Source organism: Enterovibrio calviensis DSM 14347 (assembly GCF_000621165.1).
GTDB classification, from domain to species: Bacteria; Pseudomonadota; Gammaproteobacteria; order Enterobacterales; family Vibrionaceae; genus Enterovibrio; species Enterovibrio calviensis.
On the sequence record NZ_KK211218.1, the window covers coordinates 232,539 to 290,209 of the forward strand.

The window sequence follows — 57,671 nt, forward strand, 5'->3', positions numbered from 1 at the left end:
TTGCGCTTAATGTTGGCACGAACAGCGATTTATTAGCGTCAGTGAGCTTTCTTTCCAAGCCTGCATTGGTTGCGTTCCTTGAAAGCATCACCAGTAATGGAGAGGCCACAAGTTTCAGCATCGGAGCTGAACAAATTTCGGTGTCCCTCGCGTCAGATCCCTCGCAGCAAGTTTTCAAGATTGATCTTGTTGAACTGCCATCGCCTGATTCTGACGACGGAGCTCAAAGCACCTCTGTCGGTGCCTATGGCTATGTTTTGACACTCAATGCGTCGATTGACCAAACGTCAGCGACCGACACGTCTGTTTTTCCTGTGTCTGTGATAGCCGTTGATCAGGACGGAGACAGCACCACGGGTGAGTTCTCGGTCAGTTTAAGTGATGGCGACAACGCCAGCGGAAAAGCCGCAGTGATCTCTGGTGACTTTGAGGTGGTGGAAGATAATACCGAGTCTGAAGAACAAGTTGCCAGTGGCTTCATTGAACTTGAAGCTGGCTCAGACAAGCTTATTCCCTCCACCTTGTTTATCTCCAATTTGGAAGACACAGAAGGTGTGCTGGGTTTGCTCAGTGAGTTGAATCTACTTAGCTCAAACGGTGAACCCATCAACTTTGCTATTCAGGCGGGCACCGAGCCCAATGTGATTGTGCTTCAGGGTACCCAGCCAGACAGTTCGCAACCTGATGGTGTGAAAGAGATACTGACATTTACGTTAACGGCCGAATCACAAGCGGGAAACGGTGCGACTGGCGTTATCGTTAGCTCGACTTTCGACGTGTTCGGACCACTTGATGAGAGCAATCAATCCCTCTTTAGCAATACGAAATGGGTAAAATTGGTTTCTACGACCAACGACCAATCTGAGCAGGTCGAGTCATTTGATATTCAATTCGAACTTCAACTGCGTGATTCAGACAACGATTTGCTGGAAGCGCCGATTGGTGTGACCTACACCGTGGTTGATGGCCAAGCGCCAACCATTAAGATCACGGATGTTGAAATCACTGACCCCCGTTTTGATGCACCTGCCAACATGGTTATGGGAGAACTTGGCCTTGAAACGGGCAGTGACCGTATTCAATCGGTGGTGTGGGAATTACCGCCAGTCTTCTTTAGCACTATTGCATCACTGACCAGCAACGGGAATGCGTTGACGCTGCAGTCAGAGCCGTCGGATATTAATGGCACATCAAAGACCATTGTTGTGGGATACCAGAATGACAATGATGAATTTGTGACGGTTCTATCCATTGAATTTATTCCAAACACGGAACAGTATTCAGTGACACTGTCACAATCAATTGACCAGCCTGATAGCGAAGCCGTTGCGCTTACTTTGGGGGCGAGAGTGACCGATTCTGATGGTGATTCAGCCGTAGGTGCGTTCAAAGTCACCATTCTTGACGGTAACGAACCTAGTCTTGCCCCAGATAATGTCACCATGACGGATCCCGTTATTGGAGAAGTTAGCCAATCTCAACAGGTGAGTCTCGGCCTAGCACAAGGTTCCGACGCCGTTAAATCAATAGCGTTTTACGCACCTCCTGGGCTAGAGGCGTTGCTTGCAAGTCTGACGGCTAGCGGGTATCAAACGTCCTATTCGCCGAGTCCTTTTTCCGCAGATACAGACACCATTCGGGTTTACTTCGATGACCCTGCCTTGTCCAGTGCATCATCACCAGCCAACGACACTGACATATTAACCATTAGCTTGGATGTAGACGCAGAAGGCGAGCCGATCGGCAGCTATATCGTTGAACAGCATTACGCCATTGACCAAGGTGATGGCGCAATTGTTCTGCCAATAGGCGTACGTGTCGTCGATACGGACAACGATACCGTGTCGGATGAATTGACGGTGACCTTGAATGACCGTGATGGTGATGCCGGTTCAGCAGACGTGGTAGGCAAGGTGGAACTGACCGAGCCTGATTTGACGCCCAATGGCGCAGAAGTCGCTTACCCTGACGATTCATCGGTGACGGCGAAGCTGAAGGCAACCGATGACAGATTGTTGCCTTCAGACGTGCAAATTGACAGCTTTGTACTTACCGATCTTATTACTAACCTCAATGCCGTGCTCACCAGCGGCGGAGAGCCTGTTGTATTCACCTATGATGAATCAACCGCCACGCTGACAGGCAAAGCCAATAATGAATTGGTGATGACGATATCCCTCTCTGGGGTGCAAAACAGCGATGGGTTCTCTGTCGACGTCACACCGCTATTAACCTTGCATAAGCCGCTGGACCATCTTAATGACGATAAGAGCAACGATTCGGTCTCATTCAACGGCGATAAAATTTCCTTCAATATTGAACTGCAGACCAACGACTCTGATGGCGACACCTTGCATTCATTAGGTGCAATTTCGTTTGTGATCACTGATGGCGAACCGCCTACCATCTCAGAAGTTCCTCCTTTGTCGGTCGAAGAGAGCGATATCAATACCAACGGAACGGGACAGGATAAAAACAACGCGGGGACAACCCCTGGTGGAGTAGGGAATGATCAAGATACCGCGACAGGAAAACTGGTGCTCGATGCTGGCAGCGACGCTATCAAAGATATCTCTCTGGATGTGTCCGCTTTTACTTCACAAAACGCCGATAGCAGCCAAGACTCGGCAGGCAACAATATCCCCCTAAGTTCGCACGGCGAGCCTGTGACTTTGTCTCTTACCAGCGATAACAACGGCACCAAACTGTATACCGGGATGGCCGACACTCGAGCGGTGTTTACGTTAACCGTGTTTGCCGATGGCACGTACACCTTTGCGCTGCTTGGGGCACTGGATCATCCGTTGGGGCAAGATAACAACAGCCTCGCTATCAATTTTCCGTTTGTGGTTGCAGACAGTGATGGTGACGCCGCAACCAGTAATATCGTGGTTAACGTGCTGGATGATGTGCCTCTTTCACTTGAAACCGATGGGGTCGGCGTGGGTGGCGCGCAGTTGGTAACCGATGAGGGGGATGCATCAAGAAAAGTGGCGGTCATTCCGCTGCGAAATCGTGGTGCAGATGGTGCGTCGATTGAGTCGGTGACCATCAATGGTGAGGAACATGAGTTAGTACCAGGCATTAAGAATATCTTCACAGTGACGCAAGGAGAGGACGGTCAGGTACTGGGAACGTTAGCGGTACAAAGTAATGGCAATATGCAGTTTACAGCCGCTGAGAATGTCGATCATAGCGGGGCGGAAAGTAACCGAATTACGGAGACCTTTAGCTATAACATCGTTGATGGAGACGGTGACACCGTAGTTGGGTCAGCACAAATCATCATAGTTGATGGCTCACCTCAGCTTGTGGTGAGCAATGCCGAGGGAATTGAGGATCAGGGGCGCGAAGGGGATCCCGATGATGACATTGTCTCCAATCCGGCCGATGGCATTCCAATCAACATGTCCATTGATGTTGGAGACAGTGACCAAGGCGAAGGGGTCAGTCGAGTCGTAATTGATTTACCTGCTAACGCTCATGGCAGCTTCTATGCAAACGGAACGATATTGGCAATCACAGGAAACCAAATTGTTCTGCCGAGCAACGTGTTTTTGCCAGACGGAACTAATCAAATCTGGACGCTGAATGGCGTGACGTTTGTGCCTGATCAGGATTATTCAGCCGCATCGGGCGTGCCCACATTCACCGCTACGGGTTATGTCGAGAACGCCGATGGCAGTGAGCGGGAATTGGCGAGTCAAACGTTTACCATCACTGTCGAAGGCATCGCAGATGTGCCGCAATGGGATGAGAGCACAGTGCTTTATTACGCCATTGATGAAGACAGTGATGGTGCGGCGTTAAGTTTGAATGCAGAGCTGCAAGACAATGATGGATCTGAAACTCTGAGCTATTTGCTGTCGTTTGAAAGTGGTCAAGGCACGCTAGTGCTTAATGGGGAGATTCTCGCGCCCACCAATGGTCAGTATGTGGTGTCGTCTGCCGACATCAATAACGTGCTGGTGAAGCCTGACGCAAACTTTTCTGGGGACATTACGTTGACTGTGGTGGCCCAAAGCGAAGAGAGCGCCAATTTTGTTAACGACAAACAAACCGCAGAATCAGTGTCACAAACAATCACGGTGGCGGTCTCGCCCGTCGCGGATAGCACCACCTTAAAAGTCACGCGGATCAGCGGTGAGGAAGATGAATTAATCAACCTATCGTCATATATCAGCTTGACGAGCACGGTTGATTTGGATGGTTCTGAAGCTTTGTTTGTTCGAATTAGCGGCTTACCGATTGGTGCCAAGCTATTACTCGCTGACGACACAGAAGTTGACGATCAAGGTGGCGTTTACGAAGTGGCTTACAACGATATTGGTGGTTTGAGGCTATTACCGCCACCACAGAGCAATGTGGACTTCTCTTTGAGTGTCACAGGCGTTGTGAAAGACACGGCGATTGTCACTAATCAAGAAGGCGTGACACAAACAGAAACGAAGATATTCGAAACCAGTGCCAAAACCTTACCTATTGCGCTCAAGGGGGTCGCCGATGTGCCGGTGATCGACGCTGATTTAGGCAATGTTTGGCAGCCGATTATTGAAAATGGTGTTGATACGGGCATTGAAGCCACTATTGAAGAGGACAGTTCCGTCGCCTTGTCGTTCACGCTTACGTCTGGTGAAGATGGGAAATCGCTGCCAGAGGACAATTCAGAAACGTTAACCTCTTTGGTCACCAACATTCCGGAAGGGGTCACCCTGTTAGACACCAACGACAACGCCATCAATCTTGTTTATGCAGGGTTAGATGACAACGACCAGCCTCAATATCAAGCTAAAGTGGATGGCCTGTCTGACATCAAGTTGGTTCCGCCAGCAGGCAGCACAGAAGATATTCGGTTGACGGTTACTGTGGTAGTGACGGAAGACGATGGGGATTCTCGCGCCGTCGATAAAGATGTCATCGTGCATATAGAACCCAAAATCGACGCAGTAAATTACTCCCTAGACAGCCAAGGCACGGAAGACACCAACGTTGTAGTGAACTGGCGTCCCGATGTCGATCAGGGTTTTACAGATAACAACGAAGCAATCACAGGGATCTCGTTCAATATCGCGACTCAAGCGCTAACCGCGGGATACACACTGACCATAGTGGGCGAAACATCACCACTGACCTTTTCAGGAGGCAGTGTTGTATTGAGCAGTGCGCAAATCGCGGCATTGGTCGGTGGCGCTGATCTTTTGTTGAAAGCGCCAGAGAACGTTGATCAAGATGAAAACCTGAACCTGACGGTCACGCTAACCGTTGAGCAAACCGACAGCGATTCTAGCGCCACAGACTCGGCCATCATCACTGGCACCTTGGATGTTCGCATTGTTGCTGCGGTAGAAGATGACGGTAAGGTGACCTTGCTCGATGGCACTGATCCCGTCGAACAGCCCATTACTGATAGCGGCAGCGGCACTATTTCCTTGGCGTCGGATGACCACCGACTCGCCTTTGTAACGCCAGAAGGCATTAATACCGATGGCACCAGCGCCGAAGTCATCACACAAGTTGTGATTAGTTTTGTCCAAGATGCGAACGGCACACCATTCACATCGGCAGACCAAGCCTATTTTGATCAGTTCTATGTCCAAGGCGGCATCAACAACGGGGATGGGAGTTGGACTGTTCCAAAAAGCGAACTCGATACGTTGGCCATTTCCGTTACAGATCCCATTTCAGCGCCAGTATTTGTTAGCGTCACAGCGCTAGTTCAAGACCAAGGCGATGCCGGTGAAAGGGACGTCAGCGCACAAATTGAACAAAGCCCGATCATTATCGAGTTGGACTTCACAGGAAGCGTGACAAGTACCCAAGAGGCGGGTGCCATCACGGTGACAGAGCAGGCCATCACAGGTGTTGAAGACACACAAATTGGTTTTGGCGCTCAACTCGAAGACTTGATTCAGGTTGCCCCAGCGGATGCAGGCTCAGATGAACTCACGCTCGTGATCAGCAGCGCAGCGCTTACCGCCGCGGGTGCGAGGGTATCTGGGATGGAGTTCAACTTCGAAACCAGTGAATACGTGCTTAACGTGGATGTTGCAGCTGACGGCTCTGTGGATCTATCGGGCGTTTCACTTATTGTCCCTGAGCACTTTGCTGGTGATTTTGTGCTGCCTGTGAAGTTGGTGACCACGGATAAAGTGAGTGGTGATACCCAAGAAGCGACTGCCAGCTTTTCCGTATTAGTCACGCCCGTTGTGGATGGCATTTCTACATCAGTTAAAGTCCTTGAGACCGATGGGTTAAACAGTGAAAAGCAGCCCGTGGATGAAAGCGCCGAATGGCAACCCGTGGAAAAGCAGGCGCTGGAAGATGGCATCATTGAACTGGATTTTGCAACCGAATTGGTTGATGACGATACATTGCCAACCAAGGGCGTAGAAACCATCAGCAATGTGGTGCTTACCGTGGATTCCAATGTGGGCTTCTTCGTGAATGCAGACGGCACAAACCCCCAAAGCAGTATTACGGTTAGCAAGGATGATCTCGGCAGCATCCACTTTAAACCCGTCGAAGATTTTAGTGGCCTTGTCACTGTGACTATGAACACCACGGTTGTCGATACCGCATTAAACGACAATACGAGTAGCGCGGACTCGACGGCGACAGATACCATCACCACCCAAGTGTCATTCACGGTATTGCCCGTGAACGATCCGGTAACTTTTGACGGGGTAAACGAACCTATTTCTGGAACGGAGGATGAAAATATTCCGTTGACGGGTGTGGTTGCCGAACTGAATGACACTGACGGTTCAGAGCAGATTGTGTCAGCGAAGCTGATCGGTGTGCCTGACGACTTCAAATTGATTTCAACTGGCTCTCAATTAGTGCAGAACAGTGGGAATGGAGAGTGGACGATCAGTGTCACGGCAGGCAGTACATCACTCGTCTTTGACCAGATAGCGTTCGTGCCACCGAAAAACTTTAGCGGCACCATGGACGTGGTTCTAGAAGTGTATGCCAAAGAGGATGATTTAACGCTACCCAAGATGTACTCAACCACAGTGAACGTTGACGTTAACCCCATTGGTGACGGTATTGATTCGGACATCACGACAACCGTGTCGGGGACGGAGGATGAAAACATCATCTTACCGCTCGATATCAGCGTTATTGATAACAAAGATACTTATGATGGCACAGGTTTATCAGTGTCTGAGAATGCGCCAGAAATCATCAAAGTGGTACTCACCAATGTTCCTGATAGCGCAACCATTAGCTTGCCAGATGGCATATCAACAGGCAGTTCGGTAGAAAAGCAGTCGGATGGAAGTTGGGTGGTGATTGTCAATCAAACCACGTTATCAAGTCTGATTTTTACGCCCGGTGACGCCAACGAGCTGAACTGGAATGGGCAACTTGAAGTGTCCGTAAGGGCGATTGATAACGGCGTAGAAGCGGAAAGTGGACTGTGGGTAAATCAAGTGATCGATGTGACGGTGTCAGCAGTTAACGACGCGCCCGATCTGACAGTACCAGCATCAACGCAGCGTGCCGAAGAAGAAACGCCGTTATTGATCGAGTCCATCCAAGTGAAAGATGTCGATGTTAACGATACCAACGGCAGTGAAATTACGGTCCGCCTGAGTGCGGAAAACGGGACAATGAACCTGTCTCTGTCATCTCCGATTCCAACAGGCGTTACAGTCACTGGGGCGGGGTCTGGCAGCATGATTCTAAAGGGTGACTTTACGGCGATTAACCAAGTGCTGGCCACACATATTACCTACACGGGAGACACCAATTTCTCGGGACAAGACAGCATCACGGTCACGGTGAACGACAATGGAAATACGGGCACTGGCGGTTCGCTAACAGATTCCGAGTCAATCTTGGTAGACGTATTGCCGAAACCCGATATCCCAACGCTTGTGTTGAACAATGCTCAAACGGCGTCAGTTGGGGGCAGTATGTCTGCGATTATTCCTTTACTGGGATTAACTGCAGCACTGACTGACCGATCTGAAACGCTTGCCGTTGAAATTCGAAATGTCCCTTCGTCTCTAACATTTGTCGATTCAGAGGGCGCGGCGATAGGTATTGGATCTACGGGCGGGGTGCTGACACTGACGATGGCGGAATTAGCTCAATTGCATGTCATCGGGGATACAACGCTTAGCGCGAGTGTCGATGTGGTTGCCATCTCGACCACAACGCTGGGAGAAAGCGCGGAATCTGACAGCATCAGTTTGTCGATTAATGTGGTTGATCCTGCACAAGAGGCAATCACTTCACAAGACAATACGTTGGAGAACTTGGTGGTGTCTGGTGATGAGGCGGCGTCGCTAGTTGGCGGTGCTAATAGTGATACCCTCATTGGCGGGCTTGGCGCTGATATTCTGACGGGTGGCTCTGGCGATGACACATTGTGGGGCGGGCAAGAAGGTGAAGGCAATAGCAGCTTTGATAGATTTATGTGGTCGAGTGCAGATTTCGGTACCGCGCAAAATCCTGCCATCGACACCATTGAGGACTTCAACCCCGCCAAGGACATTTTAGATCTTAGTGCAGCCATCAATGTGAGTAGTCTCTCCAGTCTTTCTGCATTGACTGAACAGCTTTCACTTACAGAATCGAGCGGAAATACTCAACTGAATGTGCTGGTGGATGGCAATGTTACGCAAGAAATTGTCATGACAGGCGTGAGTTTAGATGTGCTGGTTAATGGCTCCTCGTCAGATATGACGCAAACCGAATTGCTCACCGCGGTCATTAACCGCGGTAGTTTATATCTAGGCGAGAATATTGGCACGAGTGATGACAATCAGCTTTTGGCGCAATCGGCAGGTGAAAGCCTATTCGGAATGGACGGCAGCGATACGCTGCAAGCAGGGAAAGGGAATGACATTCTGACTGGCGGCGAAGGCGACGACATTTTTGTGTGGCTAGAGGCGTCATTAAGTTCGCCCGCCAACACGGATGTCGTCACTGATTTCACGCTGGGACAAGACAAGCTCGATATTGGTCAAATCCTGCCTGATTTGGGTTCATCTCCAAGTAGTGGCGATTTACTGCCTTACTTCGATGAAGCATCTGTCGATACCGATGGGACGATACATTTATCACTGACATCAGATGGCGGCACGCAAAACATTGATCTCCAGAACATGGATCTAACCAGCGGGGGATTGAACTTGATTTCAGGCGCTTCAACCAGTGAAGTGCTCTCCGCGCTATACGAACAACAGGTGTTCAAATTGGACTAACTCAAAGGGCAATCTGTTAAAATCACAGCAATTAAATGCAACGCCGAGTCGATTGTTTCCATATTGAGACTATGCTGATAGAGGACATTGTAAATTTGGCCTCAAAATGTATCGGGACTTGGCATGAGCACAGAACAAAAAACATCGATCCTGACAGAAAGCGGAACTAACGAGCTTGAAATCATTGAATTTCGACTCGAGAAAACACAGCCGGATGGCACCAAGAAGCTGTGTTTTTATGGAATTAACGTAGCCAAAGTACGCGAGGTTATTCGCGTTCCAAATACAACAGATTATCCGAACGCGCAGCCTAACGTACTGGGCGTATTTTCACTGAGAGGGAAGCTCATACCCCTTGTCGATCTCGCGGGTTGGCTTGGAGTGCCTACACATAATACTATTGATACTAAAGTCGTTATCGTTACTGATTTCAACCGCATGTCCAACGGGTTTTTGGTAGACAGTGTCAGCCGTATACACAGAATATCTTGGGAGGAAGTCGAATCTCCGAGCTCATTCCTTGAAGCATCAGACCAAGATTGCGTGGTTGCGGTTGTGCGTCAGGATTCCAATCTGATCATGATTTTGGATTTTGAGAAAATCATTGCTGATATCAATCCCGAACTCAGCATGGAGAAATACGACGTTACGCAAGATAAGCGAGTCGTGATCGATGATGCCATGGTGGCTAAACGTGAAGCCAAAACCATCATGGTGGTGGATGATTCTGCCTTTATTCGTCGTTTGATTGAAAACACCCTTCGTTCTGCGGGTTATAACGTCATCACCGCTAAAGATGGCCAAGAAGCGCTGGATTCAATGATTGAGTTTGTTCGCTTGTGCTCTGAAGAAAACTTACCGATTTCTGAATTCGTTGATGGCGTAGTGAGTGACGTGGAAATGCCCAAAATGGATGGTATGTATCTCGTCAAACAACTCAGAGAGATCGAAGAATACAAATCCATGCCTATCGTTATGTTCTCGTCGTTGATGAGTGACGACAACCGTAAAAAGGCGATGGATTTGGGGGCGAATGACACAATCACCAAACCTGAAATTGGCCGTATGGTCGGCTTAATGGATGGCTTGGTGTTGAAAGAAAGCTAACGAAAGTCAGTTATTGAAATCGAGTAAAATGGCTTTGCCCATAATCGATAGTTCGACGACTAACAGCAAGCAGCCAACAAAAAAAGCGCCGTAACCTCGGCGCTTTTCAATTCTTAAACTCGCTACCCATTCACTGAAAATCACGCTCAGCGTCTTGGGACGTGCACGTAAAACCTAAACTTCGATCTAAGCAGATTGGTGCTCAGTGTGATGATAGGTATAGTAAACCAAACCGAGGAATATTAAGGCGCTGATTAGCGGAACAATAATACCCAGTCCCGGCCACATCATTAGGCCTGCCAATCCAAAGGACACGGCACGCAATGGCCATCCAATTGGCCCTTCCAAGTAACCCTCTAATCCACCGACTAACGCCCATGTACCAATAATGGCAAAGGTAGTCACGATGAATACTTGCTGAAAATCACCCGCAACCAGCGGTGTGTAGGCCATCAACAGAGGAACCAAATACAGCCCCTTGGCAATTTTCCACGCTTTGAAGCCGGTTGCCATCGGCGGTGTTTTTGCAATGGTTGCAGCGGCGAAAGCCGTCAAACACACAGGAGGAGTCACGTTACTGTCTTGCGACAACCAGAAGATAATCAAATGCGCCGATAGCAAGGCCAGACCAACCGTGGTTGCGCCTAAACCTTGCTCTAATAGGGTAGCTTTAAAATCATCAGGTACTTTGCCAAGTAAGTCGATTGCCGCTTCAAAAGACATGGGCGAGCCGAGCGACGCCAATTGTTCAGGTGCAACCAGCATGAATATGGTTTTGGCATCTTCTGGCAGTTGACCTGTGGCCAGCAATTCTAACAGTTGTTGTTCTGCGATTAAGCCATAGATGGCGGGTGCTGAAAGGGTGCCGAGAACGATGTATGAGGCAGTCACGGGCAAACCCATACCCAGAATCAGTGAAGCAATCGCGACCAGAACCAACATGATGAACAAGCTTCCGCCCGCCCAATCGTTGATCATGATAGAGAAGGTGTTACCGATGCCTGTGGTACTGATGACATTCACCACCAAGCCAATGCCCGTCAAAAGTACCGCTGTGGTGGCCATGTTTCGAGCGCCTTGCACTAAGGCATCAAAAATCTCTGCAATGCCCATTCGATTCGGCGAGAGCCAAGAGGCCACCACCACAGAGATGATCGAAATACCTGCCGCATAAGTCGGGGTAAAGTCTTGAACCAGCAAGGTGACCAGCACGACAAGTGGGATCAGGTAGTGCCAACCCGAAGCCAATACCGACAGCATGGATTGCGTTTCTGTTTCCACCTGATGAACGCCGGAACGTTTGGCTTCAACACGAACAAAAAATGCCACAGATAAGAAATAGATGAGTGCCGGAGCGAACGACACCGCGATGATTTCCACATAGGGAATCTGAGTGTACGACGCCATGATAAACGCGCCAGCGCCCATTACGGGTGGCATAAGTTGCCCACCTGTGGAAGCTGCGGCTTCGACTCCTGCTGCAAACTTAGGGGGAAAACCGGCTTTCTTCATCAACGGAATGGTAATCACCCCCGTTGATACCGTGTTTGCCACGCTTGAACCTGACACAGAGCCCATGAGACCAGAGCCAAGTACAGCAACAAACCCCGGGCCGCCAATGATCTTGCCTGCAGCTGCACGAGAAACGTTGATGATGTAGTCACCCGCGCCGGACTTCACCAAAAAAGCACCGAACAGAATGAACATGAAGACATAGCTCCATGAGATGCGAGAGATAGGACCAAACATGCCTTCTGAACTATAAAACGCACGGTACAGCATGGTTTCAGCAGAAAGACCGGGGAAGGAGAAAATACCGTCAATCCAGCTTCCCCACCAAACCACATAGGTAAGCGCAACCAATATCAAGCAAGGAATAAACCAACCCATGGTTCTACGAATCAGCTCTAACGCGATCAATATTGCGACGACCGAAAAGACCCAGTCTGTCATCACGAATGTAACGCCGCGCTCATACAGCGCATCTTCACTCAAAATGATGTAAATCAGACAAGCAACCGCTGCGATGGCAATACCGATGTCAATGATGAGGGCGAATTTACTTTTGCGCCATCTGGCTGCTGCTGGATAGGTCAGGGCGCACATGACAGAGAAGCCCGCGAAGTGAGCGGCAGACACCCAGAGTTCAGGCAATGTGGCGAGCGTATTAAACCAAATGTGAACCAACGAAATGACAACCCCAATCAGGGTGACGCATCGTGTTAGTAATGGAAAATCAGTTCGTTGGGTTAATTCGAACTGAGACAATGAATTGTCGATATCTGATGACTGGTTGGCGTCGCTGGATGGGTTAGTCATGCTTCCTCAAACGTGCATCTTGCTGGCACGAACTACTTTGATGTTACGACCCGTAGGTAAAGAGTCTCTTTGAGACGATGATCCAAAAGGGCATGGGTACAAAACAATGCATGTAATTGAAAGAAGAAATCGCGCTGCCGGAAGGGCAGCGCGCTTTCAATTACTTCGCGATGAGATGCGCAGGGATCTCAATACCTTGCTCTTTGTAGAAGCGAGCTGCACCAGGGTGTAGTGGAACGGGTAGACCGTCGATCGCTTTTTCGAGTGCCATGGCTTTTGTGGCTTTGTGAATGCCATTCAAAAACGCGAGGTTTTCATAAATTGTTTTGGTCAAAAGATAAACGTCGTCATCCGTAATATCACTGCGAACTGCAAGGAAGTTTGGCTGTGCGACAGTTTCAACCGCTTCCGTTTGACCAGGGTAAGTGTTCGGCTCAATCACAAAGCGCGTCCAAAGGTTATAACCACCGTTGGCTTCTTTCATTTGTTCATCAGTGAAGTTAAGAATGGTGATTTCATCACCCATTGCTGCAAATGCACGGGTCACTGCACTCACTGGCACACCGGCAGGTGTGTTCATGCCATCAACGGTTCCATTTTGCATTGCGTCGGCGCTAGCGCCATAGCCAAGGTAGGCGAAGTCCATCTTCTCGGTGTTAACACCTAAACCACCAAGGATTTGTAGACCAGAGCCTTCGGTGCCTGAATTCTTCTTACCAATAGAAAACTTTTTTCCGTCCATGTTGTTCATGTCAGCCATGGTGCCAGTTTTGGCGCTATCCGTTTTTACAACAAAGTGTTCCACGTTTTGCCACAGCATAGACACAGAGCGAAGTTCTTTCTGAGGACCAGATTGTTTCAGCTTGCCGTCACCAGACCAAGCCCATGCACCGTACAAACCTTGTAGAATCGCGAATTGCGCTTCATTCTCTCGCAATAACTTAATGTTCTCTCCAGAGCCCGCAGAGCTGATAGCAGAAAGGGAGAAATCATATTTTGGTGCAAGCTTCACTTTGCTAAGTGTTGCCAATGCAACGCCAACTGGGTAATAGGTTCCGCCCGTCGAAGCTGTTGCCAATATGTAATCACGATCTTCTGCGGCTGCACTGTTGACGCCAGTCAGCATGATGGCAGTCGATAGTGACAGTGTTTTAATCAGTGTTTTGATTTTCATACAACTCTCCAATGTTAAAATGTCCCTGGATGTTTGCGGCAATCAGATGCGTAGACGATGTCACTCAGCTTCTGAGAGTAATAGTGAGCAACGAAAGAATAGCCGAGCTTGTAAGATTTTTGTTAACAACAATGTGTAAATACAAACGTCGTCTCAGTTTTTTTCCCGATGTCCCGCCCGCGTAAGACTTTAGTCGAGCGTCCATTTTGACTTATGATGTTCGCTGACGCTGACAGAGGTAAACATGGCGAAACCTAATAAAAAGCTACCGACGCGATCTGTCGATATCGTATGTGGAAAGTGCAAAACCTTGCTATTCAAATACAAAAAAGGAGGCAAGGGCGCGTTAGTGAAATGTTTTAAGGAACGTATTGTGGTTGATTACACAGAGCGTCCATGTACTTGCCCGAAATGCGAGACAGTGTTTGCGAGAGATACGTTAGTACGCGGAACGCCAGCGTATAAAATCATTGGCGGAAAGGCGGCGTTGAAGTAATACAAGGATAAAGAAAAGAAGTTAGAGAATAGGGTTTGATGCCTGAGAGTGTGCAGAAGGTAGAAAGAAAAGGGATTTGATGAGAGATATTGCTGGCAATGCGTCAGTGAAGTCACTGCCAGCAACCTTAGAAATTAGATACCTGCGCGCTTAAACAAACCCGCCATCAACTTAGAGTTAGATTTCACACCCGTTGATTTGGTTTTGAACTCACCGGCCAGACGTGTATTTCCGATATCACGAGCGATGTGCTGCATGGTCAAATACATGTCTTTCGCTGACTTCATGCGGTTGGTGTCGTTCAATGGTGCCAACAGCTTAACCATGTCAGAACCTGTCATGTTCTTGTCAATCGCGTGCTCTTCGATAGCAGACAGTAGCTTGTCCAAATCGACAGTTGCATCAGAGCTTTCCACACCTTGCTTTTTCATTGCTTTCAGATTGCGGCGGCGGATCTGCTTGATAATGAAAGATGGGCGGTTGATACGTTTAAAACCCCAGTAACCCGCTGCGATAACGAGAGCGATACCACCAACCACGTATGGCCAGATAGGACCGGAAGATTCAGCAACGGTTTGGGCGGTAGTAACTACCTCAACGGCAGTAGAAGGTACATCTGACATCTTTTTACCTTAGTGTTCATATTGATGGGTCGTAGTGTCGCACTGTGGCACGAAAATACACTGTCACGCTTCACATTAAAGGAAACATCCTTCAATTGAAAAGTTCGTTTGCGGAATTTTTATGCGATCTGCATAGTAACAGACCTCGAAGGCATAGGCGTGCGTTAATTTCGGGTGAATAACGTACGGTAAAATGTGCATGAAAAGGTTTCATAAACGTTGCTTGAATGGGCTAGTGACAACGAGGTCGCATTGTCGAACTTGTAGCATGTTGAATCAGTGGGAAGGAAAGTGGGGCAGATCACTCAATCCCTCTTTCATCTAGCCATTTCTGCCAATCTCGCATTTTTGCGGTGAGATTGGCAGAAAGCACGGCAAACTGACTGCCAAGTTTCATGCGTTCATTGGCGGTATCTTTATCGCCATTGAGTGCCAGTTCGAGGATCGCGCCCGCTTCGCGGTGAAACGCCGCATGCAGGTCAACGACTTCCTTGTAAAAATCGCTCCGCTTGTGTTCACCATCAATACGATGATGAAGCCATTTCCCAAATGAACAGTTGTTGTCCTGCTTTACTTTGTCGGGTGTTGATTCGCATTCGCCGGTGTTAATCGCGGTTCTAAGTTTCTGTTTCCACGCGCCATGCGCACCTACGGCGTTATCGATTTCAGTTCTGATGGACATGCATTTCATCTCACACTTAAGGCAACTCATTTAAGCGTAGTGCGTGTAACCGTGGTGGGGCAAAACATCTTGCTAGTTCAAGGGGTAAGCATAAGAAAAAGCAGAGTCGTATGACTCTGCTTTGGATAAGATATGGTGGCGAGAGAATGCAATCGAGGCGATGTATCGTCTTTACTGTTTGCCGACGAAATTACATGCCACCTAGGCAGACGTATTTGGTGTTTAGGTATTCATCTAGCCCTTGTCGTGCGCCCTCACGACCAATGCCTGATTGTTTCACCCCACCAAATGGCGCAACTTCTGTTGAAATGACGCCTTCGTTAACACCGACCATGCCGTAATCGAGTGCTTCAGCGACCGCAAAAATGCGGTTAATGTCTTTGCTGTAGAAGTAACTCGCAAGGCCGTAAATGGTGTCGTTGGCCATTTCGATCAGTGACACATCATCGTGGAAGCGAATGACTGGGGCGATGGGGCCAAAGATCTCTTCCTGTACGATACTCATGCTGTGTTCAACATGGGTGAGCACGGTGGGTGCAAAGAATTGACCATCCAATTCTTCTCCACCAATACTGATTTTCGCCCCTTGCGCCAAGGCTTCATCCACCAAACGCTGTACTTTCTTTTTGGCATTGCCATCAATTAAGGGGCCGATGCTCGCGCCGTCTTCGATGCCATTACCCACCCTTAAAGAGGCGACTTCGGCGGTAAATTTCTCGACAAACTCATCATAAACAGCGTCATGGACATAGAATCGGTTCGCACACACACAGGTTTGACCGGCATTTCGGAATTTGGAGGCAATAGCGCCTTTCACTGCCAAATCGATATCAGCATCATCAAACACGATAAATGGCGCATTGCCGCCGAGTTCCATGGAAACACGCTTGACGCTTTCCGCGCTTTGGCGCATCAAAATACGCCCAACGTTGGTTGAACCCGTAAAAGAGATTTTGTTGATTTTGGGGCTACTGCAAAACAATTCACCTACCATGACTGCATCGTCGCTGGTGACAATTGCTAGCAAACCATCCGGTAATCCGGCCTGTCGTGCTAATTCCGCCACTGCGTATGCACTCAATGGCGTTTGCACTGCGGGTTTCGCTATAAAGCTGCAACCGGCCGCAAGTGCTGGCGCGGCTTTTCGGGTGATCATGGCGATGGGGAAGTTCCATGGTGTAATTGCAGCCGCCACACCGACGGGTTGGGTGATGGTCATGATTCTACGATCAGACAAGGGCGTAGGAATGGTTTCGCCATAAGCGCGTTTGCCTTCTTCCGCGAACCATTGAACAAATGATGCGCCATAAGCCACTTCACCACGCGATTCTGCCAAGGGTTTCCCTTGTTCAAGGGTCATGATCCTCGCGAGATCTTCTTGGTTATCCATGAGCAAATGATACCAACGCATCAGGATCTCACTACGCTGTTTGGCAGTGGTTTTTGCCCATGCCTTTTGCGAAATCTCGGCTTTTTCAATCACGGTTTCAATGGTTTGGCGAGAATGAGAGCGAACATAGCCTAAGATATCGCCAGTTGCGGGGTTATGGACAGGGATTGCACTGTTCACGTTTTCGCACAGCGCGGTAAGCAGGGAAAGGTTTTTGATCTGTTCCATTGTGAGCTTCCATTGTTAGACCGAGAAAGTGGTGTACCCCAGCGTCTTCACCCAGAACCTAAGGACTGAGGGCATATCCATAGCCTAACTATGTCCGAGCATGAGAGCAACAATCTGAAACGCCTTGGTTTCAAAGGATGGAAAATATGACCGGATTGTGTGAAGTGTGCAATATATTGAACGAAAGGTTGTTTGGTTATAAAGCGGAGAGCCGAGCTCTTATTAGAGAAAACGGCCAGCGAGAGCGCTGGCCGTTTGAGGACGTTTCAATGTGGTAAATGGTAATCGCGTTATTTCGCGACATTACCTGCTACGTTCATGATGTCCCATGTTCTTGAAAATGGCGGCGCATACGCGAAGTCCATCATGCCAAGTTGGCTGGTGGTTACGCCCATGGTAATTGCGACAGCCATGGCATCAATGCGATGTACTGCGCCTTTAAAGCCGATCAATTGCGCACCCAAAATACGCTTGCTGTCAGCTTCATACACTAACTTCATGTGCATGTCAGATTGCCCTGCACAGTAGTTGGTATGGCATTTGTCTTTGATGGTAATGGTTTTGGTATTGAAACCCGCATCATTCGCTTCGCGCTCGGACAAACCGGTGCGGCCTGCTTCTAAGCCGAGCACGCGAACACAACTGGTGCCGATAGAGCCAGGGAATTGCAGAGGCTCACCGTCCACTTGTGCGATGTTGTCACCAACCAAGCGACCCATTTTATTGGCACCCGTTGCTAGCGGAATGTATTGATGGCGCTGTGATACTGAGTGCCAAATCGCGGCACAATCACCTGCAGCCCATACATCAGTTAGGGAGGTGCGCCCCGTTGAGTCCGTTGTGATAGCGCCATTGGCCAAGGTTTCAATGCCAGTCTCTTTCAGGAATGCAGTGTTAGGTTTAACGCCTGTACACACGACGACGAGATCCGTGGCGTATTCCCCTTTATCTGTAACAATGCCAGAGACGGCTTCGTCGCCTGTGATTTTTATCAGAGATTCAGAGGTGAGAATCTCTACGCCTGCTTTCTCAAGTTCAGCATGAATGTGAACGCTGATTTCAGCATCGAAAGCATCAGGGATCAGGCGCTCTGCACGTTCGATCAAGCGAACTTGTTTGCCCTGATGGATCATGGCTTCAGCCACTTCCAAGCCAATGAAGCCAGAACCTATGATGGTGACATGCTGGCAGCTGTCATCTTCAATGGCTGATTTGAGCGAAAGGCCGTCTTTCATCACACGTAATGTGTGTACACCCGCTTTATTTAGGCCTTCAACTGGCGGCAGCACTTCACTGGCGCCTGTTGCAATCATTAGCCTGTCGTAGTGAACCACAAAGGTTTCGCCATTGTGTGTGATTTCAAGTTTCTTATTGTCAGCATCGACTTTGTTCACGCGATGACCGGTTTTAACCGTGACGCCACGTTCAGCAAATTGCTCAGGGGTGAATTCAGACATAAAGCCACTGTCGCTAAATTCGCCAGCCACGTAGTAGGGCAGGCCGCATGCGCCGAATGAAATGATCTCTGATGCTTCATACACAGTGATGTCTGCGCTCGGATTGACGCGTCGTGCTTTTGCTGCTGCGCTCATGCCAGCCGCTTCACCGCCAATGATGATGATATTCATGTTGCGTTCCTCGTGGGCAACTCGCCCTAAAAACCAGAAATGGGGGCGAATGCCCCCAAATTTAAACGTGTTGTTGATTAGGCTGTGGCGTCTTCGCCATCTAGGTTTAGTGGCTTATCTTCGTTAAACACGGCCATGTCGGTTTGTCCCATTAACTTACTGGTGACTGACCCTGCGGTGATAGAACCCGACACGTTAAGGGCGGTGCGTCCCATATCAATCAACGGTTCGATTGAGATAAGCAGACCTGCTAGTGCGACTGGGAAATCAAGCGCTGACAATACAATCAGTGCAGCGAAGGTTGCGCCACCACCGATACCAGCGACACCAAACGAACTGATGGTGATGATAGCAATCAAGGTCACGATAAAGCCGATATCCAGCGGGTTAACGCCCACGGTAGGTGCAATCATCACGGCCAGCATGGCAGGGTAGATGCCTGCACAACCGTTTTGACCAATGGTTGAACCAAATGATGCAGCGAAGTTTGCGATGCCATTTGGAATACCCAGTGCTTTTTCTTGGGTCTGAACGTTCATTGGAATCGACGCAGCACTGCTACGAGACGTGAAGGCAAAAGTCAGTACTGGGATAATTTTCTTCAAGTGACGAACAGGGTTGAGGCCGATCAGCGCGATGATGCCCAAGTGAATTGCAAACATGGTGAATAGCGCGCCGTAAGAGGCAATCACGAAGTTAGCCAGATTAACGATGTCTGCGTAGTTTGAGCCTGAAATCACTTTCGTCATCAGTGCCAATACACCGTACGGTGTAAGACGCAAAACCAGTGTTACCATTCTCATCACGATAGATTTTGCCACCGCAATGAATTGTTCAAACGATGCGAACACCTCTGGCTGCTTCTTGGCGATGCCCGTTGCGGCGATACCGATAAAGATAGAGAAGATCACCACGGCAATTGTTGACGTTTTACGTGCGCCAGTCATGTCTAGGAATGGGTTTGCAGGAATGAACTCAAGGATCATGTTGGCAAATGACAGTGATTCCACTCGGCCGAGATTGGTTTCTAAAGATTGGCCGCGAGCCACTTCTGCTGCGCCAGCGGTTAAGCCGTCAGCGGTTAAACCAAACATCAAGGACCAAGCAATACCCACGAGGGCAGCAATCATGGTGGTGACGACCAACACGCCAATACTCATACCACTGATTTTGCCGACAGAAGATCCGCCTTTTAGCTTAATGATTGCCGAAATAATCGACACCATCACCAATGGGATAATGATCATTTGCAAAAGCTTCACATAGCCTTTTCCGACGATGTCGAAATAATCAATGCTTGCTTTAATAATATCCGAACCGGCGCCGTAATAAAGTTGTAATAGGCCACCAAATACAACACCTAACCCTAAGCCGGCAAATACGCGCTTAGTAAAAGGAACGTGTTGTGATTGTAGTCTATAAAGAAAATAGATAAGTCCGATGAATATTGCTAGGTTTAATATAACGCTTAAGGCCATTTGTTATTCCTTAATGATGATAACGGGCTAAATAAAAATAATGATGTATTTCCTGTCATGTTTTTTGTCTTGATAGACGACTATACATTCAGCGTTATACCCCCATTTTCTTTGAGTTTGGGATGATATGACAGCTTATTGGGTATATAAATCAATTCAATATAACCAAAAGATATAAGTTATAAATCGAGCATAATTAGCGTCTATTTTATACAATTGTTTATTTATTGTTTTCGTGTTTGTTGCTTTTGTGTTTTATTTTGGTTTTGATTTGGTGTGCTTTTTTTCGTCCGGGGGATTAGTGTTGTTCACGTGGTATGAATATACGGTGATAAATTTATTTTTAGCGTGACGATTATCTAGCATATTAAAAAAATAAAGCGTCGAAATGCATTCACTTCATTTTATTGCATCCCTTGCATGACAGGGCAATCTACTCTCCCTCATTACCGGATTGCATCATGTATCAGTTACAATTTTTAATGTGATCTGCGTCACTAATATTAATTGGGTCAGTGTTAACTTTGGTCTAGATTTTTAGATATACATCAGCACGCAGAACCGGAAATCGATGAACAGACATGCTCATTGGGTGTCGGCTGGTTCTGATACAAAAACGAAAAATCTTACGTGTCAGTGACCAGTTAGGGGCAATTTATGAATAATTTAACTCTGTCGGCGTTAGCGATTGCTTTAGCCATGTCGGTTACCGCCTGCCAATCAACATCAGAGCCCGCTCAAATCGCAAGTGAAACGAATGGTTCTTCCCAACAAAGCACAAACACTCTGGAAATCTACGAAAAAGCTAAATCAGACTACGCAGAATGGCTGAGTAAGATGGAAGAGAGTCAGGCGTTGCGCTTGTACAGTGCAGATGCTGTTGATGACTTGTTTGATGCTTGGGAGGAGGCGGTCGATGTTTATTCTGATTTTGATGCTGACCCTGAAAAAGCGGTAGAGAGTTATTCGATGTTTTCCTCTGGCACGTACGCTGAAACCTTCGAGAAACGATTAGGTGAAGTCGCCGCGTTGCATGCGGAGCTACTCATCCTCAAACAAACAGCCGATAACCTGCTAGCTGAAGCAATCACTGAGATGGCTTACCTCGATTCTATCAATGCGGATGAGGTGTTCTCCTCACGTTACAAACGCATTGCCAAAGAATACCGCTCGCTTTTCGAGTATGTCGCAGACAATGATTTAGATGATGCACAAGTTAAGCAGATTCGATTCTTAGAGAATGCAAAATCGTTAGAAATAGCGGTGGTGCTGAAGCGAAATATTGAGCCATTGCAAAAAGAACTCGCGCTGCTGCGCCAAGAAGGGTTCAAAACTATCGCGCCAATCAGTTATGCAAAGGCGAATGCATCTCTAGATCAAGCGGAAGCGACAGTGTCTGCGGACCCTAGGGCTGTTGACGTTATCGAACAAGCCGTATTCTTGGTTAACTTTGAAATCGATCATCTCCAACACATTGGTTTGGAAGTTAAACGCTTTAAAGGCGTGAGTAATGGGAAGTTCGAACCGTTGATTTTGGCGCTGGAAAATCAAATTCACCGCATATCACAGGCACTCGATAAGCAGGATTTAAGAGACAAGCCGATCAAGCAACAAACGGACCTATTGGCGGGACAAGCGGAAACTCTGGTTAAGTCGTTAAATAGTCAGCCAGACGTTGATCCACAGCTAGCAGAGCTGATGGCGAAGTTGGATGAAGTGAACAGTGATTTGTCTAACACGGAGCAACAAGTGGATGTTCTGTCTGCGCAAGTTGTCACCCTGGAAGCAAAGAAAGCCTCTGATGAGAGCTTGATTGATGATTTACGTATGGTGATAGACACCATCAAACCTACAGATAACTCTGTTGCACCAACCGAGGATTCTTCATCGGTGGCAGAACCAAACGGTGATGGGACTGAGCAACCTAAAGTATAAGTAGATTGAAGTGATTGCTGAGTCGGCAATAGCTTCAACGTAAAACGTGCCACTAAAAAGCGTTAATCCAAAACCTTTGAACCAACACTCTAGATTTAAAATCAGTGAATAAAAAAAGCGCCTTCGTCGGCGCTTTTTTGTTGGAACGGGCAGAGTAGTGCATCATGTCTTTGAAAGTATATTACGCACTCAAATAGTAGTGATGGTTAGCCTTCTTGGCTAACACGCCGTCATTGACCATCGTTTCGAACAATGCATCTACGTCATCATTTGTTAGCAAGAAATGCTTACAGACTGCTTTCTTCGAACAGGTAATGACGCCACCTTTCACTGCAGCTTCAACACGCTGTGCCAACGTCAGTGTCGATTCATCCTGTTCATTTTTCGGGCTATCTTGGTTAACAACCACGTCGAAATCGGCTCTGTGTTCGAGGTATCCCATCGGCTGAATGATGTTTTCCGGCGTAATATCGATTTCAGCATGGTGCTGATAGAAGCGACGGAAGCGTGTTTCTTCACCAATCACACCAACAAAGAATGCTGCGAACAAATCCAGCAAGATCGACAAGAATACGACCAAACCAAACTGAGCCGTTTGCTGCGATACCTGAAACGCATCAGCGAGGCTGTCGATCAATCCAATCGCAGAACCTTGAGCGACAGGCGGCAATGAATCACGTTCTGCAGCTAGTCGAATTTGCTCTTCTCGCAGGGTGTTGTTTTGTGCCTGAATGCGGGTCACGCCTGTCGCGATCCGTTCCATTTGAATGTATTTTTCAGCGGCGAGATTGTTCAGGTCGATCTGTTTTTCAATCGCATCGATTTGGCGATTGTATGCATCGACTTTTGCTTGTTCTATGGCGATAACACTTTGTGCTTTGTTTGTGGCGCTATTGATACCGCCAACACTTCCGCCAATCGAAATCGCGGCAAGTACTAGGTAGAACGTCAGTGCAGTAAACGAACCCACATAATTACGATGTGCTCGTCGCTCTCCAAATTCGTACCAAGCGTAAAACTTACCCGCCTCGAAGATAATGGCCAAGGTACCAAACAGCGCCTTCATCATCGGGCTGTCATCTATCGAGAGGAAAAGCAGAAGTGAAAATACCGTTGAGGTGACCACAGCAGCGCCAGTGAAGCTGTAAACGCTGATCATGGCGAAAGGGCCTTTAGGGTAACGATACCCGAGCATATTTTTGTAGTGCATAGTTTTCTTTCAAGTCACGGTATGAAGGGCGGGGAGGATACCGCATTGGCGGCGTTCCATCTGCAACTGTGACCTAACTAACAGTTTGACTGCTGCTTTCACGAGCAAACTGTTAGCGTTTTATACGATTTTGCTTTCGTCAGTAGCGAGATTTCATGAACATAGCGTCAGTATCCCTGCTCCGATTGCATCGCCCAAAGGTGCGCTGCGACTAAAGCACGCCATGGTGAAAAGCTTTTCAGCCAAGCTTGTGTTTCCTTTTCAGATGGTTTTTCATCGCAACCCAGTAACCGTTGAAGGTTTCTGCGCACCGCAACATCGCCATGTAACGATCCATCCAAATAGCTAAAACCTCGCAACAGGGTGTAACTGACCGTCCAAGGGCCAACGCCTTTGATCGCCAGAAGGTCTCGAGAGACAGCGAACGGATCGGCGCTGAGTGATAAATCGAGTTCGTCATTAACCAGCATTTGAGCAACACGCTGAATGGTGGTGGCTTTGCTGTTTGAGTAACCACAACCGCGATAGGTTTCGATGTCTGTAGAGGCGAGCATGCTTGCGTCCGGTGAGCACCAAATACCACTGCTATGAGGCTTGCCTGTTGTTTCGATGAGTCGTCGGCGAATAGATACCGCCGCTTCTACACTGATGAGTTGCCCTGTAATCGCCCAAGTAATCGCTTCAAAAGGCGTGACTGTTTGGGGAATCCTTAAGCCGCTATGGTGTGCCAGCAAACGTGAAATATCAGGGTGAGAATGGTATTGGCTCTCAAAGGTATCAATGTCCTGATCTAGACCTAACATGTGTGCGAGCAACGCCGTAAGTGATGCGTTATCAAGGGGAGACGTTACTGCATCTGCATCGAGTTCAAGTCGTGCATTGTTATCATTTAACGCCAAACTTAAACAACAAGGAATGCCATCAATTAACATGCCTTTGCGAAGCAGGTTACCGTCCACTTTCTCTGCCAATTCCGTTTTGTCTCGTTGGTGAAAAGCGAGAAAGTCACGGTGTCTAAATGTGCTTGGTAGTGACGTTGTCACGGAAAGATTGGCCTTCATAAGGTTGCTCCTAATGCATCGTGAAACCAGCGTAAACCGCAGCGTGTGACAAGGCGAGAGAATTCACCATAACGCACTATAACTGAATATTTTGATGGTCATTTATACAAACTGCCTCACAGAAGTACACAAAAACGGCTAAGTCAGCCACTGGAAAAACCAAAGCGAATCCAATTATTGTTTGGTTTATCAGTTGCACTGTGTCTCTAGAACAAATACGACTAATTCCCAATTCTTGGTCAGAAAGTCTTAGCAACGTGTTGGTATCATTCCCGAAATCGCATGCTAAATCAGTTGGCTGTGGTCTTGGGATTTATACATTTACTAAAAAGAGTCGTTAACGACACGGAGGTTGGTGATGAGCTATTTCATAATGGCTTTAAAGAAATACGCAGAATTTTCTGGAAGAGCGAGAAGAAAAGAGTACTGGATGTTCATCCTGTTCTATCTGATTTTCTCTATTGTTTTGACCTTTATTGATTCAATGCTGGGGACGATGTTCCTGTCATTGATTTTCTCATTGGCCCTGCTTATACCAAGTATCAGCCTTACAGCAAGAAGGCTTCATGATACTGGACGAAGTGGTTGGTGGCAGTTGATTGCTTTAATCCCTTTAGTTGGCGCCATTGTTATGCTGGTTTTCCTTGTTCAGGACAGCAAAGAAGACAATCAATATGGTGCGAACCCGAAAAGCATTAAAGCAGGTGTGACGGCTTAACGAGTCGATCTAGCCCTGAAAGTGATAATCACTGTCGTTGCGGTTTGATATGGCATTGGCAGTGATTTTTTATCGTTTTGTTTTGGCCAAGTCTCCAGAATCGACATTTTAGGTAGTTTGGACAAATATCGAATAGGGGATTTAGATATGTGGAAAACAGTACTGATTTTTCTGATGACAGTGGTTATGTCAGGTTGTGATTTTCCTACAGAATCTATGGATGAGAAGTTTGGAGAGCAAAACTTCAATTCAGCAATATCTCTAATTGAGCTGCATAACGTGCGCAACGGTAGCTACCCACAACGTCTTGACGATCTGGAGTTTCTCGGCGAGTGGGATGCTATTTGGCTATCATCTGTCGAGTACACAAAAACAGAAACAGGATATAACCTGTTTGTGAATAAAGGCTGGGTATCAGAGCCTGACCTAAAAATATCGACGAGGTTTAAGCAAGGCTTGGGCTTAGAAGAATCCAACATTACTTGGGTTAACGATTAAACCAATAAGCCTTATCGGCTCATCCCCCCATTTAGTCCATACCAAGATAACGCCTTTCAGGTCGTCCGACACTGCCGTAATTTACCTGTGCTTCTAACTCTGATGTGCTGACCATATATTCAAGGTAGCGACGCGCCGTGGTGCGGCTTGCACCAATCAAGCTGCCGACTTCTTCAGCGTTGAGTGAGTTCTCAGAGTTATCAAACACCGCGCGGATTTTATCCAGTGTGATGACGTCGATGCCTTTAGGTAGTCGCAAGGTGTTGGTGTTAACTGTGCTGTCCAATGAAGGTGCGGATGTCATGCGTTGAGGCAGCAAGGTATCGACATCGGTTTGTGCCAGCGACTCCATAGCGCGAAGCTTTTCTAAATGCGCAGCATACTGCCCAATGACTTCTTGTAAGCGTTCAAACACCAAGGGTTTGAGAATGTAGTAAAACACGCCACTGCGAAGGGCTTCCCTTAGCGTATCGACTTCTTTGGCCGCGGTGATAAGAATGACGTCAGTTGCGCAGTTGTTAGCGCGTAGCTTTCGCAGTAAATCGAGCCCTGTACCTTTAGGAAAGTGATTATCGAGCAAGAGGAGTTCGGGCTTAAATACTTCCACGAGGTCTTCCGCATCTTCCAATGAATGGGCGATGCCAACGAGTTCTACACCCTCAATTCGGGCGAGAAATCGCTTTTGAATTTCAGCAATTTGAACGTCATCTTCGGCGATAACAACACGGATATTTTGAGTCATAGGTACAGCTTTATCCTTGTGTCTCGGACTTTATGTCATTTTAGTTGTTGATTGTCGGGCCAGCTTTAGGAATGTACACGGTGAAGCGACTTCCTTCATATTCTGTGGGTTCGAGCAAAATTGTTCCCCCCAATTTTTGCAGCAGCTTTTCGACAAGGTGAAGCCCAAAACCATGTCCTTCGCCTTGTTTGGTTGTTACACCTTTTCGAAAAATTTTATCTTGCTGATGCTCTGGGATACCGCTGCCTTCATCTTCTATTTCGAAAATTAGGTCATTACCCAAGTCGGTCATTGAAAGGCGAACATCGGTACGGCGATTTTTCAATGTGGCTTCCAAGGCATTGTCTATCAAGTTACCGATGATGCTCACTAGCTCTTCACGAGGGATGTGATCAGGAATCTCCTTCATGCTGCTTTCTGGGTCAATTTCGAGGTGCAAGCCCAATTCTTTGGCTCGGTTGTACTTTCCTAACATGCAACCGGCGAGGATAGGGTCGGGAACAGCCTCGACAAGAAGCTGAATCAGGGCTTGATGGCTCTGGGTTTCTTGCCCTATCAGCGCGAGCGCTTCGTCATTTGCACCCAGTTCGATTAAACCCGCAATGGTATGAAGCTTGTTGGAGTATTCGTGGGATTGGCTACGCAATGTGTCAGCGTATTGCTCTATTTGGCTGAGTTTTTTACTGATAGCATCGAGTTCATCTTTACGTCGAAAACTCGATACCACACCGGTAATGTTGCCATCTTGCAGCACGGGAAGACGGTTAACGATGAGGTTTCTGTCTTGCAGCCATACGTCCTTATCGATTTGTGGTGCGCCAGTTCTAAGCACATCCATTAAACGGCTGTCTGGCAGCACGTCTTCGATAGGGCGTCCGGTCAGTTTGGTATTAGCATCCAACCCTAAGGTATCAATGGCTGCACGGTTGAACGTAGTAATATTGCCATTTCCGTTGACCGCGATAATCCCTTCTCTAATTGACTCTAACGTTGCGTTTCGTTCCTGAAAGAGGCGTCCAATTTGTTCTGGCTCTAAACCAAAAATTGCTTTCTTGAAGTGTGAGGCAAACCAAAGCCCAGTGAGCACGCTCAAGCCGAAACTCAACACGATCACCATATATAGGGTGTTTCTGTATCGGTCGATAATGTTTTCAACCGTATCGAGCATAAAGCCGACGGAGATAATGCCAATGACGTTTTCATGGTTGGCATCAAAGATAGGGGCTTTACCTCGCACGGATGCGCCTAGGCTCCCGATTGCCTTTTGTATATACGGTTTTCCATAGAGGAGCGCTGGTTCGTTGTAATCGCCATCATCGTCATACATGGGTTTTCCTAAGCGCTTCCATGAAGGGTGGGCGAGTCGGATTCCGTTTCTGTCTCCAATCACCACAAAGCGCGCATCGTTGATATCGGCGAGTTCGAGAGTGAGCGTTTGAAGGAATTCGCTGTCACGATTATCTACAGCGTCGACGACTTCGGGTATTGAGGCGATGGTTTTTGCAACGTGAAGCGCTCGTTGGCCGATTTGCTCATCAAGAGAATGGCTAAGGTACCCTAATGCAAACACACCAATCAGTCCGGTTTGCAGCAAGGCCATCAGACCCAAGATGAGCATCATGCGGGTTTTGAGCTTGAGAGAGCGAAGTGAAAACATAAATCTGAATGCGCCTTGATAACAACTTTATAACTTAATGGTAGCGGTATTATCTATCTCGTTGAAATAGTGATTCTTTGTGGTCTGTCACGTAAGTGAACAATATGAACAAAACGTTTTTAATAGTTTAAAAAAACATTAAATCCACAAGGTTTCCAATTGGTCGTTCAGTTAATAGGTTGAATGGGGTAGGACAACAGTAATTTAACAAAACAATAATTATCGCGTCCAAAGGACGGAACGACACAAGGAAATATGTATGTTTTCAAAATTGTTCGCTAAAAAGCGCGCTATCGTCGCTGCGATTGCATTAACGTCTGCAATGACCGCGGGCGCGGCATCAGCTGCGGTAGAAGAAGTACACTTCCTCATCCCTGGTGGTGCAGGTGGTGGCTGGGATGGTACTGCACGTGGTACGGGTGAAGCACTGTCAAAATCTGGCTTAGTTGAAACGGTATCTTACGAAAACATGTCTGGTGGCGGCGGCGGTAAAGCGATCGCACACTTGATTGAAGTTGCTGAGCAATCAGAAAACACCTTGATGGTGAACTCTACGCCTATCGTCATTCGCTCTCTCTCTAAAGTGTTCCCTCAATCTTTCCGTGATTTGACGCCGATTGCTGCAACGATTGGCGATTACGCCGCATTCGTTGTGCCTAAAGACTCTAAGTACAACAGCTTCAAAGAAATTGTGACTGACTATAATGAAAACCCTCGCTCAGTGGCAGTTGCTGGCGGTTCATCACGTGGCGGCATGGACCACCTTGTTGCGGCGATGGCATTTAAAGCGGCGGGCGGTGATCCGAAGCGCGTGAAATACGTGGCGTATGATGCGGGTGGAAAAGCCATGGCGGGTATGCTTTCTGGTGAAACCCAAGTGCTTTCTACTGGTTTCAGTGAAGCACTAGCGCTGAAAAACGCGGGTGAAGTACGCATTCTTGCTGTTACCAGCGATGAGCGTTCTCCAGCAGCTCCAGATGTACCCACCCTGAAAGAGCAAGGTTACGACGCGAGCTTCGTTAACTGGCGTGGTTTCTTCGGTGCGCCAGGTCTGTCTGATGCACAAGCAGACGAATACGCACAAACACTGGAAAAAATGTACGCAACAGACGAGTGGGTAGAAGTGCGTGACCGTAATGGTTGGACTGAAATCTTCAAACCACGCGCAGAGTTCGTCACCTTCCTTGAAGGTCAAGAACAAGAAGTGGGTGGTTTGATGAAGGAACTTGGCTTCCTACGTTAATCATGAAAAACACGCCGAGTTCTTAGGCCTCGCCCTAAAGCTCGGCGTTCTTATTTCTGACGGGCTTGCTCGTTTGTTGTTGTATCAAGGAGTGTCAGATGGTTGTCACTAAAGACCATATCGGTGGTCTCGTCTTTCTCAGTCTTTCAGTGGCATATGGTGTTTATGCTCGCGAAATACCTATGTTTCCCGGCGATGAATATGAACCGTTTAATGCGCAAACGTTACCTATCTTTCTTTCTTGGTTGGGCGGCATTCTAGGATTTCTCATGCTGGTAACGGCGCGTCGTGACGCTGGAAGCAAACTCTCTGTGGCTGGGCTCGATTTTCTGCTGGTCGCGAAACTTCTCGTTCTGATTATGATTTTTGCGTTCGCCCTTGAATGGGTGGGCTTTACGTTATCGACGATTCTATTTTTAGTGGGCGGTTATTGGATCCTCGGCGAACGCCGACCAAAAATGCTGTTCATTGCATCCGTGCCTTTTGCTGTTGGCATCTGGTTTGTTCTCGCGAAGTTGTTGGATATCTATCTCGCACCGGGTCGCTTCTTTACACAAGTTTTAGGAGGGTAAGACGATGTGGGAAGGAATATCTACTGGCTTAGGTACCGCCTTAATGCCGTTCAACCTGATGATGGTCGTCGTTGGCTGTTTTGCAGGCACTTTCATCGGCATGTTGCCGGGTCTTGGGCCTATTTCTGCCGTCGCGTTAATGATCCCAATTACTTACGGCCTTGATCCTGCGTCTGGCATCATCTTGATGGCAGGTGTGTATTACGGGGCGGTATTTGGTGGCTCGACATCATCTATCCTGATCAACGCGCCGGGCTGTGCAAGTACTGTTGTTACAGCGTTTGATGGCTTCCCTATGGCGCAACAACGCCAAGCGGGTAAAGCCCTTGCGCTGGCAGCGTACTCATCATTCACTGGTGGCACGATTGGCGCAATCATTCTGCTTTTTGCCGCGCCGGCATTGGCCTCGGTATCACTCAGTTTCCAATCTTCTGATTACTTTGCGCTGATGATCCTCGGTTTGACTGCTGTTTCAGCCTTCGCGGGCAAAGGCCAAGTGCTGAAAGCCATGGCGATGACCGTCTTCGGTTTGATGATTGCCACGATCGGTACTGACGCGATCACAGGCGCACCGCGCTTTACCTTTAACAACATCGATTTGGTGGATGGCATTAGCTTCTTGTTGCTTGCAATGGCGACGTTTGCGCTGGCTGAGGTCGTTACTACGGTGATGAAAGGGCAGCACAAAGAAGAAGAGCAAGACATGGACATGGCTTCGCTAGGCAGCATGAAGCTGTCGAAAGAGGAAGTGAAAGAAGTGGCACCGACCGTGGCGCGTTCTTCCATCTTCGGCTTTATTGTCGGGGTGTTACCAGGGGCGGGCGCGACGATTGCTTCCTTCCTTGCTTACGGTCTTGAGCGAAACCTTGCGCCAAAACGCTTAAAAGAGAAGTTTGGTAAAGGTGCTTTGCGCGGTCTGGCAGCCCCAGAATCCGCCAACAATGCGGCATCAACGGGATCATTTGTGCCTTTGTTAACCTTGGGTATTCCGGGGTCTGGTACAACAGCCATTATGTTGGGTGCGCTGATTGCTTACGGTATTCAGCCGGGGCCACGCCTGTTTATTGATAACCCTGATGTGTTCTGGTCTGTGATCATTTCCATGTACTTCGGTAACTTGGTGCTTCTGATCCTGAACTTGCCATTGATTCCTTATATTTCGCGTTTATTGGCGATTCCACGTCCAATCTTGATCCCGTTGATTTTGTTCTTCTCCATCACGGGTGTGTACTTGGTGAGCTTCAACACCTTCGACATCAATATGATGGTGTTAATCACGGTGGTGGCGATATTCCTCAAGCTGCTCGATTTCCCGATGGCTCCGATGCTTCTCGGCTTCATTTTGGGCGGCATTATGGAAAACAACCTCAGTCGCGCACTGATTATCTCTGACGGTAGCTTGAGCTTCCTGTGGGATCGTCCGTTAACGCTGACCATCATGTGTATTTCGATTTTTGTGTTGTTACTGCCTCTCATTCGTCGAGTGCTCGACAAAATGGGTATTGGCGTGAAAATACAACCGAATAACGCACAAGTAGACCGTGGCGATGGCTAGGAGGAAGAATGCACGATGCATTGTCATCCTTTAGGGTGTTGGATTTAACCAATGTACTGGCAGGCCCATTCGCCTGCCATCAATTGGCGCACTTAGGTGCGGAAGTCATTAAAGTCGAGGTCCCCCATAGTGGGGATCTTGCACGTCAATTAGGTGCCGATGCGGATTTAAACCGCGAGAAAATGGGCATTTCCTTTCTTGCACAGAACTCAGGTAAGCGCTCCATTACCGTCAACCTCAAACACCCAGATGGCAAAGCCGTGCTCAAAAAGCTGGTGGAATCTGCGGATGTGCTGGTGGAGAACTTCCGGCCGGGTGTGATGGCGCGGCTAGGACTCGACTACGACGTGTTGAAGACGGTAAATCCCAAGCTGATTTACTGCGCCATTTCTGGCTACGGTGCTGACGGGCCAATGAAGAACCTGCCAGCCTATGATCAAATTATTCAGGGCATGTCTGGGGTGATGTCGATAACTGGCGCGCCGGACAATGCGCCGTACCGCGTTGGCTATCCCATTGCTGACACCATTGGCGGTATTACTGCGGCGTTCGCGATTTCCTCGGCGCTAGCGGGACGTGCTCACTCGGGTAAGGGCTGTTTTATTGATGTGTCCATGTTGGAATCAACACTCGCCACCATGGGATGGGCAGTGTCTAACTTCCTCGTCGCAGGCCGTGAACCTCAGCCTATGGGCAACGACAATGTGACGGCCAGTCCTTCAGGCGCATTTAATACCGGAGATGGCCTTATCAATATCGCTGCCAACAAGCAGGAACAGTTTGAAGCCATTTGTGATTTGTTAGGTCGCGCTGAGCTGAAAGCCGATCCACGGTTTAGCGAGCGACAAGCAAGGCTCAAACATCGCGCTGTGCTGACAGAGATTCTTGAAGATGCGTTTTCTGCTGAGTCTGCCGAGGTATGGGAGCAAAAACTGAATGCCATTGGCGTGCCAGCAGGACGCGTGCTGTCAGTGCCTCAAGCCTTGAACCTCGATCAAGTGAAGCAACGTGATTTTGAAGGCACGTTTGATGACGTTGATGGTGTAGGGCGAGACGTTCACATCGTCAGAACCGGCTTTTTGGTGGATGGAAAACGCCCGAAAGTGGAGTCACCGCCGCCGCAACTGGGTGAACACAGTCACGATATTCTGTCTGAGCTGGGTTTTAGCGACGAAGACATTGAGAGTCTTCAACAGGGAGGAGCCGTATGAGTATTCGACGACCCACAGAAGGCCCTGAAAAAGCGGTCGCGGATTGGTGGCGCACAGACATCATCGACATGACGCCAGGGGAGATCGGCTATTACGGTTACCCGATAGAAGAACTCATCGGCAACGTCAGTTTCACTCAAATGATTTGGTTGATGACGCAAGGCTCGCTGCCTTCGCCAGAAAAGGCAAAGTTGCTTGATGCGGCGTTGATGTCTGCGGTTGATCATGGCCCACAAGCGCCAAGTATCGCGATTGCGCGTATGGCGGCAACCTGCGGCGTTGGACTCAACAATGCCATGGCGTCAGCGGTTAACGTGTTAGGCGATGTACATGGCGGCGCGGGTGAACAGGCAATAGCCTTCTATCAAATGATTGATGATATCGCGCAAAACGAAGGTATTGATCTTGCTACCGCCACTAATAAAGGGCTGGAGAAACAGAGAGAACTGTTCGGTAAGTTTATACCGGGCTTCGGCCATCGTTTTCATCCAGTCGATCCCCGAGCGCCGCGCTTAATGGCCGTGGTGGAAGAAGCGAAAACAGCAGATGTGGTAGAAGGGCGATTTCTTGCGATTGCTCAACAGGTTGAATCGCAACTTGAACAAGAGAAAGGCAAGAAAATCCCAATGAACATCGATGGCGCTACTGCCGTCATTTACGCAGAACTCGATGTCGCGCCTGAGCTGGCAAGAGGGCTGTTTTGTTTGTCTCGCTCCGTGGGAATACTGGCGCACGCGTGGGAGCAGACTCAACAAGGCGGCAGAAACAAAGGCCCCATTCCTCGGGACTTGCTTTGGACGTATGACGGCCCCGCAAAGCGCTCGGTGCCTGATTCCGACTAGCTTCCCAATGACTAACACAATGTGCCACGACGTTAACGCCATCACATCGATGGCGTTTTTTCGTTGGGTTACTCGCTCGAAAAGTCGTGGCTTGCATGATAATGAACACTGTTTTATTGTTGTATGCCTTGTGACCATGTGTACTATGGTGGTTGTCTACAAGAATGAACGGACACTTTGTGCGCTGTGGCTGTCAATGACAGGTTTAAGATGGATAGTAGTATTCTGAACTCACAGCTGGATATAGACTTGGTGTCACCAAAGGATAGGAGCATTGAAATGCAAATCAAACCGATTTTATTAGCCTTGCTATTTTGTCTACCTGCGTCAGTGAGCGCAGAGGAAAACAGCTGGGACAAAGCGAAAGAATCTGCAGGTGAAGCATGGAATTCCGCGAAAGATGCAGGTGGTAGCGCTTGGGATGCCACGAAAGAGAAGAGTGGAGAGCTGCTTAATAAGGCGGAAGAAGGTAGCTCTGATTTGTGGGACAGCGCCAAAGAAAAAAGCAGTGAGCTGTGGAATAAAAGCAAAGAGAAAGGCAGTGAACTCATAGAAGAAGCGGAAAAGAAAGCTGACGAAGCCTTAACGCCAGAAAAAACAGAGCCTGCGCCAGTGGTGCCTCTAGAAAAAGAAAGCTCTCCTGATTTCACCCAATCCGCCTAATTCTCTTAGGATAGTGACGCACATGGACGTGAGTTTAACCAAGGCGACAAGCGATGATATTCCGTTTCTTCTGACGCTGCGACAGCTCACCATGAACCAGTATTTGGAAGAAGCGGGTATGCCCACCACGGAAGAAGGTCATTTAAGTCGTATTCAATATAAACTCGACTGCGCGAACATTATCAATGCGAACGGCGTCCCTGTTGGCTTGTTCAAAGCTGAATTCCAAAAAGAACACGATCAGTGGTTTATCATTCAGATTCAAGTTCATCCTGATTATCAGAACCAAGGTATTGGCAATACCGTGATTGAGCGATTGCTAAGCACTGCCAGCGAATCTGCATCCCGTGTGAGATTGAGTGTGATCAAAACGAATCCGGCGCGTGATTTGTATACACGAATGGGCTTTGAGTCTGTTGAGGAAAGTGATTGTGAATTCACCATGGAGTACAACATGGTGAATTCACGTTGAAATCAAAGGCGAAACCTTCTTTGATAACAGCGCGATGCACATCAATTAATGGCGTGTTAGCGGTTGCGTTGTCGTGTCATCTAAGTTGAATTGTTTGCTTACTGATTGAGTTGGTTTAGGAATAGTCTCAGGAGATAGCGCAATGATTAAACGTGTAGGAAACACGGACATTCAAGAAGTCCACCGTGCAACGTGCCACTGTGGTGGTGTTGAGTTAGCGCTTTCCCTTCCCAATGGCATAGAAAAACCTCGCCGATGTGATTGTTCAATATGCAGAAGAAAAGGTGCGGTTGTTGCCTCCGTAAAACTAGATGGTATTCGTATTGTTAAGGGAGAGGAGTTACTCAAGCTTTATCAATTCAACACCAAAACAGCGAAACATTTCTTCTGTTCTGAATGCGGTATTTACACTCACCACCAGCGTCGTTCTGATCCGAGTGAGTATGGGTTCAACGTTGCGTGTCTAGAAGGTGTTAACCCGTTTGAACTAGGCGATGTGGTCACCAACGATGGGGTTAATCATCCCGCTGATAGATAACGCTGCGAAGACTTGTTGAAGTGGCATGAAATGAGTGACATCAATCGACAGAGAGTTCTGGGTTAAGATCTAGAGAAAGGGAGCGAATAGTCGCTCCCTTTTTTGTTATTCAATAAAGCCACGCCAGTCGGGTTTTAACTTTCCTTGGGTTGCGAAGGTAGCGCCTGACCATTTTGCATGTGTAAATGCACATCTTGTTGTGGGAACGGAATAGAAATGCCTTCCTTATCGAAGCGGATTTTCACTTCTCGCGTCACGTCCCAGTACACATCCCAATAGTCATCTGTTTTCACCCAAGGACGCACGATGAAGTCCACCGATGAATTGTTAAGGACATGAACTTTGATCATAGGTTCAGGGGCGCGAAGAACGGCGGGGTGGCTGGTCACGATGTCATTCAGAACCTCTTCAACGTGGGGGATGCTATCGCTATAGCTGACACCAAATACCATATCAACACGACGAACACGTTCATGTGTGACGTTCTTAATCACATCACCCCAAATCTTACTGTTTGGGACGATGATGATTTGGTTATCGAAGGTTTTGATGGTGGTGTTCACCAAGCTCATGTGGCTAACCTTGCCTTCAACACCCCCAGCAGAAACGTAATCTCCAACATCGAACGGACGGTAAATTAGCAACATCATACCCGCTGCGAAGTTCGATAACGTATCTTGCAATGCAAAACCGATGATGACACCCGCGATACCGAAACCCGTGAGAATTGGCGTCAGGTTCAGCCCGATTTGCGATAAAGCAATCAGGATACCAATGAACCAAACCCCTTTACCCGACATCGAAATAAAGAACTCTTGCATCAACAGCGAAAAGTTAAGGTTCTTGGATGCAACAGCTCGTTTTACGACCTTACGAGCGAGATTGGCAACCGTACGAGCGATGAAAAGAATGACTAAGAATACGAGCAGTTGAAAGATGTGCTGTGGGGCGGTTTCGAGTAGCCAGCCCCAGAATTTGCTGGACCAGGTTTTCACGATGGAGAGCAGTACATCGCCACTGAGTAGGTCCTGTGTCACGCTACCCGTGACTTCAAAATACAAACGCTTATATTCCGCGGTCGGAATACCTTCGCTATCCGCCAGATCGATCATCACTTTAAGGCTACTCGTCGTGATGCTCATTCGACGTTGCGTGACCAGTTTACTCAGTTGAAGGTTAGCTTTTTCTGCCTCTGGCGCCACACTTAGCTGTGCATCTTCGGCCTTCAATTGCTGCCTGAGGTACTCAACATTTGCTGCAAGCTGCTCAGCACGTTGAGAAATACTCTGTTTTAATTCGGCTTCTTGGTCGGGGGCGAGTGCGTTTAGCTTCTTCAACCATGCTACGTTTTGCGATGACTCTTCATACATACTATCCAGATACTTACGTGACTCCTCATACTCTGCGAGTAGCCCAAATACTTCTTCATTCTTTGCATCATTCAGCTGTTGAGAAAGGACGGATGAACGTTTATTGAGGTATTCAATGGCTTCGTTAGCATAAATCTGTTGTTGTTTAACTTGGCTGATAAGAAAAGGCTTTCCAACCTCGTCATTGTTCACATTAGCGGCAACGAGGGCTCTTAGTTGCTCGTTTTTCTGAAACATTTGAAGTTGCAATGCAAGTTTGTCTTCGCCATTGACCTTATCTTGCAGCGAAACCAAATTTGTGAGCTCTTGATGAAGCGCATTGATGCGATCCTCAACTTGTTCAGACGCTGACTTTGGCGTTTCCGATGAAGGTGTGGTTGCTGACTCTGCGCTTGCAAAGGCGGGAAAGGAAAAAACAAGAAAAGAAGCGAAAAAAACCACAGATAAAAAAGACCAAGGCGTGCGTAAACTCATTGCAACAGCTCCATCAGCTCAAATGAACAATATATATCTAAACAACCTGAAGATGGCCTCTTTAGGTTGTTTGGATATAGAAGTATGGCATTTTGTATGAGGTTGGGTATTCAATCTGGCTCTCACATTTGAACAAACAGGGCGATTATTCAGATGGGCTTTGTCTAGGTTTTTAACGTTGTCGATATATTGTCATATTTTACTTAAATTTACGTTCGCTTGATTGATTAGTGACCAGTCGGAGCGCAATATATATTACCTTTCACTGTATAAGGAGATTCACCGATGAGTCATCCGTCACCATTATCCAAACAGACGATCTTCTTTCATTGGTTAGTTGCAATAAGCTTTATTGCAGTTCTAGCGTTTGGCTTGTATGTGGAAGATTTGCCAAAGGGCCCGGAAAAAGGCGAGCTAATTGGCTTACACAAATCCTTCGGCGTGCTGGTTCTCTTGTTAGCCGTTTCCCGGTTGTTATGGCGCTTTAAAGAAGGGGCGATCTCTTCTATTCCTGGCTCTCCAAGATGGCAGGAAAAAATCGCGACAGCCGTGCATCACCTGCTTCTATTAGCCACGTTATTGATGCCGATTTCGGGTATTGCCATGTCAATCGGTGGCGGTCGTGATGTGGGCATTTTTGGCATGACACTGATTACCGCTGGAGAGAAAAACGAGTTGCTCGGTCAGGTCGGTCACGTGACCCATGAAGTACTTGCGAATATTGTGATGGTCACGCTGGCATTGCATGTACTTGGCGCGCTGAAACACCACATTGTCGATAAAGATGCCACGCTGAGACGCATGCTAGGGAAATCCTGATATCGCTTATTTGCCGTATCTCGTGTTGAAAGCCACCTGCTGAAGGTGGCTTTTTCGTTATCCGTAATACACCTATACCCAAGTAACCTGAAGATGCAGGATTCAGCGAGCTTTACTGACGTTATGATCAAGGCGTCCCTTTGCCGATGTAGTGAGCTCCATTAAAAAGGGACAACACCGAGCATGGCGTCAGTAAACTCGCCCGAAGGGAGGCCCTCAGAGCGTCCACTTCATCGTTAAATTCCTGTGAAATAGAATGACTATTCCTACAAAAATTCGCCTTGAATTGAACACTCTGAGGGCCTCTGAAATCGAGCATCTTCAGGTTGCTTGGGTATACCCAAGCAACCTGAAGATCTTCGCTGAATCCTGCTAATCGAGAGCTATCTTCACTTTTCAGCCTTAACAAACTGATACCTTTAGAAGATATGCACAGTTCGTGGTCGTGCTTCTTTATTATTTTCAAAGGAGAGATCATGAGACGGATCATATTCAATCAAAAGGGCGGTGTAGGTAAATCCAGTATATCGGTCAACCTCGCGGCACTCAGTGCAGCAAGTGGCAAGAAAACGCTTCTCATCGATTTAGATATTCAGGGAAACAGTAGTCATTACCTAGGTATTGATATCAACGCCAAGAATGACAAAACGGTGGCTGACCTTTTTGATCAAACCGTGTCATGGTTTTCTGTATCCACGCCAATTAAGCAATTCCCTCAACCTACCGCGTATGAAAACCTCGATATTATTCCTTCTAGCCCCCGCCTTGCTGCGCTCGAACCAGAGCTAGAACGCCGTTACAAAATATACAAACTGCGTGAAGCGCTAGACGAGCTGGAAAGTGAGTATGAGCGTATATACATAGACACGCCACCAAACCTGAATTTCTACAGTAAAGCAGGGCTAATCGCGGCGCATAACCTGCTTATTCCTTTTGATTGCGATACGTTTTCTCATCAAGCGTTGTTGACGTTAATGGATAATCTTGCGGAATTGCGTGACGATCATAATCGTAATCTGGCGCTCGAAGGGGTGGTGGTGAATATGTTTAATGCGCAGGCGAAATTTCCGGCTCAGATTATCGAACGAGTACGAGAACTTGGTTTGCCCTTGCTTGAGCCTTTTATCCCGCAATCAGTGAAGATGAAAGAGTCACATTATCACCAAAAACCCTTGGTTCACTTTGCTCCTCAGCACAAACTCTCAAAACAGTTTGCCGAACTGTACGCGCGACTAGAAAGCCCACAAGAAAAAACATCTTCAACAGAGACGTCGGCAAATAATGAAGGAGCGAAAGCCTAGTCATGAAATATGAGTAAATCATGTAACCTTTGACAAAGTTACAATAAAGCGTAACATTAAATTATGTTACCAATTAACGTAACTCAAGGCGAAAATGAAAACTCAAGATATACACTATGCGGGCGTGATTACCGGCGACCTTGTGGGCTCGACAGAGATGAGCGAGTCCACACGTCAGGACTGTCTAGCCGCACTGGAGCGCTGTTTTTTACAGTTTCGTCAACACGATGCCAGTCAACGGGTGAGCAGCCAACAGGCTAGCAATCACCAAGCGAGTAATCATTCCCAGATACTGGATGACTCAGGTTCTGACGTCCGTGACAGCGACACGATGGGTGAGATCTATCGTGGAGATGCTTTCCAGCTCTATACCCGCTCACCTGAACACCTTCTGAGTATGGCGCTGACAATTCGTATTGCACTCAAGAGCCTAGGTGAAGACGCCCGTTTATCATTGGCCGTTGCGCCCGCGAGTGAGCGGCAACTCCCTGTAAGAATGGCCAACAATTCTGATGCTTTCTTGCTATCAGGCCGTCATCTAGATGGCATGAAAAACCAGCGATTGGCGTTTTCCTCTAATGACGAAGAGTTTGCTCGTGACGCTCACATGGTTCTTTCATTGCTTGATGACCATATCACGCCGCTGACGACCAAAATGGCAGTTGCGTTGTCGGTTTGGATGCGCCAGCCCAATGCCCAACATGCAGAGCTTGCAAAGGATCTGGGTATAACTCGAAGCGCATTCACAAGAATCATCAATCGAGCCAATTACACGCGCATCGACGATACCTGTAGATGGTATGCTGGCAGGCTTTTACGTTACCTACCCAAGTAATCCTAATACTGCATCTTCACGTTGCTTGGGTATCAACATTGTCGCAAGGAGGCTTAAGGATGGTACTAACAATACTGTTGGTATTGGTCGTGATTCATGTGTGTGTCGAGTTTTACTTATTTCCCGTAGTCACCCGCCGCGCAAGACATGTTTTTGTTTCCGTTATTATTGAAAGCGTCCTGTCTTTAATTGCACTCTATTTGCTCGCCATCCCTTTGATTTGGTCATTGGTCGGGGCGCTGTGTATAGGTTTATCCAATGTCACGGTCTCTGTGTGGTTTCGTTCTGCGCCAAACGGGTTGCGCTATTTGTTCGTCAAACAACTTTTGCATCTGTTCATATTGGTTTTGGTTGTTCTCTACGTTGTGAGCAGTGAGGATCGCGTGGCAGCCAAGCACGCGTTCGAACAAACTGACTGGTGGACACTTTTCTGCTGGGCAACCGCATACTTGCTTGCCATGAAACCGTCTTCGACTGCTATTGCGCTACTTCTGCAAAACTGGACTGAAGAAGTGACTCACTCAGCCCCAAGCGGAAGCAACAAGCCGCTGAAAGACGCAGGGGCATTCATCGGATACTTTGAGCGAATGCTTATTGTCACCTTTGTGCTTTGGGGGCAGTTGCCTGGTGTAGCCTTGGTGCTGGCAGCCAAATCTGTATTTCGCTTTGGTGATTTGAAAGATCACGGTAGCCGAATGTTCACCGAATACGTGATGCTTGGTACGTTTGCGAGTGCGCTGTTTGGTATCGGTTGTGGCTTGCTCGGCGGGTATTTGAGTCAGATTTAATCCGCAACAATCGAACCTAGATGCCTTTCTTTTCGGGTTGCGCATAGCCACAGATCTTGCTGGTGGATAGCTTCAACTCTGCCAGCATTTTCACCGTTGCGATGGCAGCTTGAACGCCATCAATCACAGGCACACCAAGCGCTGACTGCAACTTCTCCTGCCAATGGCTCATTCCGGCACAGCCCAATATCAAGACTTCACTGTTCGATGTATCCAATGATGATTTCGCTAATCCGAGTATTTGTGTAAACGCATCGGGATCGGTTTCTAGCGAAAGTACAGGAATGTTGGATGCGACGATAGCGGCGCATTGTCGTTCTAATCCATACATCAAAACGTTGCGTCGTATGATGGGCACCGAGCGCTGAAGCGTGGTCATCACCATGAAAGAATGACCAAGATAACCGGCTGTTTTCATCGCCGCTTCACCGATGCCAACGACGGGGCGTTCCGTCACTTCGCGCACCGCATCTAGCCCTGTATCGTCAAAACACGCCACGACATAACCTAACGCGTCAGATTCCTGCTTTTCGAGTGTTTGCACCTGTTTCACCAAATGGTGCGCCGCCATTGCACCGTCATAATGTCCTTCAATGCTCAAAGGTGACGCCTTGCAGAAGTGGAATCGCGTATAAGTCGCGGTGTTGGTTTGGCTCAGGCTGTCTGAAAGTTGTTGGGTCATTGCCTCAGAGCCATTGGGGTTGATGACGTCAATCATAATCTTCTCTCATATCCTTTCTCATCGTCTTCTCCCTAGTGAGTGGCTTGAGCACGGGTTTTGGCGCGCAGGGTGCGAACAGCAACAAGCGCCAGAACGATTAACGACAGCGAGATGAACGTCGTGAGTGTGCCCAGCGCATAGAGAACGGGCGTGGTTACATTGGTGGTCATGGCGAAGAGTTCGAGTGGCAGGGTATTGAAGCTACCAGAAGTCATAAGCGTTCTAGCAAATTCATCGTAGCTTAGGGTGAAGCCAAACAAACCGACGCCAACAAGGCTTGGTGCAATCAAAGGCAGCAGTACATAGCGAAACGTCTGCCAAGGCGTCGCACCCAGATCATCCGAGGCCATTTCATAGCTTGGGTTGAAGCGGTTGAATACGGCAAACATGATGAGTAAGCCAAAGGGCAGGGTCCACGTCATGTGCGCGCCAAAACCTGAGCTGTACCAATCGGCGGTGAAACCCATTCGGTCGAACATCAACCCAATCCCCAAGCTGACCAAAATGGACGGGATAATCAGGCTCGCAAGGGTGACATAGAAAATCACACTGCTGCCTGCAAAGTGGCGGCGAAACGCCAGCCCAGCCATCAAAGAAATCACGACCGTGCTGATCATCACGGCGAAACCCAGTCCTAAAGAGCGAACCAGCGCCATACTAAAATCACCGACCGCCTGACGTTCAAACAGTTGGGCATACCAATGCATAGACGTGCCGCGCATTGGAAAAGTCAGCCCGCCTTGTTCACCTTGGAAAGAGAGAATGGCAATGGTGAACGTTGGGCCATAAAGAAACAGAACGAATAGGCCAAACAACAATGAACAGATAGCAAAAGCAGTTTTGTTGTTTTTCATCTCACACCTCTTTGCGAATGTCGACCAAGCGGAACAACACAATCAACATCACGATGACCGTCATGAGTAGCACCACCGCACCGGCTGCCGCCGCGGGGTATTGCAGCAAGGATATTTCGTTATAAATCAGGATCGCCACGTTGGCTTTTATACCGCCTCCCATCACTTTCACCGTGATGAAATCGCCCATGACTAACGTGAAGATAAAAATGCTGCCGATGATGATGCCTGATTTACACAGCGGAATGATGATGTCGACCAACACACGGAAGCCATTTGCCCCTGAATCTACCGCCGCCTCAATTTGGCTGCGATCAATGCGCATCATGCAGTTAAAAATAGGAACGACCATGAACATGGTGTAGAGGTGAACATACGCCAGCACAATGGCGAAATCGCTGTAGAGCAGCCAATCCAGAGGGGCGTCTGTTATTCCTGATGATTGAAGCCCTGTATTGATTAACCCGTTTCGCCCGAGCAGCGGGATCCAAGAGATCATCCGAATGATGTTTGAGGTTAAAAATGGCACGGTACAGATAAGAAACAGGATGGTTTGCGTGCTGTTACTTTTGACATAGAAAGCCAAATAGTACGCGACAAAAAAACCAATCGTTAAGGTAAGGAACCAGGTGATTGAGGCGTACTTCAGCGTTTGCAAATAGGCTTGCAACGTCACGCTGGATGTCAGGAGGTATTCATAGTTCTCAAAGATAAAATCCGGGATGATGGAAAATTCGTTGTAGTCCCAGAAGCTGACAATCACGATCACCGCGATGGGGAAGATGAGAAAAGCCGTCAACATTGACGCCAGCGGTGCGGCCTGCCAATAACTGTTGTTGCTTGATTTAGCTAAGCGCATAGCGTTATCCATTAGCGGGCCGACGTCGAGCGTCGGCCTGAATGTGAAGGATCAAGAAACGATGAACTCGTTCCATTTACGGAGCATGTATTTGTTTTCATCCATCACGGAGTTCCAACAAGCGACGCTTCCCATGCGATCCCAGTAAGAGCCGCCATCACGCACTGCGCCGGCTTTCTCCATCAATTGCCCTGTTGGACTCAAAATGTCGCTGGCAGCAGGCTTGCCATCAATCCAGAAATCCCATTCGTTTTCTGTCATAAAGGCTTTGGAGGTTTCAGGTGCCGCGCTGTAGTAACCCTGACGGTTCAAATACGCACCCACCCAGCCAGAGAGATACCAATCGAGGTATTCGTAGGCGGCATCCAATTCCAACCCTGAAAGGTGAGAGGCTAGGCCAAGGCCGCCACCCCACGCGCGATAACCTTCTTCCAGCGGCTGATAGACACAAGGAATGCCTCGGCTACGAACGGCGGCAACGGCAGGCGACCACATACTTTGAATGACCACTTCGCCCGACGCCATGAGGTTGACGGATTCATCGAATGACTTCCAGAAGGCGCGGAATTGCCCCTGTTTCTTGGCTTCAATCAGCACCGCGATGGTTTTGTCGATTTCTTCTTTTGTCATGTTGCCCTTGTCGGCGTATGACACTGCACCCATGGATTCACAGATCATGGCGGCGTCCATGATGCCAATGGACGGGATGTTAAGAATCGATGCTTTGCCTTTAAATGCAGGGTCCATAATGTCGGACCAATTCTTGATTGGGCGATTGATAAGGTCAGGACGGATACCAAGTGTATCTGCGTTATAAATGGTAGGGATTAATGTCATCCAATCGGTGGGTGACGACGCAAACTTAGTGGAATCTCTGCCTTCGACAAACCCAACGGTGTGAGGCGCTGTGCCTTGTGCAATCGGAGAGTCGGGCGTCAGTTTACCGTTGATGAACAATGGCGAGATTTTATCAAACAGCTTGAGTCTTGATGTATCCAACGGTTGCAGCACTTTTGCCGGGAACACCTTTTTACAAATCCAATACTCAATGTCAGCAATGTCATAAGAGCCAGGTTGCGTCACGGCACGCTGTGTCACGCTGTCGGAATCCAAAGACGTGAGTTGGAGATTGAAGCCGAGATCTTCCTTACATTTCTCAGAAACCGCGTTGAGGTTGGATACGCCAGTACCGAATTGGCGCAAGGTAATGTTTTTAATGTTCTGAGCCCAAATCATGGGGAAGCCAGTAATTAAGCCTGAACTGGCAGCGGCTGCGGTCGCGACTGCCGCGCCTTTGATGAGTTTACGGCGGGTTTTATCTTGAGGCGCATTATCGTCCTGATCGATCACGGTCGTGCTCTTGATTGCAGATTTATCGTCTTTCATATTCCTTTCCTTGGTAGCTAATGGGTAATGGTGAAAGTGTTCATCTGATTCTTGTGCCAGTTGAGGTCGACTCTTTGGCCAGAGGAAACAAGGAGGGGATCAAGCTTGTGTTCGGGAATAAAGCACATGCAGCGCTGGCCGTTGCCAATGTCGGCTTCAACAAAGTAAAACTGCGCCTGAAACTCCACATCAACAATTTCAGCGGGCATGGATATGGTCTCGGCGCTTGGTGTGTGTGTCGGTGCAGTGATGTGGATATGATCGGCGCGCACGGAAAAAGAAGGAGGAAAATCGGGGTGAGTGTCATTTGCGTTGATCACGTTATGACCACCGATAAAGTCAGCCACAAATGCCGACGCCGGTTTTTCAAAGATTGACTTTGGGTTTCCGCTTTGTTCAATGACGCCATCTTTCATCACAACTGCGATGTCGGCGAGCGCAAATGCCTCTTCCTGAGAATGCGTGACATGGATGAACGTCAGCCCTAGTTGCCGTTGAATGCGTTTCAGCTCTTTTCGCATTTGAATACGAAGGAAAGGGTCGAGCGCGGAAAGGGGCTCATCGAGCAATATGACATCAGGTTTACAGATCAAGGCTCGGGCGAGGGCAATGCGTTGCTGCTGGCCGCCAGATAAATGCGCAGGAAGTTTATGCTGATGCTCCAACATATCGACAAGGGCGAGCATGTCTTTTGCGGCTTGAGTGCGTTCAGTTTTGCTGACTCCCGCCACTTTCAACCCGTAGGCGACGTTTTCCATGCACGTCATATGGGGGAACAGGGCATAGTTTTGAAACATCATCGCCGTCCCCCGTTGCCTTGGCGAAAGTTGTGTGACCTCATTACCGCTTAAACGCACCGTGCCGGATGTGACGCTTTCGTGCCCTGCAATCATTCTTAATGTGGTGCTCTTCCCGCACCCGCTTGGACCGAGCAAACAACAATACTGGCCAGCTTCAATGGTTAAGTTCAGCGCACTGACGGCAGGACTGTTTCCATAATGTTTGGTCAGGTTGATTAGCTCAACGTTTCCTTTCATACCACTCTCCTAAAATAGATTGCTAGCAATCTTGAAGAGTCTTTCAGCAGTTTTTGTGCCAACAAAAGGCTGAGAATAAAAACAGAGGGTTAGAGAAAGATCTACAAAATACCGGATATTTATTGCGTCATGGAGGCGCGTAAACTTGCCAATTTGGTGCAACAAAAAAGAATGGATACCGAACACTTGGAATGTATGATCAAATATGCAATTCTTAAATTGGTAACAATCTAAGGAGTGACAATGAGCATTCTGAGCCAATCTCGCAAAGAAGTGGAAATCAATCGGATCATTGATGCCATCAGCCAAGCCGTTAGCGATCAACGCTTACCGCCCGGCACGCGCTTGGTCGAAGGCCAACTGGTGGAGACGTTTGGGGCAAACAGGAATCACGTAAGGTCAGCGATTCAGCGTTTGGCACTGCGCCGTATTGTGACTGTGCTGCCGAACAAAGGTGCGAGTGTTTCCGAGCCGACGCTAGAAGAAGCGAACGATGTGCTTTCTGCTCGCGCATTGGTTGAACAAGGCATTATCGAAAATCTGGTGGGAAGAGCGACAGACTTGGATTTGTCGCGACTCAAGCGACATGTACAGAAAGAAGTTGCTGCCAGAGACAAAGGAAGCCGAAGAGAAATCATTAAGCTTTCTGGCGATTTTCATATTCTGTTGGCGGTACTGAATGGGAATCGTGTGCTCACCGAGATCCTCACTGACTTGATCACTCGAAGCTCACTCATCATCGCGCTATACCAACGTGACAAGCAGTTAGATTGTGGTTGCCACGACCACGAACACATTATCCATGCGATTGCGAATGGTGAGAAAGGCAAAGCCATTGATTTGATGCGAACACATCTTCAGCAGGTAGAGTCAGGCTTGAACCTCGCATTTTGGAAAAACCGGACGGTGGATCTCGATAATGTGTTTTCAGATTCATGATGGCCTCTCGAGTTGGTAGCGAGCTAAAACGGCCAAACAAAAGAGCACCCATTGGGTGCTCTTCAAATCGAAATAGGTTATTCGGTTAACTCGCCACTCGTTCAAGTTGGCGTTGTTTCCAAATTGAAGCACCAATACCGACAGTCAGCGAGGCCAATATAACGCCCAGTGATACCGGCGTAGCGATAGCAAATGGTGTTTCAATCAGTAGCATCTTGGTACCGATAAAGCACAACATGAATGCCAACGTGTGGTGAAGGTACGCAAACTTGTTCAACATGCCGCCAAGCACGAAGTACAGTGAACGCAAGCCAAGTAGGGCGAACACATTCGCAGCCAATACGAGGTAAGGTTCTTGTGTTACCGCAAAGATAGCGGGGATGGAATCCAGTGCGAACATCACGTCTGTCATCGCAATCACCATCACAACCACCAGCATCGGCGTAGCAAGAATACCCAGTGAATCACGAGTGAACAGCTTGTTTCCATCGTAGTCAGGGCTAACGCGCAAGAATCGTTTTACCAGTCTCACCGCAAAGCTGTCTGAGAAGGATTCGTTCTCTTCTCCATGTTGGCGCCACATTTGTACGCCAGTCCAAATCAAGAAGAAACCGAACAGGTAAAGTACGAAGTGGAATTCTGCAATCAGCGGAGCACCCAGTGAAATCATAATGCCACGCAGCACGAGCGCGCCGACAATACCCAGCATCAATATGCGGGGAACATGATCTTCTGGCACCTTGAACTGTGCAAAAATCAGAGCAAACACAAATAAGTTATCGACGCTCAGCGATTTTTCAAGCAAGTAACCCGTAACAAACGAGGTGGCTGCTTCGCCGTTCGTCAGTTCACTGACGGGTGCCATATGTGGCCAATATAGATAAATAGCACCTGCAAATACGAACGCGAGAGAGAACCAGAACACACTCCACATAGCGGCGCTGCGAAAACTGATTTTTCCACGAGTGATAAGCAAGTCGATGCCGAGCATCAAAACGGTAAGAACTAACAGGCCTTCGTAGCCTGAGAAAAGTTCACTTAGGAACATGACACCTCCGGTGCGCGGAGGATGAGGGGGCAAAGGAGCACCTAACCAACCGCGCAGCTATAAGCAAATAAGCGAATAAGTGGCGTTGGTCTCGTCAAAATACAGTGAAACTGTATTCTCGCGTGCCGGTAGCGGTGGCTACGGGATGACGACAGCGCGACAAAATGACTACTCCCCAAAACGGCGCAATAGTAGAGCTTTTCTAGCAAATAGGAAACAAGAAAATTCACGAAAAACAGGCTTTTAATTCAGTGTGAATAAAAACGTTTTTGATTCAATGGATTGATGAATATGAATCTATTGTGAACGTTGGTTTTTGATGATTTTATCTAAAGGCAAGTGCAGCATTTCAATGGGAAATGGCTTTGAACAATGGAGGCAATGCAATGCAAGAAAAGACTCTGGGTATAGGGGGCTTGGTATAACGCTCTGATCCTCAGAAAGAGAACCAGAGCGACAGGGGGGTAATCTTAGTGCGATTAAATATTGAACTTCGCAATAGCAGAAGTGAGTTGTTGGTTAGACACTGAGAGCTGTTGAACATTGGCGAGTGTGGCTTCTCCACTTTCACCCAACCGATCGACCATTTGGCTAATCGACCGAATGCTTTCACTAATCTCATGTGAAGCTTGGCTCTGCGTTTGTGTGATGTCAGTGATATGGCTGTTCAAGTTGTTTATTTCTTCCACGGAGGCGCTCATGACATCAAGGTTGCTATCAACAAGGTTGGTTTGCTCAACCGATTTCTGACAGCTGTTTTTCGTATTCTCGATAGCTCGAACCGCGTTGACGGTACCTTCGTTGAGTTTTTGCAGCATATCGTTGATTTCCGACGTGCTTTGTTGAGTACGGCTGGCAAGCGCTCGTACTTCATCTGCAACAACGGCAAACCCGCGGCCTTGTTCTCCAGCCCTTGCGGCCTCAATAGCGGCATTCAAGGCTAGAAGGTTCGTTTGTTCAGCAATGTCGCCAATCACCGTGAGCACAGACGCAATCTTATCGGCATTGTCACTCATGGTTTGAATATCGTTCTCCATCACCGTAATTTCGCTCAGTAGCGCATTTACGCTTCCTACTGATTGGCTGACTTGATGTTTCGACTCAGCCGTTTGTTCATGGGCTTTCTGCGTGCAACTCAAGGCTTCTGACGCGCTACTCGCTACCGTATCTACAGTCGAACTCATGCTCTCCACACGAGAGACGACCTGCAGAGTTTCTTCTTTGTGATGGGTCAATACGTTGTGGTTCTCATCGGTTTTGGCTTTAACGTCTTTTACTTCCGAAGATATTTTCGCGGTCGCATTTGAAATTCCTCCGACAATGTCTTGAAGGTTTTGTGCAACCTCATTGATGCCTCGAGCGATGACACTAATTTCATCATTGGTGTTCACGTCCACTCGTGCTGTGAGATCGCCTTTTGCCAGTTTCTTCATCACTCGCATAACTTGTGACAATGGTTTGAGCAGCTTGCTGACGAGGAACAAGGTTATACCCATTACTAGGATGACCTGAACGAGAGAGAAAACGAGTGAATCGGTTCGGCTAGAGACCACCGTTTGATAGGCATACTCTTTGTTCATGGCGACCGCCAAGTACCAAGGCGTACCTTCGATGGCGGTAATGTTGAAAAGGTAAGGATTATTGGCAAGGGTTAACTCGCTGACAATTGGGTTGGCAGCAAGGGTTGGTAGAGTTTGTGATGTTAATTGAGGTGACATTTCACTGGCGTTAGTCAACAGCAACGATGTGTCGACACTCGCTAATAGTGTTGCGCTACCATCAAGCAGCATGGCTTGCGTGTTCTCACCGCTAATGCTGTTGATATAGCTGATGAGCTGTTTGATCTTAATATCGCCCGCAACCACGGCTTTTTCACCAGATGTTCGCGTATATTGCTGGGCTATCGTCACCACCAACTCGCCAGTCACTGAATCTTTATAAGGGGCGGTAATGACAGGATCTGTTGTGTTGCTGGCCTCGATATACCAAGGTCTTTTCCTTGGGTCATAGCCTTCACTCGATGGCTTGCCGTTATAACGAATCATGTCACCTGCGCCAGTGCCAACGTAAACAGATTGAAAACCACCAGAGATACGGGCCTGACTAAGGTACGGAATGAGCGCATTGTTTGAGGGGGCGTTCAGATCGGATTCTTTGGCACTTTGAATGATCTCAATGCGAGGCTGAATCCAATTTTGAATGCCTTTAGCACTGGCAATGCCAACGGAGTCGATAAATCGGCTCACCGAATCTTCTGTGTAGGTTACCAATTGTTGATCTTGTCGCTGATATTGAACGACAGCGACAATGATAATGATGCTGGCTATTGCCAAGGAAATTTTGTGCTTAATAGAGCGAGGCATAATCATTTTTTGTCTCTCATTAGCTATGCATGATTCAAAAATGGAGCATCAATAATTAGCATAGAACAGACAGTTGGTTTCTTCTTGTTCACTGACTCATATAAGTGGAATGGCGGCCAAACGCAGCAACTAAGGCCCAATTCAAAGTAAAAAAAACGAAAAAGTGAAAAAACCTCCAGATGGAGGTTGTGTATGCATACGCGAGGTGTTGTCGGACTTTATCAATCTATGTTTTGGTTTTAACTTCCATCAGATCGTACCTCTTATTTTGACGTTAGTGACGAAGGACCTTCGGATAACGTTATGGCTAAGTTCCACAAAGATTCAGGTACATCAACCTCAGTCAGCTCGTTAATATATTGCCCAGGCAAACGGGTTCCTTCATCTTGTGAGACCAGATCAGCGACTTGCTGACAGCGTTCATAGAAGTATTCCGAATTCGCGGGATCAATCACCAGAAAGTACTGACCAAGATCGTGCGGGTCGCCGTTGGTCGCTTTTAATGGTTTAACAAACTGAGAGGCAATGCCGCCAGTGAGACCTGCTGTCAGCAATTCTGCCATCAATCCAAATCCCCAGCCTTTATATCCGCCAGCGGATACCAAAGAACCGGCCAAGGCTTTATGTGGGTCAGTGGTGGGGTTGCCATCTTCATCCAGTGCCCAGCCTTCAGGAATGCTTTCGCCCGCTTCTTTCGCCATGGTGATTTTTCCCAAAGCGACAACCGTGGTGGATTGGTCAAACTGCATGGCAATGCCGCCATCGCCGTCTGGCACCGAGAAAGCGACGGGGTTGGTGCCAATGGTGCGTATTTTCCCGCCAGGTGGGGCAACGATGGGGGAGGAATTGGTAAAGCCAATCGCGATAAAACCACGGCGAGCAATCTGCTCGGTGAAATAGCCGAGTGATGTGCATGTGTGACTGTGGCCAATCGCCAGCGCGGCAATACCGTTATCTTTGGCAGCATCCATCACCGTCGGAAATGCACGAACAAAGGCTGATTGCGCAAAACCAAATTTGGCATCAACCTGAACCACGCCGGGTTTTGGCGTTGTAATCACAGGTTCTGCGTCTTTAGAGACACGCCCTGAGACTAACTGCTCGCAGTAACTTTGTAGGTAGTAGAGACCACAAATTCGATTCTGTCTGGATTCATTCTTTGCGACAGCAAGTGCGACAGATTCTGCGATCCAAGGTAACGCGCCGTGCTTTTCCAATGCGGTTTTACAAACCTCATGGACCTCCGAAATGGTAATCGTTGGCATACTTACTCCTTTAGAATATGTCGCTTAAATCAGGTGTCGTTCTCACGGCCTATTGAAACTCGTGCGCTGCATCATCCAATGCGTCCCATAAATACGCAGCACTAGAAATATCGCTCAGGATCAGAAAACGTGTTTGCTTGAGATCGCTATTTGATACGTTGACCACGACAGATGAGACACGGGCGACTGATGTTTGTGCGATGTAACCGGATGGAAACGCGCTGGGTTGGAGATCCACCGCGCAGACTTTGGCAAACAACTGAGGACATTGGTCGCCTGTTAGAACGAACATTGCAGCGCTGTGCTGGCAATATAAGCGGGTTACTTGTTGATGGCTCGTCGCGGCTTTTTCCATGTTGAGCATGAGGTCGGTGTGTTGATTCTTGGCATCAATGATCCAGTATTCGGTGAAGCCCAACCTGAATACCCACAAGCCGTTGTCCATTTCCGTTGCTCGGTTTGGCTGAGGGGGAAGTGCTATGCCGTGATCAGCCAAAAATGCTGCGGTTTGCTGTCCTCTGAATCCGATGCGGTTTGTGGTGGTCGCATCGTAGAAAGAAATGGAAGACAGCTGGTGGTTTTGGTCAATGCTGCTGTTTCGACGCTCTGGTTGTGCGCTGACTAAGAATGAAAACATACTAATTGACCTCCTGACGTGTGCCGTCTGGATCATAGAAGGGAAGAGGCACGACTTCGGGCCATACTTCTTTGCCATCGATACGGATTGGGAACAGTGTGCCGGGTTCCTGCTGATCAATACCGACAAATGCGAGACCAATGTAAGCATCCAGCGTTGATGAAAAATCACAGGAAGTCACATTGCCCGTGATATTCGAATCGTGACCGGCTTTGTCTAGCACCAAATGGCCTTCTTCGGGTTTCGCCGACGATTTATCCAGCTTAAAGCCCACCAGCTTTCGTGTTTGCTCTCGACGCATAACGATATCAACAGAGCGTGAACCGACATAAAAAGGTTTGGCTTTGGCGATTGCCCATCCTAACGACAATTCGCCGGGGTGCGACATGCCATCGGTGTCTTGTCCAACAATGATATGGCCTTTTTCTAGACGAAGCAGACGCTGAGCTTCGACACCGAAGGGGCGCATGTCAAACTCTTCACCTGCTGCCATCAACAAGTCCCAGATTTTGAGGGCGAACAGCGTCGGCATGTGGATCTCGTAGCCCAGTTCACCCACAAAACCCACACGCGCAAGGCGAACGGGCATCCCAACGATGTGTCCTTCTCGATAGAAGAGATAAGGGAATGCATCGGGGGCGAAATCCACGTCAGAACAGACTTTTTCAAGCACTTTTCGGGCGAGTGGACCTGCAACATTCACGGCAGAAAATGCTGACGTCACGTTGGCAATGTCGACATCTAATCGCCACTGAGCATTCCACTTTTTCATTTCACGGTAAACCGCATCAACACCGCTGGTGGTCGCGGTGACGTAGTAATGATCTTCCGCAATTCGGCACGCCACGCCATCGTCAACGACCACGCCTTGTTCATTGGTCAACACGGCGTAACGTGTTTTCCCAACAGGCTGCTTAACAAAGGCGAAGGTGTACATGCGATTGAGAAATTCAGGCGCATCGGGGCCGTAAACTTCAATACCACCGAGCGTGCTGACATCGATGATGCCAACGTTTTGTCGAACCGCTAATGCTTCTTCTTGGATCAATATATGGCGCTGGCTTGGCTCGCCATAATATGCAGGTCGACGCCATGCTCCTGCGGGCATGAATTGTGCGCCGAGAGCCTCGTGTCTTGCGTGCATCGGTGTAAGGCGCACCGGGTTAAATATTCTGCCTGCCAGATAAGCGAGCTTTTCAGGAATGAAAGGCGGCCGCGCCGTGGTTACGCCCGTTTCGCTGACGGTTCTATCTGTGGATTCCGCGACCAAACGCGCAGTGGCAAGCGCGGAATGACGGCCTTGAGACGGCCCCATGCCTACCGTAGAAAAACGCTTAACGAGTTGAATATCGCGATAGCCTAAACGCGTTGCATTGATGATGTCTTTGGATTGAAGGTCTTCATCGAAATCAACAAAGTCTTTGCCTTTAGGGTGAGGGAAGATAGGCCAGGCAAAATTTGTGGGTCGGTCACAGGTGATCATGTCTCCAACGACATCTGCCAAGCCAAGATTGGCTAAGCAGTTTTGCGCCGCACTTTCCCCGTCAGCTAATACTTTATCGAGCGCATGAATGCCATTCACCGATCCGGCGATATGGAGATTCTCTGGCAGATTCTTCAGCGTGAAGCGCGCTGACGTGTCGTTATAGGTCAATTGTGCGCCCGCCTGACAAAGCAGTTGGTACGTCGGCATGTAGCCTGAAGACACACAGAGAAGATCACACGCGATGGTTGAAATGCGTTGCGCGACATCGCCGTTATCATCGAGAGAATATACCTCGACAGAGGAAAGGTGGTTGTTGCGGGCTTGCGCTTCGTAAACGGTTGCCCCCAAAACGACTGGGATCCCTAACGCTTGCACGGTATTGACCAAATCAGCACATCGTTGGTTCTGACGCATGTCGACGATCGATAAAACATCAACACCTTGTTGTGCCAGTTCGATGGCTGCAAGGTAACCGTCGTCATTGCCTGTTAACACCACGGACTTGTTGCCCGGCTTGATGGCGTAATGCTTCATGAGCCGCATGGCGGCGCTGCAGAGCACAATGCCGGGGAAGTCATTGTTTCTGAATACGACGTGTTGTTCGAATTCGCCAGACGCCACGATGCACTGCTTTGCTCTGACTTTGTACATGCGGTTGCCAGTAAGAACGGGCAAATAGTTGTCGGTGAACCACGCGTTACACACAGCATCCGTTAATACGCGGATCTTGGGGTGATCGTTGACGCTTGAGCGAAGGGCGTTAAGCGTGTCATCGGCTATTTCGCCGTCAACATCGAAACGGTGATAGGTGAGTGCACCGCCTAACTGCTTGTTTTCATCGACGAGCAAGACCTCTGCACCGCCTTGTGCGGCGGTAATGGCAGCGTTCAAACCAGCAGGGCCAGCGCCGACGATCATGACGTCGCAGAACAGATAAGCTTTGTCATGATAAGTCGGTTCGAATTCGAGGTTTGCCTTCCCCAATCCTGCCTTTTTGCGGATCAGCGGTTCCCACTTGTCCCAAATGCCTTTCGGCTTATAAAAAGCACGGTAGTAAAAACCTACTGGCATAAACCGTCCGACTTTTTCGAGTAAGGCATCTTTATCGTTTTCCAAAGAACCGCTGTAGTTTTGCCCCATGACCGTTGGTGCGTGTGAAATATCGACGCGATCGGCCAAGACATTGGCTTCGTCGGGAAGTTGAACCAGCGTATTGGCGTCTTGACCTGCCATGGTTAATGGCCCACGAGGTCGGTGGTATTTGAACGATCGCGACATTAGCCATTGGTCATTTGCTATCAAAGCACTGGCAATAGTGTCGCCTTCATAACCAAGATAGTGTTTTCCTTCAAACTCAACGCTGATGGTTTTATCGCGCGAGATCAACGAGCCCATCGGCGGAGACAATCGATTATCATCAATCATGATTGTGCTCCTTTCTCTTCGCCGCTTTCCTCATCAGCATCGAAATCGACTCTTTGTGTGAATATTTCACTGGGATCATAGGTTCGAATAATCTCGTCTGAGGCGGTGTGTCTTTCGGCAATAAACCAATAGCCAGAGGCGCTATGAAACCACCACTCTTTGACGATTTTGATGGTGTTGTCTGAATAAAAAACATATTCCGCCCACGCTTTGGCTGAGCAGTTTTTATGATCAGGCATGACTTTCACTTCGCCGCCGTAGACAAATTCATTGATGTTTCTTGGGCCGTTCAAGGGACAGGGCATTATCTTCATATCACTACTCCTAATGGCTCGCGGCCGTGGCCCCCATTTCGTTGACTTGTCGGAATGCGTCGAACCTGTCCATCGAAAATGGTGCGATCAGATCAGGCACTTTCCCGCCAGACGCGACCAATTCCGCCATGGTTTTTCCGCAGATCGGCGTGGCTTTAAAGCCCCAGGTTCCCCAGCCTGCATCCAAGTAGTAATTGTCGACAGGGCTCAGCCCCATGATCGGGCTGTAATCACTGGTCATATCTGTGGTGCCCGCCCATTGGCGTAGCAATTTGAAATTGGCCATGAAGGGGAACATTTCTATCGCGCTGGCGATCAGGCTTTCCTTCAAATCAAGTGTCGAGCGTGTGTTGTACAACGGATAAGGATCTGAACCGCCGCCGAACACAATTTCACCTCGCCCCGTTTGCTGCACATAGCAATGAAGGGCAGAAGAACTGACAAGCGGATCGAGGAAAGGTTTGACGGGTGTGGTTACCATGGCTTGTAGCGGGTAACTGGTCAGCGGCATTCTAAAACCTGCCATGGCTGCAACAATCGAACTGTGCCCTGCAACGGCTTGAACAACCGCGCCACAACCGACGGTTCCGCGGTTGGTTTCGACCGACACGACTTTCCCATTTTCGGTGTTTATGTTTGTCACTTCGGTAAGCTGGTGCAGCTCAACGCCGCGTTGTGTCGCACCTTTCGCATAGCCCCATGCGACGGCATCATGCCTTGCGGTCGCGCCATCCATGTGCCAAAGACCGGCAAGAATAGGAAGATCTGCTGGGTTCATGTTGAGGGTAGGGACAAGCTCTCGAATCTGCTGGGGATCGATAAGTTCCGTGCGTCCGCCAAAATGCTTGTTCACTTCGGTGCGTTGTCGGAACGATCTAACCGTGGCATCGGTATGCGCCAGTGTGAGCTGACCACGTGAGGAATACATGATGTTGAAATCAAATTCGTTCGAGAGGTTTTGAAATAGCTTCACGGACTCGCTGTAAAACTTCACGCCTTCAGACGTCAGGTAGTTTGAGCGAATAACGGCTGTGTTTCTCGCGGTGTTACCGCCGCCAAGGTATCCCTTCTCCAAAATAGCCACGTTGGTAATGCCGTGATACTTGGCGAGGTAATACGCGGTTGCGACACCGTGTCCGCCGCCGCCAATGATGACCACATCATAGTGGCGTTTGAGATCGGTCGGGACAGGCAAGTCCATGTCGTTCTCAAAGGGATAGTCATTGGTAAGACCATATTTTAATAATGAAAAAGGCACTGTACGTTCCCTCGTTACAATCCGTTTATTGGTTATTTGGACGAAAATTGCTTGGTTTGACTGTGTACTTTGAGGCCTACATATCGCGCTGCTTTGCGGCTGTAAGTGTGTTCTTGATTAAGCAGGCAATGGTCATCGGGCCAACGCCGCCCGGCACTGGGGTGATCGCGCGACACTTCTCAGCCACGTCTGCAAAATTGACATCACCAACCAGCTTTCGCTTACCGTCGATGTCAATGGCGTTGATGCCCACATCAATCACCACGGCACCCGGTTTTACCCAGTTCTTATCTACCAGCTCTGCCACGCCAACCGCAGCCACCAAAATGTCGGCTTGTCGGCAAAGCGCTTCGGGCTCTAGCGTTTTTGAGTGAACAATGCTGACGGTGCAGTTAGCTTGAAGGAGTAGGTTCGCCATCGGTTTCCCGACGATGTTAGAGCGCCCAATCACAACCGCGTGTTTACCAGACAAGTCACCCATTTCTCGATTGAGCATCTCCATACACCCAAGCGGTGTACACGGAACGAGTTTGGCTTGTCCTGACGACAAAAGCCCCACGTTGACAGGGTGAAAGCCATCAATGTCTTTGGTCGGGTCGATCAGATTGATAATGCGCGCTTCAGAAAGGTGTTGAGGTAAGGGGAGTTGCACCAAAATGCCATGAATATCTTCGCGCTCGTTAAGTTCCACGACCACGTCTTCGAGTGTTTTTTGCGTGCAGGATGCATCGAGGTGTTTTACCAGTGAAAACAGCCCGGCCTTTTCTGCGCATCGGATTTTATTGCGAACATATATGGTACTTGCGGGGTCTTCGCCCACCAATACCACAGCAAGCCCCGGCTGCGAAAGGCCTTGTTGTATCCGTTCGTTTACTTCCTGTGTCATTTCCTCAATCAATACATCAGCCAGTTGACGACCATCAATAACCTTTACTGGCGTCTCTGTCGGCGTCTTTATTTGCATGGCTACCTCTGTCGGTTATTGGAATACAACGGTTTTGTTGCCGTACATAAAGACACGGTGTTCTAAATGAAGTCGAACCGCTTGTGCGAGGGCGATGGTTTCAGTATCGCGCCCAACGGCAACCAATCTGTCAGAGGAATAAGTGTGACCAACGGGTTGAACACTTTGTTGAATGATCGGCCCTTCATCAAGATCTGACGTGACATAGTGCGCCGTCGCGCCAATCAGTTTGACGCCGCGAGCGTGCGCTTGGTGATAAGGCTTCGCC

Annotated in this window: 46 protein-coding genes (2 of these 46 cut by a window edge); 20 read left to right on the plus strand and 26 right to left on the minus strand. The window is 48.3% G+C overall.

Going from position 1 to position 57,671, the window contains the following annotated elements; all coding sequences use genetic code 11:
- Together Q365_RS0122250 and Q365_RS0122255 are read left to right on the plus strand one after the other, a co-directional pair.
- Positions 1 to 9,218 carry the 3' portion of a retention module-containing protein gene (locus Q365_RS0122250; RefSeq protein ID WP_028025430.1) on the plus strand. 1,102 nt of this gene lie to the left of the window's left edge, so the window shows 9,218 of its 10,320 coding nt (coding positions 1,103–10,320); the start codon falls outside the window, past its left edge; its stop codon occupies positions 9,216 to 9,218.
- Between the two features lie 123 nt (positions 9,219 to 9,341).
- A complete protein-coding gene (locus tag Q365_RS0122255) occupies positions 9,342 to 10,325 on the plus strand; it encodes a chemotaxis protein (RefSeq protein WP_028025431.1) in 984 nt (327 codons plus the stop codon).
- Between the two features lie 186 nt (positions 10,326 to 10,511).
- Here the strand turns inward: Q365_RS0122255 and Q365_RS0122260 are convergent, their stop codons facing one another.
- Both Q365_RS0122260 and Q365_RS0122265 read right to left on the minus strand, forming a co-directional pair.
- Positions 10,512 to 12,644: a TRAP transporter permease gene (locus Q365_RS0122260; protein ID WP_035025583.1), complete on the minus strand. Its 2,133-nt coding sequence runs from the start codon at positions 12,642 to 12,644 to the stop codon at positions 10,512 to 10,514.
- A gap of 160 nt (positions 12,645 to 12,804) precedes the next feature.
- Positions 12,805 to 13,818 carry a TAXI family TRAP transporter solute-binding subunit gene (locus Q365_RS0122265; protein ID WP_028025433.1) on the minus strand — a complete coding sequence of 338 codons (1,014 nt, stop codon included), beginning with the start codon at positions 13,816 to 13,818 and terminating at the stop codon, positions 12,805 to 12,807.
- A 244-nt stretch (positions 13,819 to 14,062) separates the two neighbouring features.
- Here Q365_RS0122265 and Q365_RS0122270 point away from each other — a divergent pair, with 244 nt between their 5' ends.
- On the plus strand, positions 14,063 to 14,314 hold the full coding sequence (locus tag Q365_RS0122270; protein ID WP_028025434.1) for a hypothetical protein: 252 nt from the start codon (positions 14,063 to 14,065) through the stop codon (positions 14,312 to 14,314).
- Between the two features lie 134 nt (positions 14,315 to 14,448).
- Here the strand turns inward: Q365_RS0122270 and Q365_RS0122275 are convergent, their stop codons facing one another.
- The 5 genes from Q365_RS0122275 to Q365_RS0122300 all read right to left on the minus strand — a co-directional run bounded on the left by Q365_RS0122275 (position 14,449) and on the right by Q365_RS0122300 (position 20,343).
- Complete coding sequence (locus Q365_RS0122275; RefSeq protein ID WP_028025435.1) at positions 14,449 to 14,937, minus strand: hypothetical protein; 489 nt, start codon at positions 14,935 to 14,937, stop codon at positions 14,449 to 14,451.
- 301 nt (positions 14,938 to 15,238) lie between these two features.
- The gene (locus Q365_RS0122280; protein ID WP_028025436.1) at positions 15,239 to 15,619 is read right to left on the minus strand and encodes a CZB domain-containing protein; all 381 of its coding nucleotides are present in this window, start codon (positions 15,617 to 15,619) and stop codon (positions 15,239 to 15,241) included.
- A gap of 190 nt (positions 15,620 to 15,809) precedes the next feature.
- The gene (locus Q365_RS0122285; protein ID WP_028025437.1) at positions 15,810 to 17,237 is read right to left on the minus strand and encodes an NAD-dependent succinate-semialdehyde dehydrogenase; all 1,428 of its coding nucleotides are present in this window, start codon (positions 17,235 to 17,237) and stop codon (positions 15,810 to 15,812) included.
- A gap of 290 nt (positions 17,238 to 17,527) precedes the next feature.
- Positions 17,528 to 18,865, minus strand: coding sequence for a CoA-disulfide reductase (locus Q365_RS0122295; RefSeq protein ID WP_028025438.1), 1,338 nt, complete (start codon positions 18,863 to 18,865; stop codon positions 17,528 to 17,530).
- A 77-nt stretch (positions 18,866 to 18,942) separates the two neighbouring features.
- Positions 18,943 to 20,343: an L-cystine transporter gene (locus tag Q365_RS0122300; RefSeq protein ID WP_028025439.1), complete on the minus strand. Its 1,401-nt coding sequence runs from the start codon at positions 20,341 to 20,343 to the stop codon at positions 18,943 to 18,945.
- A gap of 657 nt (positions 20,344 to 21,000) precedes the next feature.
- On the opposite strand from Q365_RS0122300, the gene Q365_RS0122305 reads away from it, so the two are divergent.
- Positions 21,001 to 22,278: a hypothetical protein gene (locus Q365_RS0122305; RefSeq protein WP_028025440.1), complete on the plus strand. Its 1,278-nt coding sequence runs from the start codon at positions 21,001 to 21,003 to the stop codon at positions 22,276 to 22,278.
- 181 nt (positions 22,279 to 22,459) lie between these two features.
- Here Q365_RS0122305 and Q365_RS0122310 read toward each other — a convergent pair whose 3' ends face one another.
- A complete protein-coding gene (locus Q365_RS0122310) occupies positions 22,460 to 23,488 on the minus strand; it encodes a hypothetical protein (RefSeq protein WP_028025441.1) in 1,029 nt (342 codons plus the stop codon).
- Positions 23,489 to 23,655: 167 nt separating this feature from the next.
- On the minus strand, positions 23,656 to 24,549 hold the full coding sequence (locus Q365_RS0122315; RefSeq protein WP_028025442.1) for a DNA-3-methyladenine glycosylase family protein: 894 nt from the start codon (positions 24,547 to 24,549) through the stop codon (positions 23,656 to 23,658).
- Positions 24,550 to 24,907: 358 nt separating this feature from the next.
- Here Q365_RS0122315 and Q365_RS0122320 point away from each other — a divergent pair, with 358 nt between their 5' ends.
- Positions 24,908 to 25,267 (plus strand): DUF805 domain-containing protein, encoded by a 360-nt coding sequence (locus Q365_RS0122320; protein ID WP_028025443.1) that lies wholly within the window; start codon positions 24,908 to 24,910, stop codon positions 25,265 to 25,267.
- Positions 25,268 to 25,414: 147 nt separating this feature from the next.
- On the plus strand, positions 25,415 to 25,765 hold the full coding sequence (locus Q365_RS0122325; protein WP_028025444.1) for a hypothetical protein: 351 nt from the start codon (positions 25,415 to 25,417) through the stop codon (positions 25,763 to 25,765).
- A 31-nt stretch (positions 25,766 to 25,796) separates the two neighbouring features.
- Here the strand turns inward: Q365_RS0122325 and Q365_RS0122330 are convergent, their stop codons facing one another.
- Positions 25,797 to 26,507: a response regulator gene (locus tag Q365_RS0122330; protein WP_028025445.1), complete on the minus strand. Its 711-nt coding sequence runs from the start codon at positions 26,505 to 26,507 to the stop codon at positions 25,797 to 25,799.
- A 40-nt stretch (positions 26,508 to 26,547) separates the two neighbouring features.
- Positions 26,548 to 28,164, minus strand: a complete 1,617-nt coding sequence (locus Q365_RS0122335) for an ATP-binding protein (protein WP_028025446.1) — start codon at positions 28,162 to 28,164, stop codon at positions 26,548 to 26,550.
- 259 nt (positions 28,165 to 28,423) lie between these two features.
- Between Q365_RS0122335 and Q365_RS0122340 the strand changes: the two genes are divergently transcribed.
- The 8 genes from Q365_RS0122340 (at position 28,424) to Q365_RS0122375 (ending at position 35,260) form a co-directional block, all read left to right on the plus strand.
- Positions 28,424 to 29,407 carry a tripartite tricarboxylate transporter substrate binding protein gene (locus Q365_RS0122340; protein ID WP_028025447.1) on the plus strand — a complete coding sequence of 328 codons (984 nt, stop codon included), beginning with the start codon at positions 28,424 to 28,426 and terminating at the stop codon, positions 29,405 to 29,407.
- Between the two features lie 98 nt (positions 29,408 to 29,505).
- The gene (locus tag Q365_RS0122345) at positions 29,506 to 29,979 is read left to right on the plus strand and encodes a tripartite tricarboxylate transporter TctB family protein (protein ID WP_028025448.1); all 474 of its coding nucleotides are present in this window, start codon (positions 29,506 to 29,508) and stop codon (positions 29,977 to 29,979) included.
- A gap of 4 nt (positions 29,980 to 29,983) precedes the next feature.
- Positions 29,984 to 31,534, plus strand: a complete 1,551-nt coding sequence (locus Q365_RS0122350; protein WP_028025449.1) for a tripartite tricarboxylate transporter permease — start codon at positions 29,984 to 29,986, stop codon at positions 31,532 to 31,534.
- Positions 31,535 to 31,542: 8 nt separating this feature from the next.
- Positions 31,543 to 32,745 (plus strand): CaiB/BaiF CoA transferase family protein, encoded by a 1,203-nt coding sequence (locus Q365_RS0122355; RefSeq protein WP_028025450.1) that lies wholly within the window; start codon positions 31,543 to 31,545, stop codon positions 32,743 to 32,745.
- Positions 32,742 to 33,587 carry a citryl-CoA lyase gene (locus Q365_RS0122360; RefSeq protein WP_028025451.1) on the plus strand — a complete coding sequence of 282 codons (846 nt, stop codon included), beginning with the start codon at positions 32,742 to 32,744 and terminating at the stop codon, positions 33,585 to 33,587. Before Q365_RS0122355 ends, Q365_RS0122360 begins: the two co-directional genes overlap by 4 nt.
- Positions 33,588 to 33,866: 279 nt before the next feature.
- Complete coding sequence (locus tag Q365_RS0122365; protein WP_028025452.1) at positions 33,867 to 34,250, plus strand: hypothetical protein; 384 nt, start codon at positions 33,867 to 33,869, stop codon at positions 34,248 to 34,250.
- 22 nt (positions 34,251 to 34,272) lie between these two features.
- Entirely contained in the window at positions 34,273 to 34,722 is a 450-nt protein-coding gene (locus tag Q365_RS0122370; RefSeq protein ID WP_028025453.1) for a GNAT family N-acetyltransferase, read from the plus strand.
- A gap of 142 nt (positions 34,723 to 34,864) precedes the next feature.
- Positions 34,865 to 35,260: a GFA family protein gene (locus Q365_RS0122375; protein WP_028025454.1), complete on the plus strand. Its 396-nt coding sequence runs from the start codon at positions 34,865 to 34,867 to the stop codon at positions 35,258 to 35,260.
- 134 nt (positions 35,261 to 35,394) lie between these two features.
- Here Q365_RS0122375 and Q365_RS0122380 read toward each other — a convergent pair whose 3' ends face one another.
- Positions 35,395 to 36,867: a mechanosensitive ion channel domain-containing protein gene (locus Q365_RS0122380; RefSeq protein ID WP_407637610.1), complete on the minus strand. Its 1,473-nt coding sequence runs from the start codon at positions 36,865 to 36,867 to the stop codon at positions 35,395 to 35,397.
- Between the two features lie 85 nt (positions 36,868 to 36,952).
- On the opposite strand from Q365_RS0122380, the gene Q365_RS27285 reads away from it, so the two are divergent.
- From Q365_RS27285 to Q365_RS0122405, 5 genes are all read left to right on the plus strand, one after another.
- Positions 36,953 to 37,204, plus strand: a complete 252-nt coding sequence (locus Q365_RS27285) for a hypothetical protein (RefSeq protein WP_245621613.1) — start codon at positions 36,953 to 36,955, stop codon at positions 37,202 to 37,204.
- A 185-nt stretch (positions 37,205 to 37,389) separates the two neighbouring features.
- Entirely contained in the window at positions 37,390 to 37,923 is a 534-nt protein-coding gene (locus tag Q365_RS0122385; protein ID WP_028025456.1) for a cytochrome b, read from the plus strand.
- Between the two features lie 476 nt (positions 37,924 to 38,399).
- Complete coding sequence (locus tag Q365_RS0122395) at positions 38,400 to 39,224, plus strand: ParA family protein (protein ID WP_028025458.1); 825 nt, start codon at positions 38,400 to 38,402, stop codon at positions 39,222 to 39,224.
- Between the two features lie 94 nt (positions 39,225 to 39,318).
- Positions 39,319 to 40,059 carry a hypothetical protein gene (locus Q365_RS0122400; RefSeq protein ID WP_028025459.1) on the plus strand — a complete coding sequence of 247 codons (741 nt, stop codon included), beginning with the start codon at positions 39,319 to 39,321 and terminating at the stop codon, positions 40,057 to 40,059.
- A gap of 59 nt (positions 40,060 to 40,118) precedes the next feature.
- Entirely contained in the window at positions 40,119 to 40,847 is a 729-nt protein-coding gene (locus Q365_RS0122405) for a hypothetical protein (protein WP_028025460.1), read from the plus strand.
- A 16-nt stretch (positions 40,848 to 40,863) separates the two neighbouring features.
- Here the strand turns inward: Q365_RS0122405 and Q365_RS0122410 are convergent, their stop codons facing one another.
- The 5 genes from Q365_RS0122410 to Q365_RS0122430 are packed head-to-tail and all read right to left on the minus strand — an operon-like array spanning position 40,864 to position 45,704.
- Positions 40,864 to 41,565, minus strand: coding sequence for an aspartate/glutamate racemase family protein (locus Q365_RS0122410; protein ID WP_211254273.1), 702 nt, complete (start codon positions 41,563 to 41,565; stop codon positions 40,864 to 40,866).
- 35 nt (positions 41,566 to 41,600) lie between these two features.
- Complete coding sequence (locus Q365_RS0122415) at positions 41,601 to 42,422, minus strand: ABC transporter permease (protein WP_028025462.1); 822 nt, start codon at positions 42,420 to 42,422, stop codon at positions 41,601 to 41,603.
- A 1-nt stretch (position 42,423) separates the two neighbouring features.
- A complete protein-coding gene (locus tag Q365_RS0122420) occupies positions 42,424 to 43,281 on the minus strand; it encodes an ABC transporter permease (protein ID WP_028025463.1) in 858 nt (285 codons plus the stop codon).
- 51 nt (positions 43,282 to 43,332) lie between these two features.
- Complete coding sequence (locus tag Q365_RS0122425) at positions 43,333 to 44,667, minus strand: ABC transporter substrate-binding protein (RefSeq protein ID WP_081796372.1); 1,335 nt, start codon at positions 44,665 to 44,667, stop codon at positions 43,333 to 43,335.
- 17 nt (positions 44,668 to 44,684) lie between these two features.
- Complete coding sequence (locus Q365_RS0122430) at positions 44,685 to 45,704, minus strand: ABC transporter ATP-binding protein (protein ID WP_028025465.1); 1,020 nt, start codon at positions 45,702 to 45,704, stop codon at positions 44,685 to 44,687.
- Between the two features lie 243 nt (positions 45,705 to 45,947).
- Here Q365_RS0122430 and Q365_RS0122435 point away from each other — a divergent pair, with 243 nt between their 5' ends.
- Positions 45,948 to 46,643 carry a GntR family transcriptional regulator gene (locus Q365_RS0122435; protein WP_028025466.1) on the plus strand — a complete coding sequence of 232 codons (696 nt, stop codon included), beginning with the start codon at positions 45,948 to 45,950 and terminating at the stop codon, positions 46,641 to 46,643.
- An 85-nt stretch (positions 46,644 to 46,728) separates the two neighbouring features.
- Here Q365_RS0122435 and Q365_RS0122440 read toward each other — a convergent pair whose 3' ends face one another.
- The 9 genes from Q365_RS0122440 to purU form a co-directional block, all read right to left on the minus strand.
- The gene (locus Q365_RS0122440; RefSeq protein ID WP_028025467.1) at positions 46,729 to 47,691 is read right to left on the minus strand and encodes a TerC/Alx family metal homeostasis membrane protein; all 963 of its coding nucleotides are present in this window, start codon (positions 47,689 to 47,691) and stop codon (positions 46,729 to 46,731) included.
- A 479-nt stretch (positions 47,692 to 48,170) separates the two neighbouring features.
- Positions 48,171 to 50,060: a methyl-accepting chemotaxis protein gene (locus tag Q365_RS0122445; protein ID WP_028025468.1), complete on the minus strand. Its 1,890-nt coding sequence runs from the start codon at positions 50,058 to 50,060 to the stop codon at positions 48,171 to 48,173.
- A 257-nt stretch (positions 50,061 to 50,317) separates the two neighbouring features.
- Positions 50,318 to 51,319: an Ldh family oxidoreductase gene (locus Q365_RS0122450; protein WP_028025469.1), complete on the minus strand. Its 1,002-nt coding sequence runs from the start codon at positions 51,317 to 51,319 to the stop codon at positions 50,318 to 50,320.
- Between the two features lie 49 nt (positions 51,320 to 51,368).
- The gene (locus Q365_RS0122455; protein WP_028025470.1) at positions 51,369 to 51,956 is read right to left on the minus strand and encodes an aminomethyltransferase family protein; all 588 of its coding nucleotides are present in this window, start codon (positions 51,954 to 51,956) and stop codon (positions 51,369 to 51,371) included.
- Position 51,957: 1 nt separating this feature from the next.
- Entirely contained in the window at positions 51,958 to 54,867 is a 2,910-nt protein-coding gene (locus Q365_RS0122460) for a 2Fe-2S iron-sulfur cluster-binding protein (RefSeq protein ID WP_028025471.1), read from the minus strand.
- On the minus strand, positions 54,864 to 55,181 hold the full coding sequence (locus tag Q365_RS0122465; RefSeq protein ID WP_028025472.1) for a sarcosine oxidase subunit delta: 318 nt from the start codon (positions 55,179 to 55,181) through the stop codon (positions 54,864 to 54,866). Before Q365_RS0122465 ends, Q365_RS0122460 begins: the two co-directional genes overlap by 4 nt.
- Positions 55,182 to 55,191: 10 nt before the next feature.
- Positions 55,192 to 56,439 (minus strand): FAD-dependent oxidoreductase, encoded by a 1,248-nt coding sequence (locus Q365_RS0122470; RefSeq protein ID WP_028025473.1) that lies wholly within the window; start codon positions 56,437 to 56,439, stop codon positions 55,192 to 55,194.
- A 76-nt stretch (positions 56,440 to 56,515) separates the two neighbouring features.
- Positions 56,516 to 57,403: a bifunctional methylenetetrahydrofolate dehydrogenase/methenyltetrahydrofolate cyclohydrolase FolD gene (gene folD, locus Q365_RS0122475; RefSeq protein WP_035025594.1), complete on the minus strand. Its 888-nt coding sequence runs from the start codon at positions 57,401 to 57,403 to the stop codon at positions 56,516 to 56,518.
- A gap of 15 nt (positions 57,404 to 57,418) precedes the next feature.
- Positions 57,419 to 57,671 carry the 3' portion of a formyltetrahydrofolate deformylase gene (purU, locus tag Q365_RS0122480; protein WP_028025475.1) on the minus strand. Its footprint extends 608 nt past the window's final position, so 253 of the gene's 861 nt are visible here — the last part of the coding sequence; the start codon falls outside the window, past its right edge — the gene reads right to left on this strand; its stop codon occupies positions 57,419 to 57,421.

Excerpts from the sequence above, each read along its gene's own strand:
- Q365_RS0122255 (WP_028025431.1), top strand. The coding sequence starts at position 9,342 with ATGAGCACAGAACAAAAAACATCGATCCTGACAGAAAGCGGAACTAAC.
- Q365_RS0122260 (WP_035025583.1), bottom strand. The coding sequence starts at position 12,644 with ATGACTAACCCATCCAGCGACGCCAACCAGTCATCAGATATCGACAAT.
- Q365_RS0122265 (WP_028025433.1), bottom strand. The coding sequence starts at position 13,818 with ATGAAAATCAAAACACTGATTAAAACACTGTCACTATCGACTGCCATC.
- Q365_RS0122270 (WP_028025434.1), top strand. The coding sequence starts at position 14,063 with ATGGCGAAACCTAATAAAAAGCTACCGACGCGATCTGTCGATATCGTA.
- Q365_RS0122275 (WP_028025435.1), bottom strand. The coding sequence starts at position 14,937 with ATGTCAGATGTACCTTCTACTGCCGTTGAGGTAGTTACTACCGCCCAA.
- Q365_RS0122280 (WP_028025436.1), bottom strand. The coding sequence starts at position 15,619 with ATGTCCATCAGAACTGAAATCGATAACGCCGTAGGTGCGCATGGCGCG.
- Q365_RS0122285 (WP_028025437.1), bottom strand. The coding sequence starts at position 17,237 with ATGGAACAGATCAAAAACCTTTCCCTGCTTACCGCGCTGTGCGAAAAC.
- Q365_RS0122295 (WP_028025438.1), bottom strand. The coding sequence starts at position 18,865 with ATGAATATCATCATCATTGGCGGTGAAGCGGCTGGCATGAGCGCAGCA.
- Q365_RS0122300 (WP_028025439.1), bottom strand. The coding sequence starts at position 20,343 with ATGGCCTTAAGCGTTATATTAAACCTAGCAATATTCATCGGACTTATC.
- Q365_RS0122305 (WP_028025440.1), top strand. The coding sequence starts at position 21,001 with ATGAATAATTTAACTCTGTCGGCGTTAGCGATTGCTTTAGCCATGTCG.
- Q365_RS0122310 (WP_028025441.1), bottom strand. The coding sequence starts at position 23,488 with ATGCACTACAAAAATATGCTCGGGTATCGTTACCCTAAAGGCCCTTTC.
- Q365_RS0122315 (WP_028025442.1), bottom strand. The coding sequence starts at position 24,549 with ATGAAGGCCAATCTTTCCGTGACAACGTCACTACCAAGCACATTTAGA.
- Q365_RS0122320 (WP_028025443.1), top strand. The coding sequence starts at position 24,908 with ATGAGCTATTTCATAATGGCTTTAAAGAAATACGCAGAATTTTCTGGA.
- Q365_RS0122325 (WP_028025444.1), top strand. The coding sequence starts at position 25,415 with ATGTGGAAAACAGTACTGATTTTTCTGATGACAGTGGTTATGTCAGGT.
- Q365_RS0122330 (WP_028025445.1), bottom strand. The coding sequence starts at position 26,507 with ATGACTCAAAATATCCGTGTTGTTATCGCCGAAGATGACGTTCAAATT.
- Q365_RS0122335 (WP_028025446.1), bottom strand. The coding sequence starts at position 28,164 with ATGTTTTCACTTCGCTCTCTCAAGCTCAAAACCCGCATGATGCTCATC.
- Q365_RS0122340 (WP_028025447.1), top strand. The coding sequence starts at position 28,424 with ATGTTTTCAAAATTGTTCGCTAAAAAGCGCGCTATCGTCGCTGCGATT.
- Q365_RS0122345 (WP_028025448.1), top strand. The coding sequence starts at position 29,506 with ATGGTTGTCACTAAAGACCATATCGGTGGTCTCGTCTTTCTCAGTCTT.
- Q365_RS0122350 (WP_028025449.1), top strand. The coding sequence starts at position 29,984 with ATGTGGGAAGGAATATCTACTGGCTTAGGTACCGCCTTAATGCCGTTC.
- Q365_RS0122355 (WP_028025450.1), top strand. The coding sequence starts at position 31,543 with ATGCACGATGCATTGTCATCCTTTAGGGTGTTGGATTTAACCAATGTA.
- Q365_RS0122360 (WP_028025451.1), top strand. The coding sequence starts at position 32,742 with ATGAGTATTCGACGACCCACAGAAGGCCCTGAAAAAGCGGTCGCGGAT.
- Q365_RS0122365 (WP_028025452.1), top strand. The coding sequence starts at position 33,867 with ATGCAAATCAAACCGATTTTATTAGCCTTGCTATTTTGTCTACCTGCG.
- Q365_RS0122370 (WP_028025453.1), top strand. The coding sequence starts at position 34,273 with ATGGACGTGAGTTTAACCAAGGCGACAAGCGATGATATTCCGTTTCTT.
- Q365_RS0122375 (WP_028025454.1), top strand. The coding sequence starts at position 34,865 with ATGATTAAACGTGTAGGAAACACGGACATTCAAGAAGTCCACCGTGCA.
- Q365_RS0122380 (WP_407637610.1), bottom strand. The coding sequence starts at position 36,867 with ATGTTTCAGAAAAACGAGCAACTAAGAGCCCTCGTTGCCGCTAATGTG.
- Q365_RS27285 (WP_245621613.1), top strand. The coding sequence starts at position 36,953 with ATGCGATCCTCAACTTGTTCAGACGCTGACTTTGGCGTTTCCGATGAA.
- Q365_RS0122385 (WP_028025456.1), top strand. The coding sequence starts at position 37,390 with ATGAGTCATCCGTCACCATTATCCAAACAGACGATCTTCTTTCATTGG.
- Q365_RS0122395 (WP_028025458.1), top strand. The coding sequence starts at position 38,400 with ATGAGACGGATCATATTCAATCAAAAGGGCGGTGTAGGTAAATCCAGT.
- Q365_RS0122400 (WP_028025459.1), top strand. The coding sequence starts at position 39,319 with ATGAAAACTCAAGATATACACTATGCGGGCGTGATTACCGGCGACCTT.
- Q365_RS0122405 (WP_028025460.1), top strand. The coding sequence starts at position 40,119 with ATGGTACTAACAATACTGTTGGTATTGGTCGTGATTCATGTGTGTGTC.
- Q365_RS0122410 (WP_211254273.1), bottom strand. The coding sequence starts at position 41,565 with ATGATTGACGTCATCAACCCCAATGGCTCTGAGGCAATGACCCAACAA.
- Q365_RS0122415 (WP_028025462.1), bottom strand. The coding sequence starts at position 42,422 with ATGAAAAACAACAAAACTGCTTTTGCTATCTGTTCATTGTTGTTTGGC.
- Q365_RS0122420 (WP_028025463.1), bottom strand. The coding sequence starts at position 43,281 with ATGCGCTTAGCTAAATCAAGCAACAACAGTTATTGGCAGGCCGCACCG.
- Q365_RS0122425 (WP_081796372.1), bottom strand. The coding sequence starts at position 44,667 with ATGAAAGACGATAAATCTGCAATCAAGAGCACGACCGTGATCGATCAG.
- Q365_RS0122430 (WP_028025465.1), bottom strand. The coding sequence starts at position 45,704 with ATGAAAGGAAACGTTGAGCTAATCAACCTGACCAAACATTATGGAAAC.
- Q365_RS0122435 (WP_028025466.1), top strand. The coding sequence starts at position 45,948 with ATGAGCATTCTGAGCCAATCTCGCAAAGAAGTGGAAATCAATCGGATC.
- Q365_RS0122440 (WP_028025467.1), bottom strand. The coding sequence starts at position 47,691 with ATGTTCCTAAGTGAACTTTTCTCAGGCTACGAAGGCCTGTTAGTTCTT.
- Q365_RS0122445 (WP_028025468.1), bottom strand. The coding sequence starts at position 50,060 with ATGATTATGCCTCGCTCTATTAAGCACAAAATTTCCTTGGCAATAGCC.
- Q365_RS0122450 (WP_028025469.1), bottom strand. The coding sequence starts at position 51,319 with ATGCCAACGATTACCATTTCGGAGGTCCATGAGGTTTGTAAAACCGCA.
- Q365_RS0122455 (WP_028025470.1), bottom strand. The coding sequence starts at position 51,956 with ATGTTTTCATTCTTAGTCAGCGCACAACCAGAGCGTCGAAACAGCAGC.
- Q365_RS0122460 (WP_028025471.1), bottom strand. The coding sequence starts at position 54,867 with ATGATTGATGATAATCGATTGTCTCCGCCGATGGGCTCGTTGATCTCG.
- Q365_RS0122465 (WP_028025472.1), bottom strand. The coding sequence starts at position 55,181 with ATGAAGATAATGCCCTGTCCCTTGAACGGCCCAAGAAACATCAATGAA.
- folD (WP_035025594.1), bottom strand. The coding sequence starts at position 57,403 with ATGCAAATAAAGACGCCGACAGAGACGCCAGTAAAGGTTATTGATGGT.